52 protein-coding genes and 1 pseudogene (1 of these 53 running past the window's edge) are annotated in these 57,671 nt (G+C 36.5%); 43 read left to right on the top strand and 10 right to left on the bottom strand.

The features are described from left to right. Both metK and EUI_RS0103635 read left to right on the top strand, forming a co-directional pair. Positions 1-365 carry the final stretch of a methionine adenosyltransferase gene (metK, locus tag EUI_RS0103640; protein ID WP_010016145.1) on the top strand. The gene continues 793 nt to the left of window position 1, outside the view, so only the last 365 of its 1,158 coding nucleotides appear in the window; its start codon lies beyond the left edge, outside the window; it ends in the stop codon at positions 363-365. A 32-nt stretch (positions 366-397) separates the two neighbouring features. Next, positions 398-1,336 (top strand): ADP-ribosylglycohydrolase family protein, encoded by a 939-nt coding sequence (locus tag EUI_RS0103635; RefSeq protein ID WP_010016144.1) that lies wholly within the window; start codon positions 398-400, stop codon positions 1,334-1,336. 52 nt (positions 1,337-1,388) lie between these two features. On the opposite strand, the gene EUI_RS0103630 is transcribed toward EUI_RS0103635, so the two are convergent. The 4 genes from EUI_RS0103630 to EUI_RS0103615 all read right to left on the bottom strand — a co-directional run bounded on the left by EUI_RS0103630 (position 1,389) and on the right by EUI_RS0103615 (position 6,027). Next, a complete protein-coding gene (locus tag EUI_RS0103630) occupies positions 1,389-2,318 on the bottom strand; it encodes a diacylglycerol/lipid kinase family protein (protein ID WP_010016143.1) in 930 nt (309 codons plus the stop codon). A gap of 78 nt (positions 2,319-2,396) precedes the next feature. Next, positions 2,397-3,914: a phosphoenolpyruvate carboxylase gene (gene ppcA / locus EUI_RS0103625; RefSeq protein WP_010016142.1), complete on the bottom strand. Its 1,518-nt coding sequence runs from the start codon at positions 3,912-3,914 to the stop codon at positions 2,397-2,399. A gap of 215 nt (positions 3,915-4,129) precedes the next feature. Then, the gene (rnjA, locus tag EUI_RS0103620) at positions 4,130-5,812 is read right to left on the bottom strand and encodes a ribonuclease J1 (RefSeq protein ID WP_010016141.1); all 1,683 of its coding nucleotides are present in this window, start codon (positions 5,810-5,812) and stop codon (positions 4,130-4,132) included. Between the two features lie 2 nt (positions 5,813-5,814). Further along, entirely contained in the window at positions 5,815-6,027 is a 213-nt protein-coding gene (locus EUI_RS0103615; RefSeq protein ID WP_010016140.1) for a DNA-dependent RNA polymerase subunit epsilon, read from the bottom strand. Positions 6,028-6,181: 154 nt separating this feature from the next. Here EUI_RS0103615 and EUI_RS0103610 point away from each other — a divergent pair, with 154 nt between their 5' ends. The 15 genes and pseudogenes from EUI_RS0103610 to EUI_RS0103535 all read left to right on the top strand — a co-directional run bounded on the left by EUI_RS0103610 (position 6,182) and on the right by EUI_RS0103535 (position 17,074). Next, a complete protein-coding gene (locus EUI_RS0103610; RefSeq protein ID WP_010016138.1) occupies positions 6,182-6,757 on the top strand; it encodes an LOG family protein in 576 nt (191 codons plus the stop codon). 24 nt (positions 6,758-6,781) lie between these two features. Next, positions 6,782-7,239 (top strand): annotated as a pseudogene (locus EUI_RS0103600) (MarR family winged helix-turn-helix transcriptional regulator). 104 nt (positions 7,240-7,343) lie between these two features. Next, positions 7,344-7,904, top strand: coding sequence for an elongation factor P (gene efp / locus EUI_RS0103595; protein WP_010016134.1), 561 nt, complete (start codon positions 7,344-7,346; stop codon positions 7,902-7,904). A 134-nt stretch (positions 7,905-8,038) separates the two neighbouring features. Next, a complete protein-coding gene (locus EUI_RS0103590) occupies positions 8,039-8,503 on the top strand; it encodes an Asp23/Gls24 family envelope stress response protein (protein WP_010016132.1) in 465 nt (154 codons plus the stop codon). Next, positions 8,503-8,919, top strand: coding sequence for a transcription antitermination factor NusB (gene nusB, locus EUI_RS0103585; RefSeq protein WP_010016131.1), 417 nt, complete (start codon positions 8,503-8,505; stop codon positions 8,917-8,919). The genes EUI_RS0103590 and nusB overlap by 1 nt, the downstream gene beginning before the upstream one ends. A 201-nt stretch (positions 8,920-9,120) precedes the next feature. After that, positions 9,121-9,918, top strand: a complete 798-nt coding sequence (locus EUI_RS0103580) for a TatD family hydrolase (RefSeq protein WP_010016130.1) — start codon at positions 9,121-9,123, stop codon at positions 9,916-9,918. After that, a complete protein-coding gene (gene rnmV, locus EUI_RS0103575) occupies positions 9,911-10,471 on the top strand; it encodes a ribonuclease M5 (RefSeq protein WP_010016129.1) in 561 nt (186 codons plus the stop codon). Before EUI_RS0103580 ends, rnmV begins: the two co-directional genes overlap by 8 nt. Positions 10,472-10,474: 3 nt before the next feature. After that, positions 10,475-11,362, top strand: coding sequence for a 16S rRNA (adenine(1518)-N(6)/adenine(1519)-N(6))-dimethyltransferase RsmA (gene rsmA / locus EUI_RS0103570; protein ID WP_010016126.1), 888 nt, complete (start codon positions 10,475-10,477; stop codon positions 11,360-11,362). A 103-nt stretch (positions 11,363-11,465) separates the two neighbouring features. Continuing rightward, on the top strand, positions 11,466-11,699 hold the full coding sequence (locus EUI_RS0103565; RefSeq protein WP_010016125.1) for a Veg family protein: 234 nt from the start codon (positions 11,466-11,468) through the stop codon (positions 11,697-11,699). A 49-nt stretch (positions 11,700-11,748) separates the two neighbouring features. Further along, a complete protein-coding gene (locus EUI_RS0103560; RefSeq protein WP_010016124.1) occupies positions 11,749-12,603 on the top strand; it encodes a metal ABC transporter solute-binding protein, Zn/Mn family in 855 nt (284 codons plus the stop codon). Then, the gene (locus EUI_RS0103555; protein ID WP_010016123.1) at positions 12,603-13,304 is read left to right on the top strand and encodes a metal ABC transporter ATP-binding protein; all 702 of its coding nucleotides are present in this window, start codon (positions 12,603-12,605) and stop codon (positions 13,302-13,304) included. The genes EUI_RS0103560 and EUI_RS0103555 overlap by 1 nt, the downstream gene beginning before the upstream one ends. Continuing rightward, positions 13,297-14,088 carry a metal ABC transporter permease gene (locus EUI_RS0103550; RefSeq protein ID WP_010016122.1) on the top strand — a complete coding sequence of 264 codons (792 nt, stop codon included), beginning with the start codon at positions 13,297-13,299 and terminating at the stop codon, positions 14,086-14,088. The genes EUI_RS0103555 and EUI_RS0103550 overlap by 8 nt, the downstream gene beginning before the upstream one ends. A 101-nt stretch (positions 14,089-14,189) precedes the next feature. After that, positions 14,190-15,023, top strand: a complete 834-nt coding sequence (purR, locus tag EUI_RS0103545) for a pur operon repressor (protein ID WP_010016120.1) — start codon at positions 14,190-14,192, stop codon at positions 15,021-15,023. 6 nt (positions 15,024-15,029) lie between these two features. Further along, on the top strand, positions 15,030-16,403 hold the full coding sequence (gene glmU / locus EUI_RS0103540) for a bifunctional UDP-N-acetylglucosamine diphosphorylase/glucosamine-1-phosphate N-acetyltransferase GlmU (protein WP_010016119.1): 1,374 nt from the start codon (positions 15,030-15,032) through the stop codon (positions 16,401-16,403). Between the two features lie 173 nt (positions 16,404-16,576). Then, complete coding sequence (locus EUI_RS0103535; RefSeq protein ID WP_010016118.1) at positions 16,577-17,074, top strand: hypothetical protein; 498 nt, start codon at positions 16,577-16,579, stop codon at positions 17,072-17,074. Positions 17,075-17,088: 14 nt separating this feature from the next. On the opposite strand, the gene EUI_RS0103530 is transcribed toward EUI_RS0103535, so the two are convergent. Beyond that, the gene (locus EUI_RS0103530) at positions 17,089-17,346 is read right to left on the bottom strand and encodes a hypothetical protein (RefSeq protein ID WP_010016117.1); all 258 of its coding nucleotides are present in this window, start codon (positions 17,344-17,346) and stop codon (positions 17,089-17,091) included. A gap of 390 nt (positions 17,347-17,736) precedes the next feature. Here EUI_RS0103530 and EUI_RS0103525 point away from each other — a divergent pair, with 390 nt between their 5' ends. From EUI_RS0103525 to holA, 3 genes are read left to right on the top strand one after another with little or no spacing between them, the layout of a single operon-like run. Continuing rightward, positions 17,737-18,366, top strand: coding sequence for a helix-hairpin-helix domain-containing protein (locus EUI_RS0103525; RefSeq protein WP_010016116.1), 630 nt, complete (start codon positions 17,737-17,739; stop codon positions 18,364-18,366). Next, positions 18,366-20,654, top strand: a complete 2,289-nt coding sequence (locus tag EUI_RS0103520) for a DNA internalization-related competence protein ComEC/Rec2 (protein ID WP_010016115.1) — start codon at positions 18,366-18,368, stop codon at positions 20,652-20,654. Before EUI_RS0103525 ends, EUI_RS0103520 begins: the two co-directional genes overlap by 1 nt. Beyond that, a complete protein-coding gene (gene holA / locus EUI_RS0103515; protein ID WP_010016114.1) occupies positions 20,623-21,624 on the top strand; it encodes a DNA polymerase III subunit delta in 1,002 nt (333 codons plus the stop codon). Before EUI_RS0103520 ends, holA begins: the two co-directional genes overlap by 32 nt. A 70-nt stretch (positions 21,625-21,694) precedes the next feature. Here holA and rpsT read toward each other — a convergent pair whose 3' ends face one another. Continuing rightward, positions 21,695-21,946, bottom strand: coding sequence for a 30S ribosomal protein S20 (rpsT, locus tag EUI_RS0103510; protein WP_010016113.1), 252 nt, complete (start codon positions 21,944-21,946; stop codon positions 21,695-21,697). Positions 21,947-21,995: 49 nt separating this feature from the next. Then, complete coding sequence (rpsO, locus tag EUI_RS0103505) at positions 21,996-22,265, bottom strand: 30S ribosomal protein S15 (protein WP_010016112.1); 270 nt, start codon at positions 22,263-22,265, stop codon at positions 21,996-21,998. A gap of 227 nt (positions 22,266-22,492) precedes the next feature. Here rpsO and gatC point away from each other — a divergent pair, with 227 nt between their 5' ends. The 20 genes from gatC to EUI_RS0103405 all read left to right on the top strand — a co-directional run bounded on the left by gatC (position 22,493) and on the right by EUI_RS0103405 (position 53,016). Next, positions 22,493-22,801 carry an Asp-tRNA(Asn)/Glu-tRNA(Gln) amidotransferase subunit GatC gene (gene gatC, locus EUI_RS0103500; RefSeq protein WP_010016110.1) on the top strand — a complete coding sequence of 103 codons (309 nt, stop codon included), beginning with the start codon at positions 22,493-22,495 and terminating at the stop codon, positions 22,799-22,801. 2 nt (positions 22,802-22,803) lie between these two features. Continuing rightward, entirely contained in the window at positions 22,804-24,270 is a 1,467-nt protein-coding gene (gatA, locus tag EUI_RS0103495) for an Asp-tRNA(Asn)/Glu-tRNA(Gln) amidotransferase subunit GatA (RefSeq protein ID WP_010016108.1), read from the top strand. 64 nt (positions 24,271-24,334) lie between these two features. Further along, on the top strand, positions 24,335-25,774 hold the full coding sequence (gatB, locus tag EUI_RS0103490) for an Asp-tRNA(Asn)/Glu-tRNA(Gln) amidotransferase subunit GatB (RefSeq protein ID WP_010016106.1): 1,440 nt from the start codon (positions 24,335-24,337) through the stop codon (positions 25,772-25,774). A 160-nt stretch (positions 25,775-25,934) separates the two neighbouring features. Beyond that, the gene (locus tag EUI_RS0103485; protein ID WP_010016105.1) at positions 25,935-26,924 is read left to right on the top strand and encodes a diacylglycerol kinase family lipid kinase; all 990 of its coding nucleotides are present in this window, start codon (positions 25,935-25,937) and stop codon (positions 26,922-26,924) included. Between the two features lie 78 nt (positions 26,925-27,002). After that, positions 27,003-28,397 carry a 23S rRNA (uracil(1939)-C(5))-methyltransferase RlmD gene (gene rlmD / locus EUI_RS0103480; protein WP_010016104.1) on the top strand — a complete coding sequence of 465 codons (1,395 nt, stop codon included), beginning with the start codon at positions 27,003-27,005 and terminating at the stop codon, positions 28,395-28,397. Between the two features lie 190 nt (positions 28,398-28,587). Continuing rightward, positions 28,588-30,204: a CTP synthase gene (locus EUI_RS0103475; protein WP_010016103.1), complete on the top strand. Its 1,617-nt coding sequence runs from the start codon at positions 28,588-28,590 to the stop codon at positions 30,202-30,204. Positions 30,205-30,281: 77 nt separating this feature from the next. After that, the gene (uvrC, locus tag EUI_RS0103470) at positions 30,282-32,072 is read left to right on the top strand and encodes an excinuclease ABC subunit UvrC (RefSeq protein WP_010016102.1); all 1,791 of its coding nucleotides are present in this window, start codon (positions 30,282-30,284) and stop codon (positions 32,070-32,072) included. A gap of 70 nt (positions 32,073-32,142) precedes the next feature. Continuing rightward, positions 32,143-32,895 carry an ABC transporter ATP-binding protein gene (locus EUI_RS0103465; protein WP_010016100.1) on the top strand — a complete coding sequence of 251 codons (753 nt, stop codon included), beginning with the start codon at positions 32,143-32,145 and terminating at the stop codon, positions 32,893-32,895. A gap of 1 nt (position 32,896) precedes the next feature. Continuing rightward, positions 32,897-33,691 carry an ABC transporter permease subunit gene (locus tag EUI_RS0103460; protein WP_010016099.1) on the top strand — a complete coding sequence of 265 codons (795 nt, stop codon included), beginning with the start codon at positions 32,897-32,899 and terminating at the stop codon, positions 33,689-33,691. Positions 33,692-33,898: 207 nt separating this feature from the next. Next, positions 33,899-35,218 carry a GTPase ObgE gene (obgE, locus tag EUI_RS0103455; RefSeq protein WP_010016098.1) on the top strand — a complete coding sequence of 440 codons (1,320 nt, stop codon included), beginning with the start codon at positions 33,899-33,901 and terminating at the stop codon, positions 35,216-35,218. A 258-nt stretch (positions 35,219-35,476) separates the two neighbouring features. After that, entirely contained in the window at positions 35,477-37,162 is a 1,686-nt protein-coding gene (gene alsS, locus EUI_RS0103450) for an acetolactate synthase AlsS (protein WP_010016097.1), read from the top strand. Between the two features lie 526 nt (positions 37,163-37,688). Then, positions 37,689-39,830 (top strand): anaerobic ribonucleoside-triphosphate reductase, encoded by a 2,142-nt coding sequence (gene nrdD, locus EUI_RS0103445; protein ID WP_010016096.1) that lies wholly within the window; start codon positions 37,689-37,691, stop codon positions 39,828-39,830. Beyond that, positions 39,820-40,407 (top strand): anaerobic ribonucleoside-triphosphate reductase activating protein, encoded by a 588-nt coding sequence (gene nrdG / locus EUI_RS0103440; protein ID WP_010016095.1) that lies wholly within the window; start codon positions 39,820-39,822, stop codon positions 40,405-40,407. The genes nrdD and nrdG overlap by 11 nt, the downstream gene beginning before the upstream one ends. Before the next feature lie 164 nt (positions 40,408-40,571). Then, positions 40,572-41,669 carry an ABC transporter ATP-binding protein gene (locus EUI_RS0103435; protein ID WP_010016094.1) on the top strand — a complete coding sequence of 366 codons (1,098 nt, stop codon included), beginning with the start codon at positions 40,572-40,574 and terminating at the stop codon, positions 41,667-41,669. A 7-nt stretch (positions 41,670-41,676) separates the two neighbouring features. Then, positions 41,677-42,492 carry an ABC transporter permease gene (locus tag EUI_RS0103430; protein WP_029508511.1) on the top strand — a complete coding sequence of 272 codons (816 nt, stop codon included), beginning with the start codon at positions 41,677-41,679 and terminating at the stop codon, positions 42,490-42,492. Positions 42,493-42,564: 72 nt separating this feature from the next. Then, a complete protein-coding gene (locus EUI_RS0103425) occupies positions 42,565-46,119 on the top strand; it encodes a bifunctional glycosyltransferase/CDP-glycerol:glycerophosphate glycerophosphotransferase (protein ID WP_010016090.1) in 3,555 nt (1,184 codons plus the stop codon). A gap of 268 nt (positions 46,120-46,387) precedes the next feature. Next, positions 46,388-47,857 (top strand): DUF6020 family protein, encoded by a 1,470-nt coding sequence (locus EUI_RS0103420; RefSeq protein ID WP_010016089.1) that lies wholly within the window; start codon positions 46,388-46,390, stop codon positions 47,855-47,857. Positions 47,858-47,981: 124 nt separating this feature from the next. Next, a complete protein-coding gene (locus EUI_RS0103415; protein ID WP_010016087.1) occupies positions 47,982-48,932 on the top strand; it encodes a glycosyltransferase family 2 protein in 951 nt (316 codons plus the stop codon). A gap of 91 nt (positions 48,933-49,023) precedes the next feature. Beyond that, entirely contained in the window at positions 49,024-51,936 is a 2,913-nt protein-coding gene (locus tag EUI_RS0103410; protein WP_010016086.1) for an acyltransferase, read from the top strand. Between the two features lie 105 nt (positions 51,937-52,041). Further along, complete coding sequence (locus tag EUI_RS0103405; protein ID WP_010016085.1) at positions 52,042-53,016, top strand: glycosyltransferase family 2 protein; 975 nt, start codon at positions 52,042-52,044, stop codon at positions 53,014-53,016. A 101-nt stretch (positions 53,017-53,117) separates the two neighbouring features. Here the strand turns inward: EUI_RS0103405 and EUI_RS0103400 are convergent, their stop codons facing one another. Next, a complete protein-coding gene (locus EUI_RS0103400; protein ID WP_010016084.1) occupies positions 53,118-54,221 on the bottom strand; it encodes a helix-turn-helix domain-containing protein in 1,104 nt (367 codons plus the stop codon). A 485-nt stretch (positions 54,222-54,706) separates the two neighbouring features. On the opposite strand from EUI_RS0103400, the gene EUI_RS10765 reads away from it, so the two are divergent. Together EUI_RS10765 and EUI_RS10760 are read left to right on the top strand one after the other, a co-directional pair. After that, complete coding sequence (locus EUI_RS10765; RefSeq protein WP_010016083.1) at positions 54,707-55,048, top strand: glycosyltransferase; 342 nt, start codon at positions 54,707-54,709, stop codon at positions 55,046-55,048. A 63-nt stretch (positions 55,049-55,111) separates the two neighbouring features. Continuing rightward, on the top strand, positions 55,112-55,366 hold the full coding sequence (locus EUI_RS10760) for a hypothetical protein (protein ID WP_010016081.1): 255 nt from the start codon (positions 55,112-55,114) through the stop codon (positions 55,364-55,366). An 82-nt stretch (positions 55,367-55,448) separates the two neighbouring features. Here EUI_RS10760 and EUI_RS0103390 read toward each other — a convergent pair whose 3' ends face one another. After that, positions 55,449-55,946 (bottom strand): GNAT family N-acetyltransferase, encoded by a 498-nt coding sequence (locus EUI_RS0103390; protein ID WP_010016079.1) that lies wholly within the window; start codon positions 55,944-55,946, stop codon positions 55,449-55,451. Between the two features lie 30 nt (positions 55,947-55,976). After that, complete coding sequence (locus EUI_RS0103385) at positions 55,977-56,945, bottom strand: thymidylate synthase (protein WP_010016078.1); 969 nt, start codon at positions 56,943-56,945, stop codon at positions 55,977-55,979. A 582-nt stretch (positions 56,946-57,527) separates the two neighbouring features. Between EUI_RS0103385 and EUI_RS10995 the strand changes: the two genes are divergently transcribed. Further along, positions 57,528-57,671, top strand: a 144-nt coding sequence (locus EUI_RS10995; RefSeq protein ID WP_010016077.1) for a KxYKxGKxW signal peptide domain-containing protein, incomplete at its 3' end; no start/stop codon positions are given.

The raw sequence follows: 57,671 nt of genomic DNA, 5'->3' as shown, positions 1-57,671 counted from the left end.
TTTCAGGTAAGGATGCAACAAAGGTTGATCGTTCAGCTGCGTATTTTGCACGATATGTCGCTAAAAATTTAGTTGCAGCTGGTGTGGCTGACAAATTAGAACTACAAGTTGCATATGCTATTGGTGTCGCGCAACCAGTATCGTTAAATATCGAAACTTTTGGTACATCAACAGTTGCTGAAACAAAAATTCGTGAAATTACAGCACAATTATTTGATTTTCGACCATTAGCAATTATCAATCATTTAAACTTACGTCGTCCAATATATAAGCAAACAGCTGCGTTTGGTCATTTTGGTCGAACAGATATTGATTTACCTTGGGAAGCATTAGATAAAGTTGATGAAATTAAGGCGCTATTGTAATTTTTAAAATAGCTTGTATGTTAAAATAAGATATGGTAAAAAAGCAAGCAACAATAGAACTTTTAATGTTTGGTATGGCGATAGGTGAAAGTATGACGCAACTATCTAACAGCCAGCAGGATCAGTTATTACAAGATCCGATTCAATTTACTGATGAGCTAAGTTGGGGATCACAAACAAGCCTTTCTTTAACAACAATTGCCAGTTTGTCACGTGGTTATCAATTAACTGATGTGATGAATCATTTTCAAAATTGGTATAAGAGGCGTCAGTTTGTACCCGAAAATACAGTACAACACGTTGATACAATCACGAAAAAAGCAATGGACAACTATACTAAAAACAGGGATACACTAGCCTCTGGCGTCCTTGAAGACATAGCCGATAGTGAAAATATATTGGTACGGATGCTACCAGTGGCACTTTATTTACATCACGAATATGGTGTCTCATTTATTAATGATGAAACAGCCATGTTGACGTTACATCGCATTGCTGGATTGACACACAATGATGAAGGATCACTGGTTAGTGTTGGCATGCTTAGTCTCATTATTAGTCAAATATTAGACGGACAAGGCCTGCGAGATGCTGTAGAAAATGGTTTGGCTTTCGGCTTTGAATATTATTCGCGGCATAAGGTGTTTGAATCAGAATTAAGTGCATTTGAAGAATTGAATTTACCTGATTTTGCTAATATTCCAGTTAATCATATTAAACTAGATGGTCGCAGTGCAAGTACTTTGGAAGCGATTATTTGGTCATTACTTAACAGTAACAGTTACGTGCAAGCCATGAAAAATGCTTTTTTACATGGTCACGCCAATAGTATTATTCCAACAGCAGTAAGTGCTATTGCGGCCGTTTTTTATGATGATGAGTTAGTTTTACAGGCTAGTCAGCATTTGATTTCACGAAAGTTAATTGTAAGTGTCACACGTCAAGCAGAAAGATTAGGGCGTTTTAATTAACAAAAAGGTTTAGCCATCAGAAACTAACTGATGGCTAAACCTTTTTTAATTTTTATAACCAAAATGGATAAGTTTGATAATCAATGTTAAAAGAAAATGTACCATTGCCTAGTTCTTCGCCATCTATTTGACCGGGTTGAATATCACGAACGTGAATTTTGGCACCCCGAGCCAATGAAATCTTATGGACAGATTTGAACTGTAAATGACCACCATTTTTTTTGAGGGAGGCAAACATGGCTAAAAATTGAATGAATGACATTTTCTCAGCAACTACCATATCAAGTTCGTTTTGATGGGCATCTGCACCCGGTAAAATGGCGATACCACCACCAAAGTAGACTTGATTTGTTAATGTTACAAGAAATGCATGAGGTATTTGGATATAATCCTCACCGTTCATCAGTGTCATTTGAAAATCATGCTGTTTGAAAAAAACGCATAAGACAGACAGCAAATAGCTGAGAGAACCACAGCCTAATTTATTTAAACGTTTTTTTAAAGCTGTTTGATTTGTTTGTGCAACGACCGCGGCATCAAATCCGATGCCAATACTGTTGACAAAGTATTTCGTTGTACGATGTGGCGCATCGCCATTAATTTTGCCGATGTTAAGCATTTGAGCCTGAGTCACGCGTTTAAGGTGACTAACTGCTTGCTTAGCGGTCCCAAGATTAATACCACGAGCAAAGTCATTACCCGAACCAGTTGGTATATAGGCAATAGGTAATTTAACATCACGCTTAAATTGTAGTAGCCCATTCAACACGTCATTTAATGTGCCATCGCCACCGATAACGAGGACAACCGCTGTTGGATCATCAATTGTTTTAGCTAATTTTTTGGCTAAATACATAGCATGTCCAGCATAATCGGTATCATGCCATGCGACAATATTTGGTGTGTTTTTGATGTTGAGGACAATACTTGAGTGAACGCCATCACCAGCGTAGGGGTTATTAATGACAAAATAATTAGGCATGATTTGTTGTTTCTTTCACAAAATAAATTAGTTTCATTGTATCAAAAAAAGCCCCTAAGGGCTACGAACAATATGATATTAACCTAAGAAGTGTCTGAGTTGTGCCATACGATTGATTAAAGCTGTGGTAGCAACTGGGGCACCATCTTTGATTTGAACAACTTGTAGTGCAATTTCTGCGTGTTGTTGTTGTTCACGGTTGTGAGGACCAATTTCAAGATTAAAAATGGCTTTGAGTGTCATAATATCTTGTTCTACCTCTGACCAAGCAGGACTTTGGGTTTTCAAAATTTCTAAAGCATCTAAATTAATATAACCTGCTAATTCACGGAAATCTTTTTTCATGCTAGGATAGTTCCGGACAAAAACTGATAAATGATCAGCGTTTAGATTTGCTAATGCACGACCAAAGCCAATAAATTCAGGCGGTATACCAATTGAATAAAATGAGCCTGTAAAGTTAATAGCACGGGGGAGCTCAATGCCATCAACTGATCGTGAGTAACCAAGAACGCCAACGTGTTGGCGACGGTCACGACGCTTAGGAAAAGCTTTGAAGATAGGCTGCATGTCGGGAATTAATTGATCCAGTGTATCTGCATAAAATCGAGCAGATTCCTCAGCCACTTCTGCTAGAATTTTTTGATCATTAGCAGAAATTTTTAATGGTTCAGCATTTGGCAGTTTTTCTTTTAACTCTGTGATGGCTTGTTGTACATCTGCCAATGGAAAATCATAACGGAAAGCGGACTGTACGGTCGCGGTGCGTACACCGGGGAATTCTGTGACGTATCGGTCAATGCGATGTGGTGATAAGCCACCACGGAAAATAGCTGAACCTGTACCAGAAATGGGGTAAATATCGATATTTTCTTCTTTTGCAAACTCATGTAATCTTGCAATGGCAAGTTTATTACCTGTGATTGAACTCATAAATCCGGCGGTTAACGCAGAGTCGGATCCTGCTAAGAATACACGCAGATATTTTGGTCGAAAACCAAAGTGTTCTTCGTGTAACTTAAGATATTCTTTCAAAATTTCAGGCGCGTGTAATTGGGTATTAAAATCCTCGAACAGAGGAATCATTTCAATATAGGGTGTATTTTTGTCAGTTTTTGTGAATTCAACTGACTTAAAGTTGGCTAATTTTTCAAACAATATCTGCATTTCAAGCAACTGGTCTGCACGTTGTGCCATTGGCAATATTGCTTCAAACAAAGGACGTTGATCAAATCCAAGATCATGTGCAAAGTCCTCTGAACTTAAAATAGCAGTCATTGCTTGCATTAAGCTATAGCCTTTTTCTTCCCAAATATTGGGGAAGCGGAAAGTTAGAAATTTATCACGACCAATTTGATTTGTTTTGAAGTAATCATATTCGGTACTAAATAGGCGATCGATGACAGCTGCATCGGCATGCTTACCTTCCCAGTCCCACATATATTCATCAACGTTTAATTCACTAAAATTTTCAAAAGCTTCATTCATCTCACGGTATGCGCTGATAAATGGTTGTTGCGAGGCGTCCCAAAATGGTGCATTTGCATTATCAGGATGTTGCGTACCCATAATAGTAGGGAATTTTCGTTGTGTCATGACGGCTCCTTTGTTTTGTACTTATACCATTTTAGCATACTGATAGGCGTTTAAAAATGGAAATTTGAATTTTTATATAATAAAGTACGTGAAAATTGAAATAACGTTCGGAAATCATGACATTACTTGTCGTATAATCATAAAATTAGCTGTTGGATTGGATAAAATATGAACGAAAAAGCCAAGCATTAAATGAAAAATGCTTGACTACTTATTTAAATCATAATTAACATCGGTAAGACCATGGGTTTACGGGCAGTTTCTTTATATAAAAATCTAGAAAGATCATCAATAACCGCTTGACGAATGTCTGCTTCGCTAACATTCGAATTACTCATCACGCGACGCATTGTTCCAAAAATAACACGGCGACCTTCATTAATCAAATCACCAGATTCACGCATGTAAACGAATCCGCGAGATAAAATATCTGGGCCAGACAAAATTTCTTTTTCTTTTAAATCAATTGTTGCAGTCACGACAACTAAGCCGTCCTGAGACAATTTTTGACGATCATGTAATACAACTGAACCGATATCTCCGATACCCGATCCATCAATGTAGGTATCGTCACCGGGAAAATGACCAGCAACACGGGCATTTTCGCCATCTAAAGCCAAAACATCACCATTTTCTAAAATAAAAGTGTGATCTTTTGGCACATCAAGTTCTTGCGCTAATGATGCGTGAACTTTAAGCATACGATACTCACCGTGGACTGGCATGAAGAATTTTGGCTTCATCAATGCAATCATCAGTTTTTCTTCTTCTTGACCACCGTGACCAGATGTGTGGATGTTATTGACCTTACCATAAATAACATTGGCGCCGCCTTCTTCTAACTTATTGATTACCTGATTGACAGAAGCTGTATTACCAGGGATAGGTGAGGAAGAAAAAATAACATTATCTTTAGGCTTTAGACGAATTTGTTTATGAGTTCCTTCAGCAATTCGCGCTAAAGCTGCCATTGGTTCACCTTGAGAACCAGTGGATAAGATTAATAACTCATCATCTGGAATATGTTTGATTTCTGATTGCTCAACAAGCATATTATCTGGGATATTCAAATAACCTAGCGCGCGACCATTAGTCACAGCTGATTCCATTGAACGTCCAAAGACAGCAATTTTACGACCATGTGCAATAGCAGCATCTGTTGCCATACGAACACGATTCATATTAGAAGCGAATGTAGCAAAAATAATGCGACCATGTTCAATTTTATCAAAAATACGATTGACTGATTTGGCGACCCAAGCTTCTGACTTTGTCCATTCAGGACGTTCAGCGTTAGTTGAATCACTCATCATGAGTAAGACACCATTTTCGCCAATACGAGCCATTGACCAGAGGTTAGGTGGCTGTTTTGTTGTCGGTGTCAGATCAAATTTAAAGTCACCGGTCTCAACAATTGTACCGACGGGTGTATGGATAGCGACACCAAACACATCAGGGATTGAGTGGGTTGTCCGGAAAAACTCAACACTTAATTTATCAAACTCAAGTACTGAACCATCTGTAATTTCGTGCAGTTCAACACGATTTAACATTTGCTTTTCTTCAAGTTTATTCTTGATTAAAGCCATGGCTAAGGGACCAGCATAGACTGGGACGTTAACTGATTGTAAAAAGTAGGAGATGGCACCGATATGGTCTTCGTGTCCGTGCGTAATAACCAATGCCTTGACGCGATCGATATTGTCGACTAAATAAGTATAGTCAGGAATAACATAGTCAATGCCGAGTAAATCATCTTCCGGGAACTTAATACCCGCGTCGACGACAATGATTTCATTTTGATACTCAATACCGTATGTGTTCTTACCGATCTCGCCTAATCCACCTAGCGCATATACTGCGACTTCATTAGGTTTAATATCTACAGAATATGTCATAATTAGAATGTTGTAATTTCGAAGTCAGGGTTGGCTTTTTCGTAAGTCAATGCCTTATCTGTTAATTCTTCGATAGCTTCCACATTATAAGTTGTGTTTTCTTCAATAATTTCCCGTGCTTGTGGCAAACTGTCTGCCGTTAAATAGAGTGAAATCGTTGTTTCACGCTTGGGATTGCGTTCCGGATGTTCTTGGTAATAAACTTTGTAAATCATAATGCCTCCAAAATATAGTAGTTTAATTTAATTTTTCACGAACGAAAACCTATATAATAGTGTACCACATAGCGTATACAAACGGGGGGATTGTCAAAATTATTGCTTGATTATTGTGTATAATATTGTTAGATTTATAGAAAGGAATAATCAAATGACAGTTCAATCTATTGCCGTTTTCATGGGCGCACAATTTGGAAATGATCCACAATATACTGTAATAGCCGAGAAGCTTGGCCAAATAATTGCTGAAAAAAAATTAAAATTGGTTTATGGTGGTGGCAGAGATGGTTTAATGGGGGCGACTGCGCTCAGCACAATGGCCCACGGTGGCGAGGTTATCGGTATAACTCCCAATAATCTCGCCGAAGATGCCATTTCGCCAGAGCAAGTGACGCGGTTAATTGAAGTTGATAATATGTCAGAACGTAAAGACCTGATGATGCGCTATGCGGATGCTTTTGTTGTGCTCCCTGGTGGTTTTGGTACTTTAGAAGAATTGGCACAAGTACTTAGCTGGGCGAAGATAGGTTTACATGACAAACCACTTGTCTTATTAAATATTAATGGTTTTTATGATAGTTTATGGGCTTGGCTAAAGGAAACTGTGACCAACGGTTTTGTGGCTGAACATGAATTACAACATGTTCAGATCTTTGACAATATTGATGATACGTTAGCCTATATGAATCAGTTTAATCTACTAATTCATGAGACGAACGATTATTAATTGTCTGTATAAGCAGGAGAAAAAATGGCAAATTCTGATTTAATGGCTGAGTTTATTAGTGTTTATATGTCATCGCTAAAAAATTTAGAGAAGTTGATTTCACAAGTCAGTTTGGCATATCGTTTGAACAATGGTTAATTATGACTGCAGTGGTGAAAAGTGATCAGGACAGACCACTAACGATGACCAAAATTGCCACTGAACGCGGTGTGACAAAAGGCGCAATTGCGCGACAACTTAAACCGTTGTTTGAACAAGGCTACCTTAATCAAGTGCGAGATGAGCAGGATAATAGACGTATTTTATTAAACGCAACACTTGAGGGACAACGCGTTGAATCGATTATTACACGACGTGTGAACAGTCGTTTTAATGGCTGGTTGAATACTTACGGCCTAGTTGAAGGACAAGCATTATTAAGTACGTTGCGTCGATTAGACGCGTTGATTGTACAACCAGAATTAAATAAAGAGAAACATTGATATATCAACATATTTGTGGTAAAATTCTATTTTGTGTGAAGACTGCAAATATAGTGGTTTTCTGTTATAATAAACTATATTATTAATAAAAGAGGATATTAATCATGGCTATTGGCATGAATGATTTAAAAAATGGTTTGACAATTGAGTATACGAACGGATTATGGCGTGTTTTGGATTTCCAACACGTGAAGCCTGGTAAGGGTGGTGCTTTTGTTCGCTCAAAGTTGAAGAACTTGCGGACTGGTGCTGTTAACGAAGTGACATTCCGTCCTGGAGATAAGTTTGAACAGGCAGATATTACAACACGTCCTATGTCTTATTTATATGCTGAAAATGATGGCCGTGTTTTCATGGATGTTGAAACATATGAGCAAGTCAATTTGCCAGATGATAAAATTGCGTCAGCTTTAAAGTTTTTGCTTGAAGGTATGGAAGTCAAGATTACGATGTATGGTAATGAAATTCTTGGTGCTGAATTACCATCAACAGTACCTTTGAAAATTACTGAAACACAACCTGGTATTAAAGGTGCAACTGCAACAGGTTCAGGAAAGCCAGCAACTTTGGAAACAGGTGCAACTATAACAGTGCCTGATTTTATTAACGAAGGTGAAACAATCATTGTTAATACAGAAGACGGTTCATATAAAGGCCGTGCTTAATTAAAGAGAGCATGATATTAAAATGTCATGTATTTTAATTTTACAGTATGAGTGTTTGAGTAATAGGGAACACGTCTCAAAAAGTTCCCCCCGTGGAACTTTTTATTTTAAAGAATATTTTCGAGGATTAAATAATGGCCAGAGAAATTAAGCGTAATAAGCAGACTGCAAAAAACATTATATTGGCAACTGACAATTCAGTTGTTGGTGGAACGACACAAGTAACGCCAGAAGTCATCGAAGTGGTTGCCCAAATTGCAACGCAAGAGGTACATGGTGTTTATTCAATGCGAGGCACATTATCAGATCGTTTTACGAATGCATTTGGATCTAACGCGCGTGGAAAAGGTGTAGAACTATCACATACTGATGAAGGCTTGGTAATTGACGCCTATGTCTTTTTGCAGTATGGGGTTGTTGTGCCAAAAGTTGCGCTTGAAATTCAACATGCAATTCAATCTCAGATTTCATCGATGACGGATTTGCAGGTCACACAAATAAATGTTCACGTGACTGGTATTGTGCCAGAGAAAATGTCTAGTAGCATTGATCCTGATAATTTATTTGGTGAATCTGGTACAACTGAGGTAGTTAAGTAATGTCTAATTTGACACGGCACGAATCACGTCAAGCAGCGTTTCAAGTTCTGTTTGCGTTAGAAAAAGATCCAAAAAGTAATAACATTGATAAACTATATGACATTGTGTTGGAAGGCAAAGATTATGATGACTACCTGCCACGACTAGTTAATGGTGTTTTGGGTACAAAAGCAGAATTAGACGAGCAAATTTCTGCTCATTTAGCGAATGGATGGGCAATTAATCGTATTAATAAAGCTGATCTTATTATTTTACGGTTGGCAATATATGAGCTATTAAATAATTTGGTGCCTTTTAAGGTGGCCATTGATGAAGCTCTGATATTAACTAAAACTTTTTCAGATGAAGAAAGTCGTAAGTTTGTTAATGGTTTGTTGAAAAACTTTACGCCAGCAGTTGCACCAAAAGTTGAGTAAGTAATTATAAGTCGCATGGCGGCTTTTTTCTTTAATTGTATTCAAATAATAAAATATCGCATGATTCATTAGATTATGCCCTAAATATCTAAAAATTGGAGGAAAAGTTCGGAGAACTGTTTGCGAGACGTTATCTAACGAATAGTAATATTTGTTAGATAAAAAACGTTGACGCAAAAGATTCTTTGTACATTTTAAAATATGGCAATTTATGATTTAACAAAAACACCGGCAGATAGTTATGATACGCATACGCATTTAAATGATGATAAATTATTTCACGATGTGCCAGCTTATATTGGTCGTGCGCATGAGTTTCGCGTAATGGAAATGAATATTGTTGGTTATGATGCTAAAGGCAATGAGAGAGCTTTAGAAATTGCACAAGCACATGATAATATCTATGCAGTATTGGGTTTTCAACCAGAAGACACCGGTGATTTTGATGCTGTTGCTGCTGAAAAACTTGAAAAGCAATTGCAACAAAGTAAAGTTGTTGGTGTCGGTGAAACTGGTTTGGATTATTATTGGGAGACAACGGCACACGATGTTCAAAAAAAGGCTTTTCAAACGCATCTAGCATTGGCTAAAAAATATGATTTACCAATTATTATTCATAACCGTGATGCATTCAAAGATGTTTACGCGATGTTGAAAGATAGCGGTATCACCAAAGGTGTAATGCATAGTTTTTCTGGCACACCAGAACAAGCAATGGCGTTTGTTAATTTGGGGATGCATATCTCATTTAGTGGCGTAGTGACATTTAAAAAAGCTGAAGATGTCCGTGAAGCAGCCAAATCGGTACCTTTAAACCGCCTATTAGTTGAAACTGATGCGCCATATTTAGCACCAACACCATTTAGAGGAAAAGATAATGAACCGGCACTTGTAAAATACATCGTTGATTCGTTAGCAGAAACACTTAGTATGACACCAAAAGAAATAGCAGATATCACACGTCAAAACGCGCATCGTCTTTTCTTAAATCATGATTGAACGGCCACATATTAATGAAATGATTGTGGTTGAAGGTAAATCTGATACCCAAAATTTAGCTCGTGCAGTGGTTGCTGACACAATTGAAACGGGTGGTAGTGCTGTTAACGGTGATGCTGTCCGGCGTGCGCAATATGCAGCAAAAACACGTGGTGTCATTATTCTAACGGATCCTGACTTTAATGGCCAACGTATTCGCCAAGTTATGACCACAGCCGTACCTTCAGCGAAGCAGGCATATATTACGCAAAGTGAAGGTCGCGCGCAGAAAGATAATTGGCATAAATCGCTGGGCGTTGAGCATGCTGAACCAGATACATTACGTCAGGCATTGGCATTTGTTATGACACCTAAAATTGATATAGTAACTGATGTAGATCAGCAATTTTTGTTACAAAATGGTCTATTAAATGGTCGAGATGCTCGAAAGCGTCGCGAAATAGTTGGTGAGTCATTACATATTGGTTATACAAATGGCAAGCAGTTGTTAAAACGCGTGCAACAATTTGGAATCACGCAGATACAAATTTTGGCAGTATTGAAAGGTAAATGACTAATGGCAGAGATAATAGATATTGCAAATCCAACACGAACACAAGCTATTTTAAATGCATACGGTTTGCATGCTAAGAAAAAATTCGGACAAAATTTTTTAACTGACTTAGATGTGTTACATGGTATTGTTGATACTGCAGATATCACGAATGAAGACTATGTTATCGAAATTGGGCCAGGAATTGGGTCTTTAACTGAACAAATAGCACGCGCAGCAAAGAAAGTCTTGGCTATTGAAATTGATACACAAATGGTCAAAGTTTTAGGGGAAACGTTAAAGGACTATGATAATGTTAAGGTAATTGCAGGCGATATTTTAGAGATGAATTTGCGTCAAATTATTACCGAAGAATTTGGTGAAAATGCTCATGTTAAAGTGGTTGCAAACTTACCCTACTACATAACGACACCGATTTTGATGCAGTTATTGCGTACTAACATTACGTGGGATAATATTGTGGTCATGATGCAACGTGAAGTAGCTGATCGATTGAATGCTGACGTGGGAACAAAAGCTTATGGTGTGCTAACTTTAACGATCCAGTATTTTGCAAATGCTCAGTTGGCGATAGAAGTACCGGCAACAGCATTTAATCCAGCACCCAAAGTTGAGTCAGCAGTAGTCAAACTGACACCGTTAGTACCGCAAGTCATTGTTGATCAACCTGAGAGATTATTTGGTGTTATTAAGGGTAGCTTCTCGCATCGACGTAAAAGTCTTTGGAATAATATGTTGCAAACTTATGGCAAAGATATATATATTAAGGAAAAAATAACAGCAGCTCTAAAACAAGCGGATATCGATCCTTCCATACGTGCAGAACGTTTAAATTTAACACAACTAACAACATTATATTTAGCTTTACGCGAACAAAAGTTAACGCAATAACTGTATATTTTTTCATGATTGAGTTTGATTATACAGTCCAATTTGCAATTAAAGCTTATTTGTGTTATACTTAAATAAGTTTTTCACGAAAGGTGGTATAAAAATGCCAAGTAGTTTGCAAGACATTAAGATTAAACTCGACGCCCACGTTGGCGAAGCCGTTACAGTGGTTGCACAAGCCGGACGTAAAAAGATTACAGAACGAACCGGTGTGCTACGTTCAACGTTTCCTTCTCTGTTTGTTGTCGAACTAGATGAAGAAGCTAAGTTTGAACGCGCGTCATACAGTTATACCGACATTTTAACGAATAATATTGATATTACTTTTGCTGAATAAATAAAATGCCCTATTGGGCTTTTTTTGTAGTTGTGAGATAATTTAGGTTATGAAAAAACAAGTGCTTTATGCTATTTTAACGATTTCTCTTATACCAATTGGTATTTTTTTAATTGGCATGAAAATGACGGTTGCAACTCGCCCGTCACACCATGTACCTGTTCAAATTGTGACTGATAATGTGGCTTATCAGCAAATAGCGCAAGCAGTTGCTGATACAAGTGGACATGTGTCATTATTGTCGGGTAGTTTAGCACAAGATAATGAAAAATCAATTTTCAAAAATGCAGAGATTCTCGTTACTGATAGTCATCAAAATCAGTTACTAACACAACGACGTAATTTGAAATTACACTCTAAGTTATTAGTAGCAAGCGATGTAGTCAAAAATCAAGCTTATGCAAATTATTGGCTAAGTCCAGAGATTACTTTGAGGACAATTGCGCGGTTGTCTGATTTGCTGAGCGATTTAGACCCTAGAAATCGTAATAATTATATGACTAACAGTCAAAAATTAAACGATCAAACGCAAGCATTGTCTAATGGTATTGAAGCTTTAAAACAAGAAAAAAACGTGCATTATATTGCGACAAATAATGCGCAACAAGTGTTCATGACACAACTAAACTATATTTCGGATGTCTCAAATATCGAAACTACCTCAGATGAAGATTTTGATAAGCTGGCCAAGCGAATACGTGACAAACAAGTTCGCTTTGTATTGACTGCAAGTCAGGATCAATCTGATCGAGATCGACATTTAGTGGCGTTAGCAAAAAATGCTAACATACCAGTCATTACTTTTAATCAGGTGTTACCATCGAATCAAAAAGTATGGCAATGGCAGTTGACATTTGTTGAACAACTGCAGGCAGTTTTCAAACCAGTGGAAAGTGGTAAATAATGGGTATCATACGGACAAAAGACTTTGGTATTCGATATGGTGAAAAAAGCATACTAGCGCACGTTAATATTGATGTGCCAACGGGGCGCTTTTTTGCTTTATTAGGTGAAAATGGTGCTGGAAAAACAAGTTTTGTTAAAGCACTTATTGGTCAAAATCAGCAAACTGATGGTGAATTAAAGTTAAATACAAATCGCGTCGGATTTGTACCACAATTTCGTGATATAACACGTGACTTTCCTTTGAATATAGCTGAATTTGTGGCTTTAAATTATAATAAAGGTTGGCGCTTGTGGCTGAATAAACGAGAAAAAGCAGCGGTATACTCAGCGCTAAAATTGATGGATTTGGCAGATATAAGTGACAAACGATTGGGTTTAGCATCTGGTGGACAAAAGCAACGGGCATTTGTGGCACAAGCACTTGTTCAACAACCAAACTTGTTAATATTAGATGAATCCACCGCAAGTTTAGACCATGAACATAAAATACGATTATTACAGACTATTAAGCAGTTACAAGAAACACAACATTTAACAGTTTTATTTATCACACATGAATTAGAATTAGTGGCGCAGTTTGCCGATGGCTATTTGCTTTTTGAAAATGGGCATGTAACCCAAGGAGAAGTAGATGAACTGCAGTCATTAACCATGAAAATGACGCATATTCATGCGGAAGATGAGGTGCGTCATGTTTAGTTACGATTTTATGCAAAATGCTTTTATGGCAGGAACAGTTGTCAGCATTGTTGCGGGTATTGTTGGTACATTTGCTGTCGCGCGCAACTATGCTTTTCTAACACATACTTTAAGTGAAATTGGATTTGCCGGCGCAGCTTTTGGTTTATTTGCTGGTTGGCCAGCACTGCTTGGCATGATGATTGCAACAAGCGGGGCATCATTAGCGATTGGGGCATTAGAATCAGGGTACACAAAACGTGATAATGTTACAAGCGCAATCTCGGCATTGGCTATTGGGCTAGGGATTTTATTTTTAGCACTTGGACATACAAGTACGACAGCCGCCACTGGTATTTTATTTGGGTCAGTGTTAGGTATTAGTCGACAAAATTTGTTATTGTTAATTGTGTTAGCAATTTTTGTTATTGTCACATTACTGATTAATTATCGTTCATTACGGCAATTGGCATTTGATGAAGCTGGTATTTTCCTACAAAGCGGGCGTCAAAAAGCAGTACGCTATATTTTTTTAGTGATAATTGCATTGTCGGTCAGTATCTCATCACAACTTGTTGGATCACTGTTAATTTTCGTATTGGTAACATTGCCTGCTGCAAGTGCTAAATACTATGCAACAGCTACTACAAGATTAATGGTTCTAGCCGTTATATTTGCTTTATTTGGTACTTGGTCTGGCTTATCACTGGCCTATCTAACAAATTTACCAGCTAGTTTTTTTATTGCAGTGATTGAAGTTTTAATTTATTTAGTTTCTGTTTGGCAGTTTCAAAAAAATGCTTAAATACCGAACGTTAATGTTTTAAAAGTGTTATAATTAATCTTAAATACTAATATTTATAAAGGAGAATACGTGCTGATTTGTTTATAGCACGTTTATACATCATGAAAACACGTCGTTCGGATCGCCTTGTTGATATGGCGCGCTACATGCTTGAGCGCCCTCGTACACTCATTTCTTTGTCCTATTTTGCTAAGCGGTATGATTCTGCTAAGTCTTCTATTTCCGAAGACTTATCCATTTTAAAAAGGACATTTCAGGAACGCGGAACAGGTTTACTAGAAACTGTCCCTGGTGTTGCCGGTGGCGCACGCTTTATACCGTTTATGGCTGAGGACGAAGCAAAAATTTTTATTGAAGAAATACGTCAATATGTCAATGATGAAACACGTGTGTTACCTGGTGGATATGTTTATTTGTCAGATTTGTTAGGTCGCCCGGACATTTTACGTCAAGTTGGTCGGTTAATTGCCACACAGTATTTACGTGATAACATTGATGCAGTCATGACGGCAGCTACCAAAGGTGTGCCACTAGCACAAGCAGTGGCCGAGCAATTAAATGTACCTTTTGTAATCGTTCGTGATGATGCTAAAGTCACAGAGGGACCAACAGTTTCTGTGAACTATTTGACAGGATCTTCAAAACGTGTTGAAAAAATGGAATTATCTCGTCGTTCGTTACGTACAGGATCTCGTGTCTTAATCGTTGATGATTTTATGAAAGCTGGTGGTACCATTCAAGGTATGCAAACGCTTGTCAGTGAATTTGATGGCACAGTTGTTGGCACAGCTGTGTTTGCTGAAGGTAGATCAGCAACACGCCTGCTCGATCGCTTTACATCGTTGCTACATGTGGACACAAATCTTAAAAATGGCGATCCGATTATAGTTACTGCTGGTAATTACGCAAAAGAAATTTATAAACGCGAGGCATAGTTAGTTATGATTGATGAAGTAAACGTTTTAGTATTGGCAGCTGGCAATGGATCACGTATGAAGTCAAACGCTCCGAAAGTGTTACATGATGTTGCTGGCCAAATGATGATTGATTGGGTGTTAGATGCAGTTGAACCACTCTCAAAAAATAAACCAATCACAGTCATTGGTGTTGGCGCTGAAAGTGTTCAGGCACATGTTGGGTCGCGTAGTGAATTTGTTTTGCAGTCTCAACAACTTGGCACTGGTCATGCTGTTCAGCAAGCACAATCACAACTCGAATCAAGCCATGGTGTGACACTTATTATGTCAGGTGATACGCCAATGTTTCGTTCCGAAACGTTGTCAGAATTTATCGATGAGCATAAGAGGTCTAACAACGCAGTAACTGTCTTGACTGCTATTGCAGATGATCCGACTGGTTATGGTCGAATCGTACGCGCAGATGATGATACTGTAATGAAGATAGTCGAACAAAAGGATGCTAGCGTGACAGAGCGCCGTATTCGAGAAGTTAACACGGGCGTGTATATTTTTGATAATCAATTATTATTTGAATCACTATCACAAGTAAAAAATAATAATGCGCAGGGTGAATATTATTTACCAGACACGTTAGATATTTTGCGTCAGTCTGGCCATCAAATTGGTGCCTATACTTTACAGAATTTCACCGAATCTCAAGGAGTCAATGACCGTGTGGCTTTGTCTGTTGCAAATCAAGTCATGCATGAACGTATTAATCATCAGTTGATGATTGCGGGCGTTGAATTGGTAGATCCAGCTAGTACGTTTATCGATGCAACAGTGGTTATTGGTCAAGACACATTGATTGAAGGTGGCGTAACCATTCTAGGACAAACAGTGATTGGAAAAAATAACTTGATAACTCAGGGATCACGCATTTCTGATAGTTGCATTGGTGATGATAATGTGATTACCTCATCACACCTAGAAAGTGCGCGGTTAGCTAATAGCGTAACTATTGGTCCATACGCACATTTGCGACCACAAGCAAATCTTGGCGATAAAGTGCACGTTGGTAACTTTGTTGAAGTGAAACAAGCAACATTGGCTGCTAATACTAAGGCGGGTCATTTGACATATATAGGAAATGCAACTATTGGTGAGGACGTCAATATTGGTGCGGGCACAATTTTTGTTAATTACGATGGTGTCAATAAGTTCAGTACAGTAGTTGGTGATCGTGCCTTTATTGGTTCAAACACGAAAATTGTTGCGCCAGTGAATATTGCTAGTGAAGCTATCACAGCAGCTGGATCAACTATTACAAATGATGTACCTGGTCATGCTATGGCAATTGCTAGAGCTCGCCAAATTAACAAGGAAAATTTTTGGGATTATATGCCACATAAATAATACTCAAATATAATTTTTAAAAATAAAAAGCACGACTATGTCATCTGAACATAATACAGTGCTTTTTTCGTATAATAACTGAAGAATAATGCCACTTGAATGCTTGGTTGTAACCTTATTCAATAACTATTCTATGGTAAACTAATATTGACATAATTTAAAAGGATGAAACCATGCAAATTACAGGTGAAAAGGCATTAGAAAATATTTCGGAAGATGCTATTTATTTTTATAAAGAAAATATTTTAGATGGTGATCATATTGCCTTGGATAATCTTTTTATGATATTAGATGAACATATTCATGATGATAATTTTATTCATATTGCGGGTGAAATTAACGGTGGTATAACCGAGGGTGGTACAACGCTAACCTTAGAAACTAATATTGTGAACTTGCCATTGCGTTACACAAACCAATTAAAAAAATTGATTTGGCCGGAAAAAGAAGATAATCAAGTTAATATATACATGATTATTGAAAATGTTGATGTGAGTCAATCAAATTTGAAAATTGCATTGGCAAGTTCAGTTGCTGCGTATTTAGATGATGATGCTAGTGTTAAAATAAAAATGTCACAGTGGTTTGATGAACAATTGGCTAATATTGTGATTGCACAAAATCAAATTGAAGAGAATGACGCGTCAGACAATAAAACAAGCGATAATTAAGATTATCGCTTGTTTTATGCATCGTATTCAATTTTACCCGTAATCCGTGATTGCTGTTCACCATTCAAATAAGTAAAGTCTAGTATGTGGTGTGATACAGTCGATTTTACACCATAAAGTTCACCTAAATCATAGGTTTCAATGACGTATTTTGCCATCATTTTTTTAGAATCAGCGTTAGAATCTGGTATATAAACGTCAGCAAGATCAGTGTATTTAGGATTAGCAATTCGGCTAATATCGTGCTTTTCTAGTTTTGTTAATTTTATCATGTGTCTATTATAACAGGTTATAAGACATGGATGAGTGGTATAATTTTTTTAAATGATGAATTTATTTTTGACTATTATTGAGAAGTTTGGTATACTATCTGTATGCGATGAGTCGAAGCGCTTGAAAAATTAGCGCCGAAGGCGGCCTGCCGTGTTAAATCACAAGTCTCGTATAGACGCAGGTGTTAATGGTGGTTGTGGAACCTCATTTTCTCACTATGACTAACAGTGCTTGCACTGCAGTGACGCGACTTTACTACTGATGTGACAATTAGTAGTCGCCCGCAGGAGCGAATCCTGCATGCCAAACTAACACCTAACAATAATTTGTTAGGTGTTTTTTAGTGACATGATCTGTTTAAACGTATCATGTTTTCAGAGGTGATACATGTGATAGATAAATTGGATGTAATCAAAGATAAATTAGCAGTCTATAAAATTTGGTTATTGTTAGGTGGCATTATTTTGATTGGCTGCATAATTATGATTGTCATTAAGCAGCCTAAAGAAGTAGCAGTGCCAACTGCATACAGTATGAGTAGCACAAGTAGCTCAGCTGCCGCCACTTCAATTAGTTCCAAGACAGCGGTTATGATTGATGTCAAAGGTGCTGTTAAAAATCCAGGTGTGTATGATATTGTCAATTCACCACGTGCACAAACTGCTATTGCAAAAGCAGGTGGGTTGACACATGAAGCTGATACCATAAAATTGAATTTAGCTCAAAAATTATCTGATGGACAAATGCTATATGTGCCGGTAATTGGTGAAGTGGCTTCAAATAAAGTTACCGTTGATCAACAAGGAGCTGAATCAGGTCAAGAAATGACTAAAATTAATTTAAATACCGCAACTGCTGAAGAATTACAGACACTGGAGGGTGTCGGTGAAAAAAAAGCGGAACAGATTATTGCTTATCGTGAAGCGCATGATGGTTTTAAAAAATTAGATGAAATTAAAGAAGTTTCTGGTATAGGGGCGAAACGTTTTGAGACACTGCAGGATAAAATAACAATATAATGATTAATCGATCCTTTTTGATAGTGAGTTTGCTGATTGCGACCATGGGTGGTTGTATTTATCGTTTTAATGGTGTAACAATTGTTTTGTTAGTATTAGTGGTTGTCATTTCTTGCTTTAACTTGAATAAGTGGTTTGTGATGATTGCTATCAGTTTAGGTACATCTTTTTTGCTATATTTTATCCACGATGCGCATGAGTTACGCATGCAGTCGTTACAACCTGATCAAGAATCTGTTCAAATTAGTGGTGTTATTTTACCTGATGAAATTACCATTGATGGTGATAATTTAATTACTAATGCACGTTTAGATGGTAATAAACATATTGTTCGATTGTATGCTAAACTAACTTCTGAATCTGAAAAACAAGTGTGGTTATCTCAAAAAAATATTGTTCATTTTGACGCCACATGTGACTTATCACGTATTAAATCGCCAACAAATTTTAACCAGTTTGATGCACAAAAGTATTATGAGACAAAGCATATCACACACCAAGTAACTATCAAGTCGTGGCAAGTGAAGTCGATCAATTCAAAAAAAATTTGGCAAAAATGTCGCTATCAATTACATATATGGCATGCACGAGGCATTCAAAATGCGGCAAAGTTACCGCAACCGTTAAGCGATTATGCACAAGCACTTATTTTAGGAACGACGCCGCAATCACTTTATGATAATAATCCAGGTGTACAAACATTGGGACTAATTCATTTATTTAGTGTGTCTGGTTTTCACGTATCTTATGTATTAATGCTTCTCATGGCGGTTCTGCGAAGACTTTATGTACCACAAGAAGTATCTGCTTGGTTGGGCGCATTACTTTTGGTTAATTATTTTGTGTTTGCTGGTGAGCCCACAGTACTTGTACGTGCTTTGATTGCTGGACTAATTATGATGACGCGTTTGGCAGGATGCCAACGTATGCCAGCTGAAAGCGTTTGGGCAGTAAGCTTATTGGGCAGCCTGATTTATGAGCCGGGTATCTTACTCACACTGGGTGGGCAATTATCTTTTGCCATGACATTTTGTTTACTATTTACGACAAAATTAAATTTTTGGCAGGTTAACTTGTTATTAAGTGCCGTTAGTTTGCCACTTATTGTTAGCCAACAATATACATGGCATGTATTGCAAACCTTTGTGAATTTTGCGGCAATACCAATATTTAGTGTCGTCATTGTGCCTGCAGTGATGGTCGGTTTTATTGGGCAAACAGTACCATTTGTGACTCATTTAATGAACAGCATTATTGGATTATTTGCTCATAGTGTTGACTTTATTGCGACACTACCTGGTAATTTAATTATTGGGAAGTTATCTTGGTTTGTATCAATCATTCTGTTTTTAGTGGCGTTGTTATTATTTGTAACAGAAAAAAAGATTGCCCAATGGGCAAGAGTGGCGTGGATAATGTTACTAGGTATTGTGTTACTTTGGACACGCTTTCCAGTACATGGTGAATTTTCAATTTTTGATATTGGGCAGGGGGATGCTACATTGATTTGTGAACCCTTTAAGCGTTCCGTAACTTTGATTGATACAGGCGGGCAAGTGACGTTTGGTTCAAAACAAAAGTGGCAAGAACAAGCTTTTCAGCGAACCAAAGGTGAAACAGTTATTGTGAATTACTTGCATAGCCAAGGTATTAGTCATATAGACAATCTTGTATTAACACATCAAGATTTTGATCATATTGGTGATGCGAAAATAATGCTACAAAAAATCAGAGTTAATCATGTTATTATACCGGCAGGTATGGCGGCACAACAGGCATTTGCAAAAGAAATAAAGCCGTATCTTAAGAAAACGCACGTTATTGAGGTTACTCAAGGTATGATGATACCAAAAATGCCATTGCATATTGTTCATCCGTTTCAAGTAGGAAAGGCAGAAAACGAAGATTCCATTGCACTATATGGTAACATTGGCGGTCAAAATATTTTTACGGCAGGTGATTTAAATCAAGCAGGTGAGTCAGCAATTGCTGCTAAATATCCTAATATGCGTGTCGATATTTTAAAATTAGGGCACCATGGTTCTAAAACGTCTTCTAATCCAGCAGTTATCAAGCAATGGCAACCTAAAGTAGGCATCGTGTCAGCAGGTCGTAATAATAGGTATCATCATCCACATATGGAGACACTAAAAACAATTCAAGATCAACAGATGACACTGTTTAATACACAAACTCATGGTATGATTAGATATAATTATACAAGGAAAAAAGGTCAATTTGAGGTGAAATTAAATCATGAACTTGCAACAACTACAACAACAAATTAAAAATAAGGCCTTAGCTAATTTTTATGTCGTGACTGGAAATGAAGACATTCTCATTTACCGTGCACAACAGGCTTTTAGACAACTTATTCAATCGGCAGACCGTGATATGAATTATTCGCAATTTGACCTGATTGATCAGGCTTTAGATGATGTTATTAGTGATGCGATGTCAATGCCTTTTTTTGGTGATCGCCGTGTTGTAGTTGTTCAAAATCCCGAATTTTTGACAGCTAAGGGTAAAATTTCTGTTCAAAATCAAGAACAACTTGTCAAATTATTAGAAAAACCGATTGCTGAAAATATTGTTGTTTTTTTTATTAATGACTTAAAAATTGATAAACGTAAAAAAATTACTAAAACGCTATTAAAATACGCAGAAAATATTGAATTACCAGCATTAAATGAATCACAATCAAGGCAAGCAATTACCCAAGAGCTACAGCAACGGGCCTATAAAATCGAACAGCATGCCTTGCAGGAATTAATTTTGCGAACAAATGCGCACTATACTGCAATGAAAAATGAATTACCTAAATTAATCGCGTATGCAACACATACCAAAAATATTTCATTGGAGGCAGTAACGACTTTAGTACCCAAGACTTTAACAGCGACTATTTTTGATCTTGTTGATGCTGTAATGACACGACAGCCTAAAAAATCTTTGTTGATTTATAGAGATTTATTACAAAATGGTGAACCCGCTTTGCGGATTAATGCAGTACTGACGGGGCAATTTCGATTATTGTTGCAAATTGCAGGTTTGAAGGGCACGGAACAAGATATGAGTAAGGAATTAGGCATACATCCATACCGTATTAAACTAGCGCGCCAAATGTTAAAGAAGTATCTGCTACCATCACTTAGAGATAGCTATCTGGGTATGGTGGGTATTGAGGTGAAATTAAAATCAACAAATCAAGAACCAGCGCTATTATTTGAACGTTTTATATTAAAAAATACTTTATAAGAGAACAAAAAAACGACTTAACCGTCACGCCAATTTAGGAATGATGTTGAAAGTCGTTTTTTATTTGTTTTTACTTAACATACTTAGCTAAACGTGACTTTTCACGTGAAGCTTTGTTCTTCTTGATCAAACCCTTTGAATAGGCGTGGTCAATAGCAGAAGAAGCAGTCTTGTATAATTCTGCTAAATTGTCTTCACCAGCAGCTGAAGCTTTTTCAAAACGCTTAACAGCTGTACGGTAAGCACTAAGTTGTGGTTCGTTACGATCGTGTTGCTTTTTCGTTAGACGAACACGTTGAATTGCTGATTCAATAACAGGCATATGTCTTTTCTCCTTAAATTTGATACGAGGCTTTCATGTAATCCTAAGATTAACGACGCAAACCTAAGCGTTGGATTAATTCACGGTAACGTTGAATGTCAGTATTTCGGAGGTAACGTAATAAGTTACGACGACTACCAATCTTCTTCATCAAACCACGTTGTGAGTGGAAATCATGCTTGTGAATTGCCATGTGTGTATTCAACTCGTTAATGTCAGCAGTTAAAACTGCGACTTGTACTTCAGCTGAACCTGTATCGCCTTCGTGACGAGCATATTCATTGATGATTTCGTTCTTACGTTCTTGTGTAAGGGCCATAATAATATCCACCTTTCTAAAATGTCGCCAAAGACTGTGTGAAGCGACGGTGAGACGCTAAACAAAGTACTTGGTCATGTTGTTTTTACAACAAATTTAATTATACGCGAAAATTCGTAAAATGCAAGCGTAGAGAGCGTCAGAGTTATGGTAAAATAAATAGGTATATATTGTCATGTGCGTTGAACATGTAGTTAAACAACAAACACGCTTAAAGGAGTAAGTAAATGTCTGAAACAACAATTTCAAAATCAGAAGTTGCACACGTTGCTAATTTAGCCAAATTAGCGTTTGATGACGCTGAATTAGTGCAATTCACAACCCAGTTAGATAATATTTTAAATATTTTTGATACATTGGGTGAGGTTAACACAGATGGTGTGGCGCCAACATATTCGGTAACTGAAAATGTGAATCATTTACGTGAAGATGTGGCAGATAATTGGCATCAAAAGCAAGCATTATTAAAAAATGCACCATTAGAGGCAGCAGACTTAATTAAAGTGCCAGCAATCTTAGATGGTGAGGGAGAATAATCATGACAATTAATTTTTTTGATAATGACTTAACTTCTTTGCATGAAAAATTAGTTAACAAAGATATCAGTACTGTTGATTTGACCCAAGCAACTTTAGAAAATATTGCAAAAACAGACAGTGAATTACAAGCTTTCATTAGAACTAACTCGGATGAAGCTTTACTACAAGCAAAGAAAATTGATGAGCAACACGATTTTTCTAATATGTTGTCTGGCTTGCCATTGGCATTAAAAGATAATTTGGCAACAAATGGTATTGAAACAACGGGTGCGTCACATATTTTAGAAGGTTTTAAACCAGTTTATGATGCGACTGTTGTTTCTAAGTTAAGCACAGCAGGCGCGATTTCTGTTGGTAAAACTAACATGGATGAATTTGCTATGGGTGGCTCAACTGAGACATCATACTATAAAAAAACAGCGAATGCATGGGATCATACGAAAGTTCCTGGTGGCTCATCTGGTGGTTCAGCAGCAGCAGTTGCTGGTGGGCAGATTCCCTTTGCGTTGGGATCGGATACAGGTGGTTCAATTCGTCAACCAGCAGCATTCAATGGTATCGTTGGCTTAAAGCCAACTTACGGACGGGTTTCACGTTGGGGACTGTTTGCCATGGCTTCATCTCTAGATCAAATTGGCCCTTTTACACGAACTGTTAAAGATAATGCTTTGGTTTTAAATACGATTGCTGGCTTTGATGAAAAAGATTCAACGTCATCAAAACGTGATGTACCTGATTTTACTTCGAAGTTAACAGGTGATGTCAAAGGTTTAAAAATTGCAGTACCCAAAGAATATTTTGGTGAAGGAATCGATCCTAAAGTTGCGACAACAGTTAAAGCAGCTATTGCGCAACTTGAATTAATGGGTGCAACAGTTGACGAAGTTAGTTTACCACACACTAAGTATGGTGTAGCTGCATATTATATCATTATGTCTTCTGAGGCTTCTTCAAACTTGCAACGTTATGATGGTGTCCGCTATGGTTTTCGGGCAGATGATGTCAAAAACTTAGAAGATTTGTATATTAAGACACGCTCTGAAGGGTTTGGAGATGAAGTTAAGCGTCGTATTATGCTTGGCACATTTTCACTTTCAGCAGGGGCGTATGATGCGTTCTTCAAAAAAGCAGCAAAAATAAGAACGTTATTAATTGAAGACTTTAATAAGGTTTTTGCCGATTATGATGTGATTGTTGGACCGACAGCACCAACAGTGGCTTATGGTTTGGGTGAAGAAATTGATGATCCAACGGCAATGTATTTAGCAGATGTCTTGACCATTCCAGTTAATTTAGCTGGATTACCCGGTATGTCAGTAAATGCTGGATTTGTCGATGGGTTACCAGTTGGTTTGCAAATTATTGGTAAACCATTTGACGAAGTAACGGTTTACCAAACAGGCTATGCTTTTGAACAGGCTAGTCGTTTGTTTGAACAACGACCAAATATTGCTAAGAAATATTAAGCTAAGAGGGAGGAAACGCCTTTACTAGATGTATTAATGATGTTATAGTAAAGGCTCTAAAATTATGGCAACAGGAAATTTTGAAACGACGATAGGACTTGAAGTCCACGTTGAAATGCAAACGAACTCAAAGCTCATGTCACCGTCACCAGTACATTACGGTGATAAACCTAATGAAAATACCAATGTGATTGATTTTGGTTATCCAGGAGTTTTGCCTGTGGCTAACAAAGGGGCAATAGAATTTGGTATGCGTGCTGCACTTGCCTTACACGCGACTGTGTCTCCATTCATCCGTTGGGATCGTAAAAACTATTTTTATCCTGATAATCCTAAAGCCTATCAAACAACACAATCGCAAACACCACTTGGAACAAATGGCTATTTAGATGTGACATTGGTTGATGGGACAGTTAAGCGTGTACGCATTAAAGAAATGCACGTCGAAGAAGATGCCGGCAAGAATACACACGGTGCAGATGGCTATTCTTATGTTGATTTGAATCGCCAAGGCACACCCTTAATTGAAATTGTTTCTGAACCAGACATTGCTTCTCCTGAAGAAGCTTACGCTTACTTAGAACAATTGCGACAAGCTATTTTGTTTACTGGTATTTCAGAAGCTAAAATGCAAGAAGGTCAAATGCGTGCGGATGTTAACATCTCGATTCGGCCATTTGGTTCATCTGAATATGGCACAAAAGTTGAAATGAAAAATATTAATTCATTTAACTACGTTCGTAATGCCTTGATTTTTGAAGAAAAACGTCAAGCAGAGGTTTTGCGATCTGGTGGTGTGATTCAACAAGAAACGCGTCGATACAATGAACCAACTAAGTCAACAATCTTAATGCGTGTTAAAGAAGGTGCGGACGATTATCGTTATTTCCCAGAACCAGACTTGGCGCCAATTACGATTGACCAAACATGGATACAAAAAGTGGCTGATGAGTTACCCAAATCAGCTGGAGATCGCCAGCATGACTATGTATCAAACTTAGGTATTGAACCATATGATGCGGAAGTATTGACACAAACGCTTGCGATGTCTGATTTTTATGATGCAACGGTTGCTGCAGGCGCTGATGCGAAACGTGCGGCAAACTATTTAATTGGTGATGTGAATGCCTTTATGAATAAACATCAAATTGAACTACAGGACACACAATTAACACCAGCACACTTAGCTGGTATGATTAAATTGATTGAAGATGGTACAATTTCAACAAAACAAGCCAAGCAAGTTTTTGAAGCAATTATGGCAGGTGAAGAACCAGAATCATTTGCTAAAAAGAATGGTTTGGTACAAATTAGTGATCCGGTCGTCTTATTGGGTTGGATTACTGACGTTTTGGACAATAACCCACAATCGATTGAGGACTTTAAAGGTGGCAAAGACCGGGCAACTGGCTATCTTATTGGACAATTAATGAAAATGTCAAAGGGACAAGCAAATCCAGGTGTCATGAATAAAATGTTGTTAGAAGAATTAGCGAAACGTTGAGTGCCAATGATTTTAATGTCATTATGAGATTAAAATCTATAATGAGCAAGATATGGCATACGCTTTATACAGGTTTATACCTGTGTACATAGTTTTATGAAAGGATAGTGTTTCACGGTAACGTGATTGATAGCTATTAATAGCTATATGACACTTTAAAATGAGAGCACGAATTATTTATAATCCAACATCTGGTCGTGAAGCAATTAAACGGGAAATGCTAGCTATTTTGCATACCTATGAACTTGCTGGTTATGAAACTTCAGCATTTGCTACGACGCCAGAACCAATGTCTGCAGCTAAAGAAGCAAAACGTGCCGCAATAGCTGGATTTGACTTGATTGTAGCGGCTGGTGGTGATGGCACAATTAACGAAGTTGTCAATGGGTTAGCACCATTACCCAAACGTCCTATGATGGCTGTTATTCCGGCCGGCACAACGAATGATTATGCACGTGCGTTAAAATTACCGCGTGATGAACCATTAGAAGCAGCTAAAATTATTTTTCAGCGTGAAACCATTAAAATGGATATTGGAAAAATTGATCAAGCGGGCATGTCGAAGTATTTTATGAACATTGCAGCGCTTGGAACAATTAGTGAAGTGACATATGCTGTACCATCTTTGATGAAGTCGTTGTATGGTTATTTGGCCTATCTTGTTAAGGGAACAGAACTTATTACACGAATAAAACCAGTTAATGCTAAAGTTACTTATGATACCGGTGAATATTCTGGTAAAATTTCAATGATATTTTTGGCTTTAACAAATTCTGTTGGTGGATTTGAGACAATTGTCCCTGATGCTAAATTAGACGATGGTAAATTTACATTGCTAATTATTAAAGAATCCAATTTAGCCCAAATTTTACAAATAGTTGCTCAAATGTTAAATGGTGGTAAGCATGTTGATAATCAACAAATGATTTATAAAAAAACGAATAAAGTGGAAATCATACCCTTGGATCAAGATCAGTTAAAAGTCAATTTAGATGGCGAATATGGCGGAGATGCACCGATGGTATTTACGGACCTGCAACAACACATCGAGTTTGTTGCCAATCGTTCTGGTATGCAAGAAGCAGCGACTATTTCAGATACCACTAAGGAAAAGTTTGTGGCAGACGTCGAAAAACTCGACGTTAAATAAGGTTGACAGTGGGTGTCTAAAAACCCAAGAAAAGGAGATACGACGTACTATGATTAATGTTGTACGTCGTTAAAACATATGGCAAAAGCTAATCGTGTTTATAAAACAGAAGTACCAGTCAAAAAGAATCAAGAAATTCAAGGAGAAGTGATTGATATCACCTACCAAGGTATGGGAGTTGTCAAGATTGATAATTTTCCTATCTTCGTAGTTGATGCTATTCCTGGTGAAGTGGTCAATCTCAGTATTACCAAGGTTTTAAAGAACTATGCGTTTGGACGTGTCGTTACACGTGTTCAAGAATCACCAAATCGTGCTGAAAATGTCGATAAAGTGGCTATTACTACAGGAATTGCGCCGTTAGCGAACTTGAAGTATGAGGCACAATTAACGTTTAAACAACATCAAATTGAGCAGATGTTCAAAAAAGTTAATGTTGAGGTTGATGTTAAGCCCACGCTTGGAATGGAAAATCCAACAAAATATCGTAACAAGGCACAAGTGCCAGTACAATTAATTAATGGTCGACTAGAAACGGGATTTTATCGTCGTGGATCTCATAAGCTTGTGCCAACTGAAGATTTTTATATCCAAGATCCCAAAGTTGATGAAGCAGTAATTGTGACACGTGATATTTTACGTGATTTAGGTATTTCTGCGTATGATGAAGAAACAAATAAAGGTGTTGTTCGTCATATTATGGCGCGTCGCGGTTATTATTCACACGAATTAATGGTTGTGATTGTGACAAATACAAAGAAATTACCTGATGCAATTGAAATTGCAACACGTTTGCAGGCAAAACTACCTGAATTAAAGAGCTTTATCCACAATATCAATAATCATGACACAAATGTCATAATGGGACAGTGGAATGAAACGATTTGGGGCGCTAATGAAATTCATGACCAATTAATGGACAAAGATTTTGTTATTGGGCCAAATTCATTCTATCAAGTGAATCCACAGACTACAGCTACTTTATATACACTTGCTGCTGAGAAAGCAGGGTTAAAAAAGACTGATATAGTAGTTGATGCATACTCTGGTATTGGGACGATAACTTTATCTATCGCTGATAAAGTTAAGAAAATTTATGGTGTTGAAGTCGTTGAAACTGCTGTCGAAGATGCAGAGAAAAATGCTAAAAACAATCATATCGACAATGTTGAGTTTGTGACAGCTGATGCACCTGAACAGATGGTTAAGTGGGCCGAAGATGGCTTGAAACCAAACGTTGTATTTGTTGATCCACCACGTAAAGGACTAACAGCTGAATTAATTTCTGCTGTTAGCGCTATGAAGCCCGAAACATTTGTATACATCAGCTGCAATCCAGCTACTCTTGCACGCGATGCCGTCCAAATTTTAGCTGAAGGTTTTAAAATTGATGGCGCAGTGCAGCCAATTGATCAGTTCCCACAAACAACACATGTTGAAAGTATTACAATATTTAAACGTGTGACAGATTAATTAAACGCTGATTTTCCATTAATTGTTGAAAAAATTTGACAAAAACAGGTTAAATCTGTAGTATATATTAGGGCTCCCATTTAATGGGACAGACGTTAAAAGCTCCCAAGTTCAGCTTGGGGGCTTTTCTAATTTATTTTTACCCCTGAAACGTTGCGAGCGCGGCTGCGCTGAATCATGAGGAGGCATCATGGCAGATAAGCAAGTTAAATATATTTTTGTAACCGGTGGCGTTGTGTCATCATTGGGCAAGGGCATTGTGGCGGCATCACTTGGTCGATTGCTAAAAAACCGTGGGTTAAAGCTTGCGATTCAAAAATTAGATCCATATATTAATATCGATCCTGGAACAATGTCACCATATCAACATGGTGAAACATTTGTAACTGGTGATGGGCTAGAGACTGATTTGGATATGGGCCATTATGAACGTTTTATGGATATTAATACGAATATGTATTCGAATGTCACAACAGGACGTATCTATTCAGAAGTGTTAGCAAAAGAACGCCGTGGTGACTACAATGGTGGCACAGTTCAAGTTATTCCACATATTACAGACGCGATTAAAGATAAGATGAAAAAAGCTGCACAATCAACAGATGCTGATGTTGTTATTGTTGAAGTTGGTGGTACAGTTGGTGATATTGAAAGTTTGCCATTTATTGAAGCATTACGTCAAATGAAGTCTGATCTTGGTAGTGAAAATGTGTTTTATATTCATACGAGTTTGATTGTTTATCTGACAGCGGCTGGTGAAGCTAAAACAAAGCCAACACAGCATTCTGTTGCACAATTAAGATCATTAGGAATTCAACCTGATATGATCGTTCTACGTACCTCAGCACCCTTAGAAGAGAGCTTGATAAAGAAAATTTCAACTTTTACAGATGTGAGTCCAGAAGCAGTAGTTGAATCTCGTGATGTTGAAACACTTTACGAAATACCACTGAATTTACAAGCGCAAGGCATGGATGATGTTGTTTTAAATAAATTACAAATCGATGCGCCTAAAGCTGACATGACTGACTGGTCAAAAATGATTGAGGGCATCAAGAATCCAAAGAAGTCGGTTAATATAGCTGTGGTTGGTAAGTATACAGATTTGCCAGATGCGTATATTTCTGTTAATGAGGCACTTAAGCATGCAGGCTATGCACAAGAAGCAGATGTGACTATTAAACACATTAAGTCGGAAACCGTAACAGCTGATAATGTGAAAATATTGCTCGCTGGTGTCGATGGTATCATGGTTCCTGGTGGATTTGGTGAGCGTGGGACAGAAGGTAAAATTGAGGCGATTCGTTATGCGCGTGAATCTAATATACCTTTCTTAGGCGTGTGCTTAGGCATGCAGTTAGCTTCAGTTGAATTTGCACGACATGTTTTGGGTTATACAGATGCTAATTCAACTGAATTAAATCCTGAAACGACAGCACCAATTATTGATTTGATGAAGGATCAAGAAGATGTTGAAAACCTTGGTGGTACATTAAGATTAGGTCTTTATCCGGCCATGTTGGTACCAAATACATTAACAGCCAAAGCATATGATAATGTGGCAGAAGTTGAACAACGCCATCGTCATCGTTATGAATTCAACACAATGTATCGTCAAGAGTTTGAATCTGCAGGAATGGTATTTGCAGCAACATCACCAGATGATCGTTTAATGGAAGTTATTGAGTACCCAAAGAATGATTTCTTTGTGGCAGCACAATATCATCCAGAATTTTTATCTCGTCCGGAACGACCGGAAGGATTGTATCGTGATTTTATTGGTGCAGCTTTGCAACATGAAGTCTGATGGTAACGATATCAAAAACACGCGTTCGCGTGTTTTTTTTTAGAACAAATACATGCATAGCTTGGTATAATAGAAACATGCTAGCAAATCCATCAAAACACATTGAACAAAAACTCGCGTTACTTCCAGCAGAACCCGGGTCATATCAAATGAAAGATCAGAATGGCAAAATTATTTATGTCGGCAAGGCTAAAAATTTAAAAAACCGGGTACGATCTTATTTTAAACAAGAGCATAATGGTAAAACAGCTGAACTTGTTCAAAATATTGTTGATTTTGAGTTTATCGTCACAAATTCTGATAAAGAAGCTTTTTTGTTAGAAAATGAATTAATTAAAAAATATAAGCCATACTACAATATACGTTTAAAATATGGTACAGGTTACCCTTATATTAAGATTACTAGAGAACGCAATCCTAAAATGGCATTGGTCAACGAAGTTAAAAAAGACGGTGGTTTTTATTTTGGACCCTATCCAAACGTTTATGCAGCACAAGAAACGTTACGGTTTTTAGAAAAAAATTATCCCTTGCGTCGTTGCAATGGTTATCAGGGTCGGCCATGCTTGTACTATAATATGGGGCAATGCTTAGGGCCTTGTTGGCATGATGTCTCAAAACAGGCTTATGATGAACAAATAGATCGTATTAAACATTTTTTGGATGGCAACACAGCAACAGTCAAGAAGGCTATTGCTGAAAAAATGAAAGCTGCCGCTGACACCTTAGAATTTGAACGTGCGGCAGATTTGAGAGACCAATTGAAGTATATTGATGAAACTGTTGAAAGTCAACGTGTTTTGTCTAAAGATACAACACCTAGAGATTTATTCAATTACTATTTGGACAAAGGTTGGATGACGGTTGAAGTTTTTTTCTTAAGGCAAGCCCGCTTGATTAGGCAATTTAAACGGACATTTTCAGTTGTTGGTACAGAAGATGAAGAAATGATGAATTTTATTCAGCAATTTTACGAACAACGTAATATTCAAAAACCACATGAAGTCCTTGTGCCTCATGGTATAGATATTGCTGCATTAACTGAAATTTTGGCAGTGTCAGTGCGTACACCAGTGCGTGGCGAAAAACGCGATTTAATGGATTTGGCAAAAAAGAATGCCCGCATTGCTTTAGAAGAAAAATTCCGGCTTATGCAATTAAATGAGAAAAAGACAACTGGTGCGATGATGGAAATTACCGATGCCCTTAAAATTCCGATGGGACATCGTATTGAGGCTTTTGACCACTCACATACACAAGGTGTTGAAATTGTCAGTGCGATGGTTGTTTTTGAGGGCGGTGTGCCGAATAAAGACGCGTACCGGAAGTATAAAATTAAATCAGTTGATCACGCAGACGAGTGGGCCGAAACGCAGGAAGTTATTCGTCGGCGTTATTCTCGTCTGCTAAAAGAAGGTGGTAAGATGCCAGATTTAATTTTGATGGATGGTGGAGAAATTCAACTACATGCCGCTAAAGAAGTGTTAGAAGATGAATTGAATTTGCATGTTCCGATTGCGGCGATGGTCAAAAATGATAAGCATAAGACAGCTGATTTGATCGATGGACGCACGGAAACAGTAATCGAATTAGATAAACGATCCGAAGGTTTTTTCTTGATTCAGCGTGTACAAGAAGAGGTCCATCGTTTTGCTATCAACTTTCATCGTCAATTAAGATCAAAAAATTCACTTGCCTCAAGACTGGATAATATTCAGGGTGTTGGGCCTAAAACACGTCAGAAATTGTTGCGAGAATTCGGTTCATTACCAAAAATAACGGCAGCAAGCGTAGACGATTTAATGATGATAGGTGTTAATGAAAAACTTGCGCGTGTGATACATTTAAGTTTGCAGGCGGGGCAGTGAACTTAACAGCGGCAAGCTTATTTTCTATAATAATATTATCAGTGTATTTGATTATTGGAAGGGGTAAAATATGTTAGAAATCAAAAATTTATCCAAACGATTTGGCAAATTTGAGGCAGTTAAGAATGCAAATTTTGCTGTTGATCGGGGAGAAATTGTGGGTTTTGTTGGGCCAAATGGCGCCGGGAAATCAACCACGATTGATATGATTTTGGGTCTAACAAAACCTGAAACGGGTGAAATTTTAATTAACAGTGAAGTTTTAACACAAAAAACAGCCGCTAAAATACATCAAAAAATGGGATTTTTATCCACTGATATGAATTTAGACCGTAATTTAACGGGTTATGAAGCATTGGCATTTTTCGCTCATTTACGTGGTGATTGGACGCCTGAGGTCAAAAACAACATCAAAAAATTGGCAGTTGAAATTAATGCTAATCTCAACAAAAAAATCAAAAAGTTAAGCCGAGGTAATCGCCAAAAAATTGGATTGATCGCATCAATTATGAATGCACCAGAATTGTTGGTGATGGATGAACCAACGAGTGGCTTTGATCCAATTGTCCAAAGTGAGTTTATTAGATTGCTTAAAGCACATAAATCTCAGGGTGGTTCAGCACTTATTTCATCGCATAATTTAAGTGAAATTGCTGAAATTTGTGATCGCGTTATTTTTATTGTTGGTGGCAAAATTGTTGATAATCAATCTATGGACGAACTCCGAGAAAAAGCACCAAAACGTGAAATTATCGATTTAGATGCTGTACTAGAAAAACTAGTTGATAAAAATCCAGATCAACGTGTAGAAGAGAGTAAATAAGATGCTTAGTAATGTTTTTTTGAAAACGTTATATGAGAAACGGATCGCTATTATTGGTTGGACGATTGGCATTTTACTAGCCATTATCGGTGTAGGTGTGATGTTTCCTTCGATTAAGGAAATTTTTGGCAGCCAGATGGCACAAATTCCAAGAGAATTTCAAGGTTGGTTTGGTGAAAATGGTAGTATGATGAGTTCATTTAAAGGCTATGTTGCTACGGAACTTGTTGGAAATGTTGGCATCATGCTAGTGATTCAAGCAATTATTTTTGGTTCGAGTTTGTTGGCGGGTGACGAAGAAAACAATGTGTTACAGCCATTGCTAACGCTACCCATTTCTCGTCGTAATATTTATACCCAAAAATGGGCTGCGCTTGCGATAATTAATTTATTTTTGGTTATTATTTGGGCGATCGCAGTTGAAATAGCAGCGTTACTAGTTCATGAAACAGTTGGCTTTAATATTCTTTTTCGAATTGGAATAGTTTTCTTCTTAACCAATCTAGCACTGGCAACGATTGCTTATTCAATTGGTGCGATGACAGGTAAACGTTCTGCCGGTGGTATATTTATTGGCGTATATGCTTTTTTGGCTTATTTCATTAATGCCTTAGCAGGTCAAGGTGATGTTGTGAAAACGCTAAATCAGTTAAGCATTTTTAAGTATGCAGGGTATATTGAATTGAGCAGTCACACCATTCTGTTTGGAAATATAGTAGTTATTGTGATGGTTTTGATTATATTTTATGTTTTGGGGCTTTTAATTTTTAGTCGACGTGATATCCAAATGAATTAACCCTGTCTAGATTATGTTCCTGAATTATGTTAGACTATAATATTAGAACTATTCGCAAGTCCACTGTGTGGGCAGACAAGGAGAAAACGCGCGCGATGAGATTTGACTTTTAGAAATAAGCAATTATTTTTTCGGTGACTGTGGCTCAACTAGTAGAAAATAGCTTACATCACGTCGAATCATGTCTTATCTCGCGCTCTAAATATTATGGCATTCGTAGATCAAGCAGAAATTGAAGTAAAAGCCGGAAAAGGTGGTGACGGTATTGTTTCATTCCGTCATGAAAAATTCGTAGCAATGGGTGGACCATTTGGTGGCGATGGTGGCCGTGGTGGCTCAATCATTTTTAAAGTGGATGAGGGGCTTCGGACATTGATGGATTTCCGGTACAACCGTCATTTTAAGGCCCAACCTGGTGGTAATGGCGGTACAAAGGGTATGACAGGCGCTTCTTCTGAAGATCGCTATATCAAAGTGCCACAGGGAACAACCGTTAAAGATGCTGATACTGGTGAAGTATTAGGTGATTTACTTGAAAACGGGCAGGAACTTTTGGTGGCTCAGGGTGGTCGTGGTGGCCGTGGTAATATTCACTTTGCTACGTCTGCAAATCCAGCACCTGAGTTATCAGAAAATGGTGAACCAGGAATTATTCGAAACTTGAAATTAGAATTAAAAGTTTTGGCCGATGTTGGTTTGGTAGGATTTCCGTCAGCTGGTAAATCAACTTTGCTGTCTGTTGTTTCAAATGCCAAACCAAAAGTTGCGGCATATCATTTTACAACGCTTTCACCAAATATTGGCATGGTACGTTTAGATGATGAACGAGATTTTGTTATGGCGGATTTGCCTGGATTAATCGAAGGCGCCTCACAGGGTATTGGACTGGGATTTCAATTCTTACGACATGTTGAACGAACAAAAGTTGTTCTACATTTAGTTGATATGTCAGGCATTGAAGGAACGGATCCTTATACACAATATCGTAAAATATTGGATGAATTACAACAATATGATGAAACAATTTTAGATCGTCCACAAATTGTTGTGCCAACGAAGATGGACATGCCAGACTCTGACGAAAATCTAGCGAAGTTTCGAAAAGAAATTGCCGCTGAATCTGGGCTTCCTGTGCAACCAATGATTGTACCTATTTCAGCTTTGACTAGAGATGGCACACAGGAGTTGATGAGATTAACAGCAGATATGTTGGCAACAGCTCCTGCACCCGAAAGTTATCGCACAGTTGACGAGACAATTACTAGCGAAAAGACATATGACTTTAAACCAGAAAACCATGACTTTACTGTTGTGTGGTCTGAAGAGAGTGAGCAGTGGATTATTGGTGGTTCAGAAGTTGAGAAACTATTCTTGATGACCAATATTCAACGTGACGCTACAATTATGCGTTTTGGTCGTCAACTCCGACATATGGGTGTTGATGATGCACTACGTAAAGCAGGTGCTAAAGATGGCGATGATGTTCGTATTAGTGACTCAGACTTTGTATTTGAATTTAGTGATTAATATTATTTGTAAACGGGGGAACCAATACTGGTCCCCCGTTTTTTAGTGTGTTATAAAGTCAAAAAATCAGATTGTGAAGTGAAAAACGTTGACATAGAGATAAACTTCACAATGTTTAATTGGCAATGCCTTAGTAAAAAGTGCTATGATATGGATAGTTAAAAAAATATGGAGGAAATGAGTGACGTTACGCGATTTGGTTTGTAGCCAGTTGATTCCTTATAAATTAACCCACGAAACGTCGTCTCTCAGTGTATTATGTCAGAACAAAAGTATGGTGCAGATATTGTCACAGATAGTTTAGTCAATCATGGGGTTGATTTGGTATTTGGTATTCCTGGTGCAAAAATAGATCGTTTATTTGAAACATTAGAACATCCAAAGTCAGGTCAAAAGGTGCCTAAGTTAATTGTGGCACGTCATGAACAAAATGCTGCTTTTATGGCGCAGGCTTTTGCTCGTATTACAGGTAAAACGGGCGTTGTAATTGCGACTTCTGGTCCTGGTGTTGGCAATCTTGTCACAGGACTAATGACAGCAAGCGCTGAAAGTGATTCTGTTGTTGCTATTGGTGGGCAAGTACCACGAAGAGATCTTTATCGTTTGACACATCAGTCGACGAATTCTATTGCTTTATTTAATCCAATTACAAATTTCAGTTCAGAGATACAAGATCCAAACAATATTTCAGAAATCTTGGCGAATGCTTTTGCTGCTGCTAACGGTGCCAAAAAAGGTGCGGCGTTTGTATCATTGCCACAAGATATTGATGATGCGCCAGTTGATATTGATGCTTTGGCACAAGTGCCAATGGCTAAACAGGGTGCAGCCTCATTAGCCGATTTAGATTGGTTAGCTGGAAAAATAAAACAAGCTAAGTTGCCTGTTCTGTTGGTAGGGGCACGTGCATCAGATGATCAATCTGTTGCGGCTTTGCATAAGCTGCTTAATCAGGTGTCTTTGCCAGTTGTAGAGACATTCCAAGGTGCTGGTGTTATCTCACGTGATTTAGAAGAGACATCATATTTTGGTAGAATTGGTTTGTTCCGTAATCAAACTGGTGATAAGTTGCTGCAACAGTCTGACTTGGTGATTACTTTAGGCTATGATGCTATTGAATATGAACCACGCAACTGGAATAAAGAAAACAACTTAAACATTGTGGCATTGGATACAACACCTGTACAAATTGATAATAACTTTGTACCACAACGCCAACTCATTGGTGATTTGTCACAAAGTATTGACTTATTGACGGAACGTATCAATGGTTATCAATTACCAGATGCAAGCCAAAAAAACTTGCATGACTTGAAAACAGACCTCCGTTTGTCAAATGAACCAACGTACACGCCGGCTGAAGGTAACTTAAATCACCCATTGACAGTTATTAAGTCAATTCAAGCACATGTAACAGATGATATGACAGTTTCAACAGATATTGGATCACATTATATATGGATGGCACGTCATTTCAAATCATATGTTGCACGTCACTTTTTGATTTCAAACGGTATGCAGACATTAGGCGTTGGTTTGCCATGGGCAATGACTGCAGCGATGGTTCGCCCAAATGCTAAGTCAGTTTCAGTTTCAGGTGATGGTGGTTTCTTCTTTTCAGCGATGGAATTAGAAACGGCTGTACGTTTGAATTTAAACACTGTTCACATTGTGTGGAACGATAATGCACATTATGATATGGTGAAATTCCAAGAAGAAATGAAATATAATGGCGAATCTGCCGGTGTTAATTTTGGAAATATTGATTTAGTTAAATATGCAGAGGCATTTGGCGCTAAAGGATTAAGAGTGACGACACCAGCTGATCTAGATGCTGTCTTAGATGAAGCATTTGCAACCAAAGGGCCAGTTGTGGTGGATATTCCGGTTGACTATTCTCACAACTATGAATTGGGTTCACAATTGATTCATGGTGAAGGATAGACGTTGATATATCAACGTTTATAAGCACATATTTTCTGAGTGTGTTTTCAAGTGAAAAAACATATATGGTAAAGCCATAGAATAACAAAAACGGTACTAACTCGAAGTAATTCTTGTTAGTACCGTTTTTTTATTTGCTGATATTTATGATGATAGTGAGTTATCTTGTTACTCCTATTGATTCGTCAAAAAAACTGTAAAGAAAATGTTACATTAATGCTTATGCATTATTGAGCATGTTAATCAGATGGTAACTGTTGTTAAGATAACGTTTACGTCAATACTTACAAAAAATAATGAATAAATACTTGCTGAGCTATAAAGGTGAATAATGATGAATAGATTGCTGTTACTGGCAATATTTCCAAGTAAATATGCTAATAATAATGTCTATTTATACATAGAACAGGTGTTTGACATCTACCACCTAACACGCGCATAATTCTAAATACAGCCATACACAAGATGTGAATTAATTATCATAATACGCATATTATTTTGTATAGAATAAGGGGAATAAGCATACATGAACACAATTAATTTAGCAACAACAATCACAAAAAGGTCTGGAGAAAAAGTGCAATTTCGGCCATACAAAATTGCACTTATTCTTGCATCACTTAACATTGAGGGGGATGTTGCTGAAGCGATTATGGTCATTGTGATGTCAAAAGCAACCCAACGAAATGTGACGACACAAATAATTTATCAAACTATTTTGACGCAATTAGAAACATTGTCACCGAAGGCAGCAGAGACTTTTCAATCAGTTCATATAGCAAATGAACAGGCATGGTTGCAAGCGATTGATCCAGAAAATAAACTTAAATCATTAATCAATCAAGATGATAAAACAATGCATGAAAATGCTAACAAAGATTCACATGTGTTTAATACATTTCGTGATTTAACCGCTGGCATGATTGGTAAATCTAAAGGCTTGACGATGATGCCTGAAAGTGTGGCGAAAGCGCATTTGCGAGGTGACATCCACTGGCATGATTTAGATTACACGCCTCTTGGTCCTATGACGAACTGCTGTTTGGTAGATTTTGACTATATGTTTAAATCTGGTTATACAATGGGCAATGCACAAGTTGAAACGCCAAAATCAATTGGTACGGCAACAGCTCAAATGGCCCAAATCATTGCCAATGTTGCGTCTTCACAATATGGTGGGACATCGATAAATCGCGCAGATGAGTTATTGGCGCCATATGCTGAAATGAATTATCAAAAGCATTTGCATAATGCCAAAACTTATGTGCAAGCAGATAAACGTCAGTCTTACGCAGAAACTGCCACCAAGAAAGACATTTATGATGCGATGCAGGCGTTAGAGTACGAAATTAATACACTCGCCTCAGCGCAAGGTCAAACGCCTTTTACAACGCTTGGTTTTGGTTTGGGAACGAATTGGCTTGAACGAGAAATTCAAAAATCAATATTTAAGATACGTATTAAAGGTATTGGACCAAATCATAGAACCGCTATTTTCCCCAAATTAGTTTTTTCATTGAAACGCGGTATTAATATGAATGCCGAAGATGTTAACTATGATATTAAAAAGTTAGCCATTGAATGCGCTTCAAAACGGATGTATCCTGATGTATTAAATTATGAAAAAATTGTTGCACTAACTGGATCATTCAAAGCACCGATGGGCTGCCGGTCATTTTTACAAGGTTGGCAAAATGAACAAGGCGTTGAAGTTAATGAGGGACGCATGAATTTGGGAGTTGTGACGCTCAATGTGCCACGAATGGCCTTACAATCACAGGGCAGTAAATCACGATTTTGGGAAATATTAGATGAGCGATTAGCCTTAGCGAAGCAGGCGTTAAAATTCAAACTTGCTAGAACAAAGGAATCAGTTCCTGAAAACGCACCAATTTTGTACAAAAATGGCGCGTTTGGCAAGATGTTGCAAGATGATGATGACGTTGACACGCTATTCAAAAATGGTCGTGCAACACTATCTTTGGGCTACATTGGCTTATATGAAGTCGGAACGTACTTCTTTGGTCCAAATTGGGAAACAAATCAAGAAGCCCACGATTTTACAGTTGAAATTGTGCGACGATTGCATATTGCTTGCAAAGCGTGGGAAGCAGAAGATGGTTATCACTATTCTGTTTACTCAACGCCTGCTGAATCATTAACGGATCGTTTTTGTGAACTAGACAAAACCCGATTTGGCGCGATTGCTAATATAACAGACAAAGATTATTATACGAATTCGTTTCATTATGATGTACGTAAGCATCCTACTCCTTTTGAAAAATTGTTATTTGAGGAAGCCTATCCACAATACACGAATGGTGGATTTATTCATTATTGTGAGTATCCTAACTTACGCCAAAATCCAGCAGCACTTGAGGCAGTTTGGGATTTTGCTTATGATCATGTGGGTTATTTAGGGACCAATACGCCAATTGATAAATGTTTTAAATGTGGCTTTGAAGGCGATTTCAAACCTACAGCACGTGGATTTTGCTGTCCTGAGTGTGGCAATCATGATCCAAAAACGTGTGATGTGGTTAAAAGAACATGCGGTTACTTAGGAAATCCACAAGCACGTCCAATGATTCACGGCCGTCATGTTGAAATTGCGTCACGTGTGAAAAACATGTCACAATCGGAGGTAGATCAAAAACATGTCAAGTAAATTAGCAAATGGCATCACAGTACCAGAGAGTAAAGAGTGGCAATCAGCTGATTTGTCGCTTAACTATGTTGCTGATTACAAGCCCTTTATTATGGTTGATGGTCCAGGTGTGCGGTGTTCAATATATTTATCAGGTTGTAAGTTTTTATGCCCAGGTTGTTATAATGTTGTTGCGCAAAACTTTCATTACGGTACGGAATATACACAAGAACTTGAAGACCAGATCGTTGCTGATTTAAGTCACTCATATGTTCAAGGGTTAACGTTATTAGGCGGTGAGCCTTTCTTGAATACAGCCGTTGCTCTGAAAGTAACAAGACGTATACGTGCGGAGTTCGGACATACGAAAGATATTTGGTCCTGGACAGGTTATACGTGGGACGAATTAATGGCTGAAACGGCTGATAAAAAGGCATTATTGCAAGAGATTGATGTCTTAGTGGATGGCCGTTTTGTGCAAGCATTAATGAATTTAAAGTTGCGATTTAAGGGATCATCCAATCAACGTATTATTGATGTACCTGCATCACTAGTGAAAAAAGATGTTGTCTTGTGGACGGATGAGTATGAGAATTGATTTGGAATAACGCTGCTAAAAAAACGTTTTTTGACATTTAATGTTGTTATATCAATTATATGTATAAATAGATCAACGTGTGATGTTCGACTAATTGCCCATAAATAGGGTATAATATAGTGTTGTGACTTTTTCACACATTTATATTTTGTCGGAGGAAAGACATGACTGAAGATAGCAAAAAAACTGTTTATACGCCTACTGATCCACGTGGACTAAATGAACCGTTCCTACCGGTGTCTATTGCTAAACAAATTGATCTACCTGGAAATGATAACGTTTCCGGCGCACCATTAAAGGTGAGCGGTAGATATATTACTAAAGAATATGATATGGGCACTTCGCGTAACGAAAAAATTCAAGCTATTTTGAATCCTTTAAAATCTAAAAAAGAAAAGTTTTGGGGACTCAAGGGTATTTCTTTTGATGTCTTTGAAGGCGATGTTGTCGGTGTCGTTGGAGTTAATGGTTCTGGAAAGTCTACGCTACTTAACATTTTAAGTGGGGCGTTGATGGAAACTTCAGGGCGCTTAATTCTTAAAGGCAAAACATCACTTTTATCTGTTTGGGATGGTTTACGAGATAATTTAACTGGACTAGAAAACATACGTTTGAAATCTTTAATGATGGGACTATCGAACAAAGAAATCGATAATCAAATTAATGATATTGCAGAGTTTTCTGAATTAGGCAAATTTATCAAGCAACCAGTTAAAAACTACTCATCGGGTATGCGTTCGAAGCTGGGTTTTGCAATAGCTGTGCATCAAAATCCTGATATTATGATTATTGATGAAGCTTTATCTGTTGGTGACCAAACTTTTACACGTAAAGCATTGAATAAAATGCAAGAGTTCAAAGCAGCTGGAAAGACAATTTTTTTTGTATCACATGCTTTAGGGCAAATTGAAGAATTTACAGATAAGACAATGTGGATTCAATATGGTGAATTACGAGCGTACGGTGATACAGCAACAATCTTACAAGAGTACAAGGATTGGACTAAATGGTATAACCAGTTAGATGATGACGTTAAAAAATCGTATGTTGCTGCACGTAAGCAAGCACAAAATGATTTTAATCGAACGCAACTAACTGATCGTATTGTAGAAGATAATCATTTATCAGATGCCGATAAGAAAAAAATTGCGCGTGATAATGCAGTCGGTGGTCGATTAACTTGGTGGAACTGGCTTTTATTAGTAATTGGGACAGGCATATTTGCTTATGCGGTTTATCTTTATGTGTATTTGGGACGGTAATTAAACTATGAGAGAAATTTGGCTTGTGCTACGGGAGCAAATAAAATACTTCCCCGTCATGCTGCGTTTGGCTCGCTATGAAACTCGCGCCAAATACAAAGATCATTCGCTAGGAGTCTTATGGGATGTGATTAACCCAGTAATGCAAATTGCAACGTACTGGTTAGTTTTTGGTATTGGTTTACGTCAAGGTGGTACAACAGACGGTGTACCTTATGTTGGCTGGTTAGTAATTGGACAGGCTACTTGGCTATTTTTGAACACATCATTTATGGATGCCACTTGGAGTATCCGAAATAACGTGCGTCAGGTATCAAAGATGAATTTTCCAATTAGTATTATGCCAACTGTGCGTACATGGATTAATGTCATTCCTTTTGCTATTACATTGGCTGTTGGTGTATTAATTGCAGTTGGATCAGGTGTGCATTTAACAATGCATGCATTCCAATTTGTCTATTATTTCTTAGCCATGTTGGCATTTTTGCATGCATTAGGCATATTCAATGCTACAATAACAGTTCTGTTCCCAGATTATCAACAATTAATTCAAACGATTATGCGATTTGTATTCTGGTTCTCTGGGGCTGTTATTGATATTGCCGCCAAGTTGGGACCAGATCACGCGCGAATTGGTCGTTTGATCGAATTGAATCCTTTTTACTATCTAATTTCAGGTGTTCGCGATTCATTTTTGAGCACCGGTTGGATATGGGATCATCCGTCACAAAATCTTGCTTTCTGGATGTTTGTGTTGGTGGTCTTACTTCTCGGATCACATTTGCACTTAAAGTTCCGCGCTTATTTTGCGGATCTTGTCTAAAATAAAGAAAAAGGGGAGGGGGCGATTGCTCGCCCCCTCTTTGCGTACATAACTGATATAGGAGTTTTAACTATGACTGAACCAATTATCCATATACCAAAAAATATTGACCTGCCAGTAACTGTGGTGAATAAAAGTAATCGTAAAGTTACGCGTTTGAGTGTTGTTGTTCCTATGTATAATGTTGCACTGTTTTTAAAAGAAGCATTGGATTCATTATTGCGCCAAGGTATTAACGATGAATTACAAGTTATTTTAATTGATGATGGGTCAAAGGATGAGACACCAGCAATAGCAAGGGAATATGTTGATCAATACCCCGATATTTTTGAACTCTACTTATTTGAAAACGGCGGCTTGGGTGCCGCACGCAATCGTGGGACAAATTTGGCGGTTGGTGAGTATGTGACTTACGTGGATCCAGATGATATTGTAGTGGATGATTCATATCACAATATGTTATCAATTATTAATAGAACAGGTAGTGATGTCATTGGTGGTGCTGTACGTAGGTTTAATAGTACCGGAAAGCAGTGGACTTCAACTGTTCATAATAAAGCCTATCATGATGCTTATGAAGCAACGACACTAGGAGAACATCCTGAGCTGGTTTGGGATACAACGGCATGGAATAAAATCTATAATTTGGAATTTATTCAATCTAATAGTTTGTATTTTCCAGAAAAAATGCTTTATGAAGATATGCCTATGGTTGTACCAATGTATTCTTTGGCAAAAAAAATTGATGTCTTTGATGAAGTTATCTACTTGTGGCGTGAACGTGATGAAGGGGCTCCTTCAATTACTCAGTCGACCGCACAGAAAAATAATTTTACGGATCGTGTTAAAGGGATGAAAATGATTCTGAGCAGCTTAGCTGATTATGATGCTCCGGAGAATGCACAAAATGAGCAGTTAAATAAGATGCTTAATTTTGATTTACGTTTACCTTTTACCTATGAAAAATACATCGCTCTTGATGATGAATATAAGGATACTATTTATGAACAAGTAAAAGGATTCTTGAAATTGTTGACACCTGCGCAGTTTAATCAAGCACAGTATTGGTATCGAGCCTTGTACACTGTTTGGTTATATCAACCAAAAGTAGTTGTACAAAATGCAATCACTAAATTTGCAAAGTACGAGTTCTGTGTACAATTTAATCAAGATGATGGCAGTTTTCATAGTAGTTACCAAGATGATTTTGATTTTGATTTAGCAACTCTTAATTCTGATTTCGAACCATTTACTCGATTGTATAGTGTGACCGAAGAAAATAATCAAGTAGTGTTAGTGGGACACTTATTCTATCGTTATATGGATTTACCTACCCGAAATTTAATTTCTAATTTACAAGTTGAACTGGTGAACAAGAATGGAGAAGGGTTGGTTCATTCTGATGGTGTGGCTGATATGCAGTATGATCCAGATGCGACTGCTAAATGGGGATTTGAAAATACGCAAAGTCGAAGGGAACAAGCAGCCCATAATTTTGATATTTCAAGCTATCGCATTACTGTTCCGTTTGCTGAATTGGAAAGGTTAAACGAAACTGTATATGTCAAACTGAAGTTGACGGTTTATGATCGTGAACTTGAGCTACTAATTAGTGAACCTATGCCGGGAGATCAACCACGACCGGAAGGGTTCGTTATTGATAACGGTTTCTTATTGACTTCTTACTCATCTGATTGGCGATTACGCTTGACATATTTGGCAAACGCTCCGTTGGTAACTAAGTTTGCTTGGTCCAGAAATCATTACCTTTGGACAATCAAGAATGCTAAAAAGAATATCATCATCTATAATCCGACTAATAGGGAAATTCTAAAATTAGTCAAAAATGGTAATGAATATTCATTGTCTAAGTCAGATGTTAATTATATTGGAACACCAGGTGGGGCAGGACAAGCCTGGTGGCAGTTTATGACAACTGACAATATTAATGATTATGATTCATTTGAGTTAGTACGTATGGCTACACCAACAATTGCTGAACCACATACATTAAAAAAGAATATGACGGTTTTTCATGTTTCAAATCATGTGGCAACTTTAGCAGTTTCTTGGCAGTATCCATTGATAGCTTATGCTGAACTAGATGATGAAAACGTTACAATTAGGTTTTGGTTAGACGGATGGGCACGATTGGCTAGTAGTGCTAATATTACTTTTATTCAGGATGGTTTGGATAATAAGTATGTTGCAAAAAAAATTGAAGGGAATTTTTTAAAACGTAATTTATGGGAAGTTCAGTTACCATTAGGTTTTGGGTTATATGCTCAAAATCGAATGCTTCATCCGGAAGTAACATTGACGTTTTTCCAACGTCAGCCATTTACAATGCCATTACGTTGGGGCAAGTCTAAATTTAATATTTTTCGAGAGGAACATCCTGTGGGACGTCTAACATGGTATTTCGGATCCGATGATTCAGAGGAACACCGAGTTTTGACAATGCGTCAAAGTACCAATCGTGAAGGTTTTACGACAATGGGTGAAAAAGTTTCATTTTGGCAAGGAAAGTACCAAGAATGGTTGCAGGAACCAATTTTTGAGAAAACTATTATGTATTCGTCATATTGGGGGCAAGATTTTAATGATAATCCGAGAGCTCTGTACGAATATATTGAAAAGCATTATCCAGGATATCAACATGTTGTCGTATACTCGAATATTTTGCAAGATATTGAACTACCAGGTGTTATTCCGGTGGTCACAGGGACGAAAAAATACTGGTATTATTTGGCTCATGCAAAGTATTTTGTTAATAATGTTAATTTTGAAGGTAAGGAACGTGTTAAGCGACCAGAACAATTAGAAATACAAACGATGCATGGCACACCATTGAAACAAATGGGCTTTAAAGTTCTTCAAGATTGGACATCAGCGTCCTATGAGCAATATTTAGAAAAAAATCGTAACTGGGATTATTTGACGGTACCAAGTGATTATGTAGCTGAAATTGCTGCATCCGCATATCGACATCAAGCAAAAGTATTGAATACTGGATATCCGCGTAATGATGAGCTGTTTGTGAGAAATAACGAAGCTGAAATTCTGCGAATTAAACGTGCAATGAAGGTGCCAGTTGATAAAAAATTAGTTTTATATGCACCAACTTGGCGTAAAAAAGGCGAGCGTAAATTAGGCATTGATTTTGAGTCAATGTATGCAGCTCTACGTGATGATTTATTTGTTTTGATTCGTCCTCACCATTTAAGTGGTGACATTGAAGTGCCAATGGCATATGCAGATAAAATGATATTATCAGATGATTCATTTGCAATTGACGATTATTATCTAATTAGTGATGTGATGATTACAGATTATTCTTCAGTTATGTTCGATTATGCCTTGTTAAACAAGCCAATGATTTTTTTCGTATATGATTTTGATAATTATGTCAGTTCACGTGGACTGAACTTTGATTTTAAAGCAGATGCACCAGGACCATTGGTATACACACAAACTGAATTAGAAACATCATTACAATCATTTGAAGAGATACCAAAAATGTATGGAGATAAGATTGCAACATTTGATACTAAATTTATACAGTACGATGATGGACATGCTTCTGAAAATATTTTTAAGGCAGTTTTTGATCACGAAAAAAATTAATTTTAGGATTTTCAGTTTATCGAATAATTATCCTTATAGCATTTATGTGCCTTTGTCCTCTTATTGATATATACAACCCCTGTATTGGATTAATATTAGCATTGTTTTATAGGGTAGACTATAGAAATTAGTGCAGTGAATTGTTAGTTACTTTAAATTTGTAATCACTATGAACACTTATTGTTATTCTATAAGTAGTTCGATAATTCATTGCTGAAATATGTTAGATCTACATGGTTTATTGATGCTCAGTTAAGGAGATGCTTTTTTGAAAATAAGCAGAAGAACATTTTATTTTTTAATCATTTTTATAGCATGGCTACCCTATTGGTGGGCTTTTTTTCCAGTAATTGTCAGTTACGATGGAGCAGCTCAATTAGCTAATTTTTTTGGGATATCATATCCTAACAATCACCAGCCATATACAGCGGCAGCTATTATGGGAGTGTTAATCAAATTTTTTATGAAATTAACCAATAACAATAGTACATGGTCTTTTGCTTTATACGCTGGCTTGATTGGTAGTTGTAGCGCAATTGTATGTTCTAGACTAGTGGTTAAATTTGGAACTGCGTTTGGGAGAAATATTCAATGGTTATCATTATTACTGTTTGCGTTATTTCCCTTGTTTCCATTTTATGCATTCTCGTATGATAAAACTGCACCATTCTTAATAGGTATTGGTATGTCATTGTCAGCACTTATTTCGATTGCTATAGATAAAAATCTTAATAATCATTTGTGGGAGTTAGCAATAGGAACAGTATTAACATCAGTATTTAGATCTGATGGATACTATGTAATGATTATTGTTTTACTGGCCTGTGTGGTGGTGTTAAGAAGCAAACAATTATTATTGTGTCTAATATCGATTATTGTATTAATGACGGTAATCGCTAAAGTGATTTTTCCAATGGCTTTTATTGCACCAGGATTACCTGGTGACTCTATCAGTGTGCCACTACAACAAGTTGCCTATACATTAAAAACACATGAAGCACAATTAAAAGGAAGTAAGTTATACGACGATTTGAACAGAATAATGCCTTTAAGAAAAATTACAGAAGCTTACAACCCTAATTTAGCAGACTATGTTAAATTCAATTATGGTAACACATATAATAATGAAAAAAAATCAAAAAAAGAAGCATTTGAAACATTTCTGAAAGAAAGATCAAAATATGGTGTCAGAAATTTTTTAAAACTATGGCTGAGGTTGGGTATGGAGTATCCACTTGATTATGCAAAGGCATGGATTTACCAAGTGGATTCATACTATAGTCCGACAAATAAGAATGAGCAAGAAAAGTCATCTGGTCAATTATTTATGAATCTGAATCAAGTTTGGGTTCAAAATAGAATTACTGATATCATGAAACAATTAAATTTTTCAGTAAATTATAATGATTCTGAGCTTGCAAAAAAATTTAAAAATAGATTACTGACACCATTGCATAATAATAATATAATCTATAAAATATTTCTCTCTGCATGGTTATATGACTGGTTACTTATTATATCTAGTTTAGTCTTATTAGTAAAAATTATTAAAAAGAAAATATTGATTGTTTGGGCATTACCCTTTTTACTTCCTCTAGGAGTATTGGGTGTAGCAATGTTAACACCGGTTGATGGTGGAATGCGGTATATTGTGCCTATTATTATGGCTTTACCAATGTATATTGCTATCATATTTGATACGAATCATTTAAATATGAAAAATAAAAGCGTAAAATAAGTTAGAATTAATTTTATTTTAGTTATTAGAACGCTTGGTATGAATTAGAACAGCATGACAGGAAATCTCTTATTGAAGTTAATTATGTATAATGGATTAAGAAATAAAATTAAAGAGGAATAAAATGGATAAGCTAGCGATATTGATACCAGCATATAACGAAGCCCAAACTATCGAAAAGGTGGTTAAAGATGTATTGAATGTTACCAAAAGCATTGATGGAACAGTAATATATGTATATGACAATAACTCCAAGGATAGCACGGTTGAATTAGCTAGAGATGCAGGGGCAGTAGTCAGACATGAGTATGCTCAAGGAAAAGGCGCCGTGATAAGACGAATGTTTCGCGAAGTTGATGCTGAAGTTTATGTTATGATCGATGCCGATGATACATATCCGGTTGAAGCTATTCCTGAAATGTATGACAAAGTAAAGAGTCATGGCGTTGATATGGTGGTTGGTGATCGGTTATCATCCACTTATTTTGAAGAAAATAAACGGCCTTTCCATAATGTAGGTAATTCTGTCGTCCGTGGTTTAATTAATTCACTTTTTAAGACTGATATTAAGGACATACTGACAGGATATCGAGCATTTAGTTTTGAATTTGTAAAAACATTTCCAGTTCTTTCACGAGGCTTTGAAATTGAAACAGAGATGTCAATTCATGCTACTGAGAAACGGATGTTGGTAGAGAACCAAGTGATTGGTTACAGAGACAGACCAGAGGGATCGGAGTCTAAACTGGACACCTATGGTGATGGTATGCGGGTATTAAAGACTGTTTTAAATTTGTATCGTAATTATCACCCTTTTGCATTTTTCGGAGCAATTTCGACAGTATTTATTTTATTTAGTTTGATTGTGTTCTTCATTAGAGTTGTCCAACCATATGCAGAGACTGGCCTTGTAGATAATATGCCGACGCTCATTGTAACGATGATATTGTTATTGATAGCTGTCATTTCGTTCTTTTCTGGCATGATTTTAAATTCTGTTCAAGCAAAAGAAAAGCGAGATTTTGAATTAGCATTAATCGAAGCTTCAAATAGAAAAAAAGAACTAAGTAATTGAGTCGGAAAAGCTTTATTATTCTAGGAACGCATTTGTTTGTTAGTTGAATGGTATGCGAGGGAAATTTAATCATGTTTTGGAGTATTAATGAATGTTAAAAAGAATCGGTGAAAAAAGAATAAATAATCAAAAAGTTAAACTGTCAAACATCGAAATTTTAAGATTTATATCTATTTTGCTAGTTATTTTACACCACGTAGCTATTCATACAAATTGGACAATAGGCTTGTCTACTAATTTTGAGTTTGCTCGTGATGGTATGATTCTGAGTGGAAAAGTCGGCGTTGATTTATTTATTATCATTTCTGGATATTTGATGATAAATTCACGAGCAAAGTTAACCAGTCTAGTTAGAACTGTGAGTGAGACAATTGTATTTTCAATATTTATGTACATAGTGGCAATTGTACTAAAAATAAACGGGACAGTTTTTTCAACCACATACTTTTTTAAGCGGTTATTTCCAGTTATTTTTTCTGATTATTGGTTTGTGACTGCATATGTTTTTATGTACATATTACTACCGATTGTTTTGCCTTTCTTGTCTAAGTTAACTAAAAAAGATTATCAACGTTTCTTGATTATTGGATTCTTGGTTGTTTCTATTTGGCCGATGATCGCCTTAAATAAAGGTATGAACTTTTCCTATGTTATTTTATTTTTATATCTATTTGCAATAGGGGGATATATTCGAAAGTATGGATTAAGAATAAATGCGATAGTTGCAAGCATAGCTGTTATATTATTAACAGCTAGTGCAGTATTAATAACATATGCTATTCGGATGATTTTACATGCACCACATAATACGTTGTATCAATTATTCTCATTTTTGGGTTGGTCTGGTCCAAATAGTTGGGGAGAAAATATCATTATTTGGTTCGATGCGAGCCCATTTCCTATAGTAATTGCGGCGTTTATATTTATAGGTGTTATTTCAATGAAGCAGTACTATAATAACATCGTAAATTTTTTTGGGAGTCATGTTTTTGGTGCGTATTTATTTCAAAGTGCACCAATATTTTCACCCTGGATCTATGTTACCATTATTAATGTAAATAGAATTAATGGCACTTTAAACCGACTTGTATTTTCATTAGGTGTCGCGATACTTTTTGTATTCATAGGTATTGTGTTACACGTAATTTTGGAACCAATAGCAAATAAACTAAGTGGATTTTTATTAAAAATAATTAATGAATTAAGTACCCAATGTAATGAGTTTCGTAATTCTAACTTAGGGTTTATTAATTTATTGGGACCAACAATAATTAAAATTATATTTTCAATAATAACAGCTGTTTTTGCAGTACCAGGGAATAAAGTATTAGAGATTATTATAGTTAGTGCAATTTTAATGGCTATGATGCGTTCACACCATATAAAAATCGGAAAGAAATTAAAGAGTATAAATTGGAGTGTTGGAATAATTGGTGGTGCACTTTACATCGTTACTTTTTTACCAGCTAATTATTTTAACACATCATTAATCAGTCATATAGGATTAGTATTGATTTCTTTTGGGACATTTAGTTTTGCGATTGCTAACATGTTGAATCAATTGAAAAATGAACAAAATCAAAATGGCGAACATCTAGGATTCTATGATAGTTATTGGAAATATATATTATTATATAGTACAGTAATATTTATTTATTTTATTGCGTACTATCCTGGTATAATGGTAGTGGATTCTGTTAATCAATGGAATCAAATACATCATGCATATCCTTGGAACAACTGGCATCCAATAGGTCATACTGCTGTGTTATGGTTAACGTCAAAAATTTGGGATAATCCAGCAAGCTTTGTAATTCTACAAAGTATAGTATACGTAACATTGTTTTCATATTTTGCCACACTACTAAAACAATATTCCGGGAAAAAATGGGTTGGATATCTTTTCTTTGTATTAACAGCAATAGTGCCATTCTTTCCTTTGCAAGCAATGATTCTTGTTAAGGATACATTGTTTACCTATGCCTTCGTATTTTTTGGACTAGCTTTATTTCAGACAGTCAGAACTCATGGGCAATGGTTACATAAACCATTAGCTTTTGTGTTTACTTTATTATCGGTGATGGGAATTAGCCTTTGGAGAAGTAATGGTATACCTATTGTCATAGTCATGTGTCTATTAACAATCATTATTTTAGGAATCAAAAAATATTGGCGTTTAATTATCATAATGGTCATTGCTATTATCAGTTACTTTGTAATTAATGGGCCCATAATTACAAATTTTCATGTTTTCGAACCATCTAAGACTGAGTCATATGGTATGCTAATTCAAGTTGATGCGGGTATTATTCACGATAAAGGTTCATTAAATTTGCAACAACAGCAATACTTCAGTAAACTTATGAATAATAAGAATATTGCAGGCTATCAACCTACTAATATTGATGCGATTAAATTTGGTCCAGGATTTGATGCTAAATTATTAAATAATGATACTGGAAAATTTAAAAAAGAAAGCATTTCTTTAATTAAATCTAATAAAATAAAAGCTTTGAAGGCATATAAAGCACAGACAGCCATACTATGGAATCAAAATGCCAAATATCGAATAGGCACATTTATTCGAGACAAGTATAGCTCCTTTGTGCCAGTAAGTTACTTTTTAACAGGTAGCGATATTGAGAAGTACAATATAAAATATCAAATGTTTAGATATGATAGTTATTGGGGTGGCTTTAGTAAACTACACTTGATTTTGGGTAACTGGCAAGCAATGTTTAAAAACCAAAGTGTTCAGTATTGGTTTTTACCGGGAATCTATTTAATGATGCAAGTAATCATTGCTGGATGGTTGGTAGCACAAGGAATGTGGCGTAAATTATTAGTGATTTTGCCAATCATTGGACTTGCTGCAACGTATATGTTGGCCATACCGGTTCCAGACATTAGATATGTGCAACCGATATTATTATATGTGTTTATAACCATACTAGTTGTGAAAATGCCTAATAACACAGTAGATGGTTCTGAAATAAAACACTAGAATTGTATGAGTAATGGTAAAATTTATTGACTAACAGTCACATTAGTAAAACCTGCTTATTTTACGTATAATTGGATTACCGAATTTTATTAAGGAAATGTCAAAATGACTGAAAAAACTGTTACAGCAGCGATTGTGACTTATAATCGCTTAGAATTATTAAAAGAATCATTGGCGGCTATCTTAGCGCAAACAAAATACCTGTCACATGTGATTATTGTTAATAATATGTCAAATGATGGCACAACAGAATACTTGGATAGTCTAAATGATGAACGTATCGTTGTTTACCATGCGACTGAGAATTTGGGTGGTGCTGGTGGTTTTAACCAAGCAGTTCGTCTATTTGGTGAACAATTACAAGATGACTTTGTCTGGTTAATGGATGATGATACCATTCCAGAACCAGATGCATTATCTCATTTGGTTGCGTTTACAGTTGGACACCCACAAGCAGGGTTTGTAAATTCACAAGTTCGCTGGGGCAGTATTGATGGCAATCCATCATGGATGAATGTTACTGCACCACGTGCGTTCACATGGCAACGTTATTTAATGGATACAGAAGAGCCTGCTGTTGAAGTTGTCAATTCAACATTTGTATCTGTAATGTTTTCACGAGAGATGGTTGCAATGGTTGGTTTGCCGCAGAAAGAATACTTTATCTGGGGTGACGATATGGAGTATACGAACCGCATTGCTGATATAAAACGTGGCTATATGGTTATGAATTCCATAGCTGTGCATAAATCTAAAGAAAACACAAAACCTGGAGACATTGTTGCTGAAAAGGATGGTAGTAGATTATGGCGTTATAATTATGAATACCGTAATCGTGTACTAACAGCGCGTCGTATTTCAAAAAAAGAAATGATTAAAGTTGTGTTAGTCGCTATTGTACGTGATTGGCGTAAAACATTACTTAAAAAAGATGTCTCTTTTCGAGGCAAAAAATTGGGTGTTATCTTGCATGGTCTATGGCGTGGCTTATTTTTCAATCCGGCTATTGAATATGCAGCAGGATTAAAAACAGTAAAAACTCAAAGTCTTCGTGATGCAGAGATGGATTTATTAGATTAAAAATTATATTAGTGCATGATTAAAAAGATCGATTCTTTAATTGGAATCAATCTTTTTTTGTGCATTTTATAGTTAATCAACATCTTAATTTTGATGAGTAACTATAAATGAAGATGTTGATCAAAAAAATGTTGACGAAAATATTTAGGTGTCAAACCTGTGACTTCCTTAAATGTTTTAACAAAGTAAGTGGTAGTTGAAAAAGATAAAAGATTCGAAATGTCAAGTAATGTGAGATCAGACGCAATTAGAAGTTCTTTGGCAGCATCTATTTTAGCTTGTCTTATAAATTGTGTAATGGTTATACTATATTGGCTTTTAAATGCCGGATTTAATAGCTTTTTTGATGTATTAAGTGCTTTAGCTATATCGTCGAGTGTCATACTTTCAGTAATATGTTCTTTAACATATTGGTGAATTCTGTCGTGAAGTGGTAAAAAATTGGTTACGCGATAGTTTTTGATGACATTAAAATAATGCCAAGTAACCTCTCTAATGACTTGAAAAAAATCAAAAAATTGTGATGATAACTCTATTTCTTGTACAAGATCGTTATGTAAACGAAATGCTGATTCGACAGGATAGCCCCACTGGATAATGGCGCGGTTTAAAACTGCTATGTAAGAAATGAGCGTATCTTTTTCACCTCTAATAAGGTTATTGTTGGCAAACCGTTCACCAATGATTTTCAGATAAGATAGCTTTTCTAGAGCAGAAGCTAGTTGTTCGTTATGGGAATAAATAATTGCTTTAATAATATCAGTTTCTGTGTTAAAAAAAATAGTTGCATCAAATGGTTTATTGTTTTCAATTTTCACGAGCTGTTGATTCGGAAATTTTGTAATAATAACATCTGTGTCAGGTGCATCATGGCCATTGTATAATTTGTATATAATTTGAGAAATGGATTTTAAATTTGAAAGTGAATGCATTGCTATTAGTTCATTACTAGTTTCACTATAATCAAAAAAGAAGCAGATAATTAAATTATTCGTGATTTGACAGGTTAAAATATGTCCCCAAGGGCTGTTTAAGGATTGATATTGATGATTTGATAACAATTTAATATTAGCTAATAGAAAATTAATAGTACGATTGTTTGTATCAGTAGGTTGATCATTTAAATAACTAGCTTCATGCGTATTGCTATTTAGTAAAATAACAGCAGCATTTAAAATATCTGCCAATTTTTGAATATCGTTCATGAATCTCCCCCATAATTTTTATGTTATTAACTAAAAAATAGTTCTATTTATTAGTAAAAGGTTTACTTTTCTAATTATATAAAAAAAATACATAATAAATATAAACTGTATTGATTATGTATGCTTATTTATCATAAAATCTCTTTATTTATCATGTAATTATATTCTTTTGTATAACTATTTTATTAATTTAAACAACGAGAAAAAATTCAAAATAATTATGGGTAAACAGAACAAATAAAACGTTAAGATGTTGGGCTAGGTTACCTTATCTCAAGGTAGTGAGATAAGGTAAATTAGGAAAACAAGTGCACTAGCAGATGGATAAATTGCTGTTCATATTGAACATATTTTAAAGTCAAACGTCAATAACCAATTAACATTGTGTAAAAGTACATGAGTAATCGACCAATGCTATCGACCGTTTTAATGTTACTAACAAAATCATGCAAATTAAAGCAGTATAGGGGACTATCAAAGTATTATTGATTGAGTACTGGAGGAATGTTAATCGCATCACAAATAATGTTTCTGAACGTTTTCCGGCTGTAACTTTTTTAAGGTTGGGGATACCAATAGAATTTCAAGAATTTGATAAAATGCTTTATCTCGATGCAGATACACTAGTTTATACAGACATTCATCATGTTTTTAATCAATTAAAAACCGAGACGATAGCTGGTGTATTATATATATTTCATTATTTAAATACAGCAGATGACCAAATATTGAAGCAATATAATGACACGTATAATATTGTTGATTCTTCAAAGTATATTAATTCTGGGGTACTACTATACAATAATAAACAGTACGCACAGTATTAGACAATTGATGAACTCGTCAATAATATCGATGATGGTCCAATTAGTCATTTCCCAGATCAAGAATTGATTAATCAAAAGCTCAATCCAAATATTCTAATTCTGCCACATGAATACAATTATCAAGAAAATATCTCATTTTTAGATCATTGGCAGGTACCAGAACAATATAAAAAATCATTAACGCTATCTGAGAAAAATGTGCGAATCAAACATTTTTTACCGTTACCAAAACCATCCAGCCCTCTAATTGGTTATCGTGATCAATTTGATATTGATTGGTGGCAAACGGCTATGCGTTTAAAAGAGATTTTATCTTAATATAGAACTTCAAATTTAATAGGCTATCAAAAAGGCGTCACATCAACAGTTAACTGTTGATGTGACGCCTTTTTTGATTATTTTAACTTATAAACTCAGTTGTGAGCATTCCCATCATCATACTATCATGGTATTTACCTTCAGCAAAAAAGTGACCGCGAAGGATACCTTCTTCAATAAAACCAACTTTTTTATAGATATGAATTGCTGCATCATTATCAACATCAACATACAAATAGACTTTGTGCATGTTCAGTACTTTGAAAGCATATTCAGTCCCCGCTTTGATTGCCATTTGAGCATAGCCATTACCCTGATGATCTGGATGAATAATAATTTGTATTTCGGTATGTCGATGAAGACCATCAATATACATTAATTCAACAACACCGATAAACTGTTTGTCATCTTCAACGACAAAACGTCGTTCAGTTTGGTCAAGTATGTGGCGTTCATAAAGAAGTTCTAGTTCATCAAATGATGTATAGGCTTCTTGGAACCATAAAGCCATCACTTTTCGTGAATTTTCTTGTTGATAGATATACGGTAAGTCTTTTTTTTCAAGTGGTCTAATTTTCATTTTTATGCTTTCAGTTGGGTGTTTAAAATATTAAACGGCAACAGGTGCTTTGATTGCTGGTTCGCTTTCGTAGTCTAATACTTTGATATCATCCATTGTGTAGTCAAATAATGATTTAACTTCAGGATTCAACCAAAGTTTTGGTAACTTGTGCATCGGACGTGAGAGTTGTTCAGTGATTTGTTCGGTGTGGTTATTATAAATATGTGTGTCACCGATGGTATGAACGAAATCACCGACCTCATAGCCAGTTTGGGCAGCTACCATATGTAGCAATAGTGAATATGAGGCAATATTAAAAGGGACACCTAGGAAAAAGTCACCAGAGCGTTGATACAATTGAACACTGAGTTTACCGTCAGCTACATAGAATTGGCTTAAGACATGGCACGAAGGCAAGGGGGCTTGCGGTGTTGTTTCCGCATTCCAGGCAGTTAAAATCAATCGCCGTGAGTCAGGATTTGTTTTAATCTGCTCAATTAGGCGACTCACTTGATCAATTGTATCTGATCCTGCCGTCAAAGAACTCGTTTCCCAACTACGCCATAATTTACCATAAACATCACCCACGTAGCCAAATGTTTCCATGAACTCATCATCATTTAATATTTTGTCAACAAAAATGTCTTTTTGCTCTTTATATGCGAGAGCGAACGTCGTATCTTTTAGGGCGCGATGACCAAAATTAGTCATGTCAGATCCTTTATATTGATCAGATTCGATCCAATTTTTAAAGGCCCACTCGTCCCAGATATGGTTATTGTGTTGTAGTAAGAAACGAATGTTGTTGTCCCCACGTAGGAACCAAAGTAATTCTGACTTAATGAGGCCAAAGTAAACCTTTTTAGTTGTGAGTAGCGGAAAGCCTTCCTGAAGATCGAAACGCATCTGTGTGCCGAACAAAGAATGTGTGCCAGTTCCTGTACGATCACCTTTTAGAGCGCCTTCATCAAGTACTTTTTGTGCAAGATCAAGATATTGTTGTTCATTTTTTGACATAATTATTAGCGCGCAAGTGTAACATTTGCGCATTTCCTTTCGGGATTTACCTTACTTTAAATACTAACGAAAATTAGTTTAATAAGCAAGGCTGACAGATGACAAAGTGTAAAATAAAGCCAAACATTTTACACAAAAAATTTAGAATATTTAATTGTCAATATATAAAATAAATCGTAAAGAGTAGCCAAATTACGTCCTAAAACTTATCATATCATGACGGTACTACTATTTAGATTTTATTTGAATCACATCGTCTAATGCGGGTTATTTCTTGTTTCATTAGTTTCACATCGGTAACTATTTAATCACTATATCTACTTTTGCATTACTCAGGGGCAGGGGTTAATTAAAGATACAGTTATGAATAAAAAATTGTTTAATAGATTAAATAGTTTTGTTAATTAGCTACTCTAAATCAATCACATTCCGACATGTCGGAATGTGATTGTGACCTGAGGTATTTGTGATAACATGAAAAAAGATATGTTAGTTATGTGTCATGGAATATTCTCAATAAAAAATAACTAATGAATAGTACTGAGATTTGGTAAAGGAAATTTAAGGAGGAATAAAATAGATATGGCAGAGTCACTAAGTACTAATTATAAAATGTATAAATCGGGTAAGCAGTGGATTACTGCAAGTTTGATAACCGGTGTCGTAAGTATGGGGATGTTTGCTGGATCACAAACTGTTAATGCAGATTCAGTAAGTGCAACACCA

Origin of the sequence: Leuconostoc gelidum subsp. gelidum KCTC 3527, assembly GCF_000166715.1 — a bacterium.
GTDB classification, from domain to species: Bacteria; Bacillota; Bacilli; order Lactobacillales; family Lactobacillaceae; genus Leuconostoc; species Leuconostoc gelidum.
The sequence above is the reverse complement of the archived record's forward strand: the minus strand, read 5'-3'. Positions and strand labels throughout refer to the sequence as shown.

Excerpts from the sequence above, each read along its gene's own strand:
- rsmA (WP_010016126.1), top strand. The coding sequence starts at position 10,475 with ATGGCAGAGATAATAGATATTGCAAATCCAACACGAACACAAGCTATT.
- rnmV (WP_010016129.1), top strand. The coding sequence starts at position 9,911 with ATGATTGAACGGCCACATATTAATGAAATGATTGTGGTTGAAGGTAAA.
- EUI_RS0103610 (WP_010016138.1), top strand. The coding sequence starts at position 6,182 with ATGACAGTTCAATCTATTGCCGTTTTCATGGGCGCACAATTTGGAAAT.
- EUI_RS0103435 (WP_010016094.1), top strand. The coding sequence starts at position 40,572 with ATGACTGAAGATAGCAAAAAAACTGTTTATACGCCTACTGATCCACGT.
- EUI_RS0103430 (WP_029508511.1), top strand. The coding sequence starts at position 41,677 with ATGAGAGAAATTTGGCTTGTGCTACGGGAGCAAATAAAATACTTCCCC.
- EUI_RS0103555 (WP_010016123.1), top strand. The coding sequence starts at position 12,603 with ATGGGTATCATACGGACAAAAGACTTTGGTATTCGATATGGTGAAAAA.
- nrdG (WP_010016095.1), top strand. The coding sequence starts at position 39,820 with ATGTCAAGTAAATTAGCAAATGGCATCACAGTACCAGAGAGTAAAGAG.
- glmU (WP_010016119.1), top strand. The coding sequence starts at position 15,030 with ATGATTGATGAAGTAAACGTTTTAGTATTGGCAGCTGGCAATGGATCA.
- efp (WP_010016134.1), top strand. The coding sequence starts at position 7,344 with ATGGCTATTGGCATGAATGATTTAAAAAATGGTTTGACAATTGAGTAT.
- EUI_RS0103475 (WP_010016103.1), top strand. The coding sequence starts at position 28,588 with ATGGCAGATAAGCAAGTTAAATATATTTTTGTAACCGGTGGCGTTGTG.
- gatB (WP_010016106.1), top strand. The coding sequence starts at position 24,335 with ATGGCAACAGGAAATTTTGAAACGACGATAGGACTTGAAGTCCACGTT.
- gatC (WP_010016110.1), top strand. The coding sequence starts at position 22,493 with ATGTCTGAAACAACAATTTCAAAATCAGAAGTTGCACACGTTGCTAAT.
- purR (WP_010016120.1), top strand. The coding sequence starts at position 14,190 with ATGAAAACACGTCGTTCGGATCGCCTTGTTGATATGGCGCGCTACATG.
- EUI_RS0103400 (WP_010016084.1), bottom strand. The coding sequence starts at position 54,221 with ATGAACGATATTCAAAAATTGGCAGATATTTTAAATGCTGCTGTTATT.
- ppcA (WP_010016142.1), bottom strand. The coding sequence starts at position 3,914 with ATGACACAACGAAAATTCCCTACTATTATGGGTACGCAACATCCTGAT.
- EUI_RS0103580 (WP_010016130.1), top strand. The coding sequence starts at position 9,121 with ATGGCAATTTATGATTTAACAAAAACACCGGCAGATAGTTATGATACG.
- obgE (WP_010016098.1), top strand. The coding sequence starts at position 33,899 with ATGGCATTCGTAGATCAAGCAGAAATTGAAGTAAAAGCCGGAAAAGGT.
- rpsT (WP_010016113.1), bottom strand. The coding sequence starts at position 21,946 with ATGCCTGTTATTGAATCAGCAATTCAACGTGTTCGTCTAACGAAAAAG.
- alsS (WP_010016097.1), top strand. The coding sequence starts at position 35,477 with ATGTCAGAACAAAAGTATGGTGCAGATATTGTCACAGATAGTTTAGTC.
- EUI_RS0103465 (WP_010016100.1), top strand. The coding sequence starts at position 32,143 with ATGTTAGAAATCAAAAATTTATCCAAACGATTTGGCAAATTTGAGGCA.
- EUI_RS0103390 (WP_010016079.1), bottom strand. The coding sequence starts at position 55,946 with ATGAAAATTAGACCACTTGAAAAAAAAGACTTACCGTATATCTATCAA.
- EUI_RS0103405 (WP_010016085.1), top strand. The coding sequence starts at position 52,042 with ATGACTGAAAAAACTGTTACAGCAGCGATTGTGACTTATAATCGCTTA.
- EUI_RS0103520 (WP_010016115.1), top strand. The coding sequence starts at position 18,366 with ATGATTAATCGATCCTTTTTGATAGTGAGTTTGCTGATTGCGACCATG.
- EUI_RS0103425 (WP_010016090.1), top strand. The coding sequence starts at position 42,565 with ATGACTGAACCAATTATCCATATACCAAAAAATATTGACCTGCCAGTA.
- EUI_RS0103460 (WP_010016099.1), top strand. The coding sequence starts at position 32,897 with ATGCTTAGTAATGTTTTTTTGAAAACGTTATATGAGAAACGGATCGCT.
- rlmD (WP_010016104.1), top strand. The coding sequence starts at position 27,003 with ATGGCAAAAGCTAATCGTGTTTATAAAACAGAAGTACCAGTCAAAAAG.
- EUI_RS0103635 (WP_010016144.1), top strand. The coding sequence starts at position 398 with ATGGTAAAAAAGCAAGCAACAATAGAACTTTTAATGTTTGGTATGGCG.
- EUI_RS0103550 (WP_010016122.1), top strand. The coding sequence starts at position 13,297 with ATGTTTAGTTACGATTTTATGCAAAATGCTTTTATGGCAGGAACAGTT.
- EUI_RS0103630 (WP_010016143.1), bottom strand. The coding sequence starts at position 2,318 with ATGCCTAATTATTTTGTCATTAATAACCCCTACGCTGGTGATGGCGTT.
- EUI_RS0103590 (WP_010016132.1), top strand. The coding sequence starts at position 8,039 with ATGGCCAGAGAAATTAAGCGTAATAAGCAGACTGCAAAAAACATTATA.
- nusB (WP_010016131.1), top strand. The coding sequence starts at position 8,503 with ATGTCTAATTTGACACGGCACGAATCACGTCAAGCAGCGTTTCAAGTT.
- nrdD (WP_010016096.1), top strand. The coding sequence starts at position 37,689 with ATGAACACAATTAATTTAGCAACAACAATCACAAAAAGGTCTGGAGAA.
- EUI_RS0103615 (WP_010016140.1), bottom strand. The coding sequence starts at position 6,027 with ATGATTTACAAAGTTTATTACCAAGAACATCCGGAACGCAATCCCAAG.
- EUI_RS0103530 (WP_010016117.1), bottom strand. The coding sequence starts at position 17,346 with ATGATAAAATTAACAAAACTAGAAAAGCACGATATTAGCCGAATTGCT.
- EUI_RS0103385 (WP_010016078.1), bottom strand. The coding sequence starts at position 56,945 with ATGTCAAAAAATGAACAACAATATCTTGATCTTGCACAAAAAGTACTT.
- uvrC (WP_010016102.1), top strand. The coding sequence starts at position 30,282 with ATGCTAGCAAATCCATCAAAACACATTGAACAAAAACTCGCGTTACTT.
- EUI_RS0103410 (WP_010016086.1), top strand. The coding sequence starts at position 49,024 with ATGTTAAAAAGAATCGGTGAAAAAAGAATAAATAATCAAAAAGTTAAA.
- EUI_RS0103535 (WP_010016118.1), top strand. The coding sequence starts at position 16,577 with ATGCAAATTACAGGTGAAAAGGCATTAGAAAATATTTCGGAAGATGCT.
- EUI_RS0103565 (WP_010016125.1), top strand. The coding sequence starts at position 11,466 with ATGCCAAGTAGTTTGCAAGACATTAAGATTAAACTCGACGCCCACGTT.
- gatA (WP_010016108.1), top strand. The coding sequence starts at position 22,804 with ATGACAATTAATTTTTTTGATAATGACTTAACTTCTTTGCATGAAAAA.
- rpsO (WP_010016112.1), bottom strand. The coding sequence starts at position 22,265 with ATGGCCCTTACACAAGAACGTAAGAACGAAATCATCAATGAATATGCT.
- EUI_RS0103485 (WP_010016105.1), top strand. The coding sequence starts at position 25,935 with ATGAGAGCACGAATTATTTATAATCCAACATCTGGTCGTGAAGCAATT.
- EUI_RS0103415 (WP_010016087.1), top strand. The coding sequence starts at position 47,982 with ATGGATAAGCTAGCGATATTGATACCAGCATATAACGAAGCCCAAACT.
- rnjA (WP_010016141.1), bottom strand. The coding sequence starts at position 5,812 with ATGACATATTCTGTAGATATTAAACCTAATGAAGTCGCAGTATATGCG.
- holA (WP_010016114.1), top strand. The coding sequence starts at position 20,623 with ATGAACTTGCAACAACTACAACAACAAATTAAAAATAAGGCCTTAGCT.
- EUI_RS0103560 (WP_010016124.1), top strand. The coding sequence starts at position 11,749 with ATGAAAAAACAAGTGCTTTATGCTATTTTAACGATTTCTCTTATACCA.